Annotated in this window: 31 protein-coding genes; 15 read left to right on the top strand and 16 right to left on the bottom strand. The window is 69.4% G+C overall.

The features are described 5' to 3' along the window. Positions 1-92 precede the first annotated feature (92 nt). The 3 genes from ffh (at position 93) to D7W82_RS12755 (ending at position 6,665) form a co-directional block, all read left to right on the top strand. A complete protein-coding gene (ffh, locus tag D7W82_RS12770) occupies positions 93-1,739 on the top strand; it encodes a signal recognition particle protein (protein ID WP_120618606.1) in 1,647 nt (548 codons plus the stop codon). Between the two features lie 167 nt (positions 1,740-1,906). Then, the gene (locus tag D7W82_RS12765) at positions 1,907-4,018 is read left to right on the top strand and encodes an Ig-like domain-containing protein (protein ID WP_120618605.1); all 2,112 of its coding nucleotides are present in this window, start codon (positions 1,907-1,909) and stop codon (positions 4,016-4,018) included. Positions 4,019-4,550: 532 nt separating this feature from the next. After that, complete coding sequence (locus D7W82_RS12755) at positions 4,551-6,665, top strand: Ig-like domain-containing protein (protein ID WP_147439302.1); 2,115 nt, start codon at positions 4,551-4,553, stop codon at positions 6,663-6,665. Between the two features lie 27 nt (positions 6,666-6,692). Here D7W82_RS12755 and D7W82_RS12750 read toward each other — a convergent pair whose 3' ends face one another. From D7W82_RS12750 to D7W82_RS12695, 12 genes are all read right to left on the bottom strand, one after another. Next, the gene (locus D7W82_RS12750) at positions 6,693-7,793 is read right to left on the bottom strand and encodes a TIGR04552 family protein (RefSeq protein ID WP_199727741.1); all 1,101 of its coding nucleotides are present in this window, start codon (positions 7,791-7,793) and stop codon (positions 6,693-6,695) included. Positions 7,794-7,895: 102 nt separating this feature from the next. Further along, positions 7,896-8,378, bottom strand: a complete 483-nt coding sequence (locus tag D7W82_RS12745; RefSeq protein ID WP_158617644.1) for a toxin-antitoxin system YwqK family antitoxin — start codon at positions 8,376-8,378, stop codon at positions 7,896-7,898. Between the two features lie 199 nt (positions 8,379-8,577). Next, positions 8,578-9,489, bottom strand: coding sequence for a hypothetical protein (locus D7W82_RS40050; RefSeq protein WP_147439301.1), 912 nt, complete (start codon positions 9,487-9,489; stop codon positions 8,578-8,580). Positions 9,490-9,725: 236 nt separating this feature from the next. Beyond that, positions 9,726-11,819, bottom strand: coding sequence for an adventurous gliding motility protein GltJ (gltJ, locus tag D7W82_RS12730; protein WP_120618599.1), 2,094 nt, complete (start codon positions 11,817-11,819; stop codon positions 9,726-9,728). 136 nt (positions 11,820-11,955) lie between these two features. After that, complete coding sequence (locus D7W82_RS12725) at positions 11,956-24,231, bottom strand: tetratricopeptide repeat protein (protein ID WP_120618598.1); 12,276 nt, start codon at positions 24,229-24,231, stop codon at positions 11,956-11,958. 106 nt (positions 24,232-24,337) lie between these two features. Further along, positions 24,338-26,068, bottom strand: coding sequence for a DEAD/DEAH box helicase (locus D7W82_RS12720; protein ID WP_199727740.1), 1,731 nt, complete (start codon positions 26,066-26,068; stop codon positions 24,338-24,340). Next, positions 26,035-26,232 carry a hypothetical protein gene (locus tag D7W82_RS40925; RefSeq protein ID WP_370450989.1) on the bottom strand — a complete coding sequence of 66 codons (198 nt, stop codon included), beginning with the start codon at positions 26,230-26,232 and terminating at the stop codon, positions 26,035-26,037. The genes D7W82_RS12720 and D7W82_RS40925 overlap by 34 nt, the downstream gene beginning before the upstream one ends. A gap of 34 nt (positions 26,233-26,266) precedes the next feature. Next, positions 26,267-26,905, bottom strand: a complete 639-nt coding sequence (gene cglE, locus D7W82_RS12715) for an adventurous gliding motility protein CglE (protein WP_120618596.1) — start codon at positions 26,903-26,905, stop codon at positions 26,267-26,269. Positions 26,906-27,020: 115 nt separating this feature from the next. Further along, on the bottom strand, positions 27,021-28,991 hold the full coding sequence (gene gltG / locus D7W82_RS12710; protein ID WP_120618611.1) for an adventurous gliding motility protein GltG: 1,971 nt from the start codon (positions 28,989-28,991) through the stop codon (positions 27,021-27,023). An 85-nt stretch (positions 28,992-29,076) separates the two neighbouring features. After that, the gene (gene cglF / locus D7W82_RS12705; protein WP_120618595.1) at positions 29,077-29,337 is read right to left on the bottom strand and encodes an adventurous gliding motility protein CglF; all 261 of its coding nucleotides are present in this window, start codon (positions 29,335-29,337) and stop codon (positions 29,077-29,079) included. Between the two features lie 142 nt (positions 29,338-29,479). After that, positions 29,480-30,916 (bottom strand): adventurous gliding motility TPR repeat lipoprotein GltE, encoded by a 1,437-nt coding sequence (gltE, locus tag D7W82_RS12700; RefSeq protein ID WP_120618594.1) that lies wholly within the window; start codon positions 30,914-30,916, stop codon positions 29,480-29,482. After that, the gene (locus D7W82_RS12695; RefSeq protein WP_199727739.1) at positions 30,916-34,503 is read right to left on the bottom strand and encodes a tetratricopeptide repeat protein; all 3,588 of its coding nucleotides are present in this window, start codon (positions 34,501-34,503) and stop codon (positions 30,916-30,918) included. The genes gltE and D7W82_RS12695 overlap by 1 nt, the downstream gene beginning before the upstream one ends. Before the next feature lie 294 nt (positions 34,504-34,797). On the opposite strand from D7W82_RS12695, the gene D7W82_RS12690 reads away from it, so the two are divergent. Together D7W82_RS12690 and D7W82_RS12685 are read left to right on the top strand one after the other, a co-directional pair. After that, positions 34,798-35,451 carry a hypothetical protein gene (locus D7W82_RS12690; protein ID WP_120618592.1) on the top strand — a complete coding sequence of 218 codons (654 nt, stop codon included), beginning with the start codon at positions 34,798-34,800 and terminating at the stop codon, positions 35,449-35,451. 80 nt (positions 35,452-35,531) lie between these two features. After that, the gene (locus D7W82_RS12685) at positions 35,532-36,473 is read left to right on the top strand and encodes an ATP-binding protein (RefSeq protein ID WP_120618591.1); all 942 of its coding nucleotides are present in this window, start codon (positions 35,532-35,534) and stop codon (positions 36,471-36,473) included. Here D7W82_RS12685 and D7W82_RS12680 read toward each other — a convergent pair whose 3' ends face one another. Beyond that, a complete protein-coding gene (locus tag D7W82_RS12680) occupies positions 36,474-39,059 on the bottom strand; it encodes a N,N-dimethylformamidase beta subunit family domain-containing protein (RefSeq protein WP_120618590.1) in 2,586 nt (861 codons plus the stop codon). A gap of 166 nt (positions 39,060-39,225) precedes the next feature. Further along, positions 39,226-40,419 carry an aspartate kinase gene (locus D7W82_RS12675; protein WP_120618589.1) on the bottom strand — a complete coding sequence of 398 codons (1,194 nt, stop codon included), beginning with the start codon at positions 40,417-40,419 and terminating at the stop codon, positions 39,226-39,228. Between the two features lie 42 nt (positions 40,420-40,461). On the opposite strand from D7W82_RS12675, the gene D7W82_RS12670 reads away from it, so the two are divergent. Genes D7W82_RS12670 through D7W82_RS12655 form a run of 4 tightly spaced genes read left to right on the top strand, consistent with a single transcriptional unit; the run spans position 40,462 to position 45,039 of the window. Beyond that, a complete protein-coding gene (locus D7W82_RS12670; RefSeq protein ID WP_199727738.1) occupies positions 40,462-41,205 on the top strand; it encodes an ABC transporter ATP-binding protein in 744 nt (247 codons plus the stop codon). 17 nt (positions 41,206-41,222) lie between these two features. Then, on the top strand, positions 41,223-42,026 hold the full coding sequence (locus D7W82_RS12665) for an ABC transporter permease (RefSeq protein ID WP_120618588.1): 804 nt from the start codon (positions 41,223-41,225) through the stop codon (positions 42,024-42,026). Next, positions 42,023-43,582 carry a GldG family protein gene (locus tag D7W82_RS12660; protein ID WP_370450988.1) on the top strand — a complete coding sequence of 520 codons (1,560 nt, stop codon included), beginning with the start codon at positions 42,023-42,025 and terminating at the stop codon, positions 43,580-43,582. The genes D7W82_RS12665 and D7W82_RS12660 overlap by 4 nt, the downstream gene beginning before the upstream one ends. Then, positions 43,579-45,039, top strand: coding sequence for a DUF4340 domain-containing protein (locus D7W82_RS12655; protein ID WP_120618586.1), 1,461 nt, complete (start codon positions 43,579-43,581; stop codon positions 45,037-45,039). The genes D7W82_RS12660 and D7W82_RS12655 overlap by 4 nt, the downstream gene beginning before the upstream one ends. Before the next feature lie 7 nt (positions 45,040-45,046). Here D7W82_RS12655 and D7W82_RS12650 read toward each other — a convergent pair whose 3' ends face one another. Next, entirely contained in the window at positions 45,047-45,751 is a 705-nt protein-coding gene (locus tag D7W82_RS12650) for a metallophosphoesterase (RefSeq protein WP_120618609.1), read from the bottom strand. Next, positions 45,735-46,559, bottom strand: a complete 825-nt coding sequence (locus tag D7W82_RS12645) for a nucleotidyltransferase (RefSeq protein WP_171423820.1) — start codon at positions 46,557-46,559, stop codon at positions 45,735-45,737. The genes D7W82_RS12650 and D7W82_RS12645 overlap by 17 nt, the downstream gene beginning before the upstream one ends. Before the next feature lie 243 nt (positions 46,560-46,802). On the opposite strand from D7W82_RS12645, the gene D7W82_RS12640 reads away from it, so the two are divergent. The 6 genes from D7W82_RS12640 to D7W82_RS12615 all read left to right on the top strand — a co-directional run. After that, a complete protein-coding gene (locus D7W82_RS12640; protein ID WP_120618584.1) occupies positions 46,803-47,801 on the top strand; it encodes a hypothetical protein in 999 nt (332 codons plus the stop codon). A 28-nt stretch (positions 47,802-47,829) separates the two neighbouring features. Then, complete coding sequence (locus tag D7W82_RS12635) at positions 47,830-48,372, top strand: RNA polymerase sigma factor (RefSeq protein WP_014395374.1); 543 nt, start codon at positions 47,830-47,832, stop codon at positions 48,370-48,372. Then, a complete protein-coding gene (locus D7W82_RS12630) occupies positions 48,369-49,157 on the top strand; it encodes a DUF4384 domain-containing protein (protein ID WP_120618583.1) in 789 nt (262 codons plus the stop codon). The genes D7W82_RS12635 and D7W82_RS12630 overlap by 4 nt, the downstream gene beginning before the upstream one ends. After that, a complete protein-coding gene (locus D7W82_RS12625) occupies positions 49,154-50,797 on the top strand; it encodes a caspase family protein (protein WP_233587447.1) in 1,644 nt (547 codons plus the stop codon). Before D7W82_RS12630 ends, D7W82_RS12625 begins: the two co-directional genes overlap by 4 nt. 11 nt (positions 50,798-50,808) lie before the next feature. Beyond that, a complete protein-coding gene (locus D7W82_RS12620; protein ID WP_120618582.1) occupies positions 50,809-51,774 on the top strand; it encodes a hypothetical protein in 966 nt (321 codons plus the stop codon). Between the two features lie 112 nt (positions 51,775-51,886). Then, positions 51,887-53,112 (top strand): MFS transporter (locus D7W82_RS12615; RefSeq protein ID WP_120618581.1); only part of this gene is annotated, 1,226 nt, incomplete at its 3' end.

The raw sequence follows: 53,112 nt of genomic DNA, 5'->3' as shown, positions 1-53,112 counted from the left end.
GGTGGGGAAAGCCCCTTGATTCCTCCACTGCTGGACGACCGGGGCTTCCGTGACCGTCGCATCCGGCGGGACGCTGTTATAAAGCGCCCCCCATGCTTGAGACCGTCACCAAGGGCTTCCGGGCCGCCAAGAACCGCCTCGCCGGCAAGAGCGAACTCACCCCCGAGCTGGTGGACGAGTCGCTGCGAGACATCCGCGTCTCCCTGCTGGAGGCCGACGTCGCCTTCGACGTGGTGAAGAAGTTCGTCGCCCGCGTCCGCGAGAAGGCCGTGGGCGAGGTGGTGCAGACAGCCGTCACGGACGCGGGGGGCCAGAAGCGCAAGGTCAGCGCGATGGACCACTTCATCAAGATCTGCCACGACGAGCTGGAGGCCCTGATGGGCCCGGTGGACACGAGCCTCCACCTGAAGCCCAAGGGCCAGCTGTCCGGCATCATGATGGTGGGCCTCCAGGGCTCCGGTAAGACGACGACCACGGGCAAGCTCGCCAGCCGGCTGCTCGCGGAGGGGCGCAAGCCCCTGCTGGTCGCGGCGGACATCTACCGCCCTGCCGCCGTGGATCAGCTCAAGGTCCTGGGCGAGCGCCTGAAGGTCCCCGTCTACCACGAGCCCGGCGTGCAGCCGCCCGAGCTGGCGAAGCGGGGCTACGCGGCCGCGCGCGAGCAGAAGTGCGACGTGGTGCTCATCGACACGGCGGGCCGGCTCGCCATCGACGAGACGCTGATGACGGAGCTGGAGTCCATCAAGTCCAACGTGCAGCCGGACACCATCCTGCTGGTGTGCGACGCGATGATCGGCCAGGACTCGGTGCGCACGGCGGCCGAGTTCGACCGGCGCCTGACGCTGGACGGCTTCATCCTGACGAAGCTGGACGGTGACGCGCGCGGCGGCGCGGCGCTGTCCATCAAGGAAGTGACGGGCAAGCCCATCAAGTTCCTCGGCATGGGCGAGTCGATGGACAAGCTGGAGGAGTTCCGTCCGGAGGGCCTCGCGGGCCGCATCCTGGGCTTCGGCGACATCGTCGGCCTGATGAAGGACTTCGAGAAGGTCGTCGACGAGAAGAAGGCCGAGGACGACGCGCGCAAGCTGCTCTCCGGCCAGTTCTCGATGAAGGACTTCGTCGAGCAGATCCGCATGGTCCGCAAGATGGGCCCGCTGAAGGACCTGCTGGAGAAGTTCCCCCTCTTCGGCGACCTCACCGAGCACCTGAACCCGGACGAGAAGGAGCTCACCAAAATCGAGGCGATGTACGACTCGATGACGCAGAAGGAGCGCTTGCGTCCGGACATCATCAACGCCAGCCGCATCAACCGCATCTCCAAGGGCAGTGGCCGCAAGCCGGAGGAGGTGCGCGAGCTCCTGCAGAAGTTCGGGATGATGCAGCAGGTGATGGGCACCATCGGCCAGAACCCGGGCCTCCTGGGCCGCATCCCGGGCTTCAAGCAGTTGGGGCAGCTGGGTCAGATGAAGAACATGGACCTGGGCAGCATGTTCGGGAAGGACCCGAAGGCGCTGGAGAAGGCCATGTCCGCGATGGGCGGAGGCATGGGGGGCATGCCCATGCAGCTGCCGCAGATCGCCCCGGGCTACACGCCGCCCATGGGCCAGGCCGCGATGGCCAAGGCCCGCCTGATGGGCTACGCGCCCCCGGCCGTGAGCAAGCCGGACGACCGCGACGCCATCAAGGAGCGGCGCAAGAAGGAGAAGGAGAACAAGAAGAAGAACCGCAAGAAGAAGTAGCCCGCGGCCTTCTGAAGTCCCTCCCCTGCCCGCGCGTCCCCACCCGAACCCCGGGGGGCGGCGGGCAGCCGTGTTTCCGGGGCCGGACGCCTGTCCTGTTCCCCGGACGGGCATGGCAGTGTTCCCGCTCGGGACCGACCGGTTCCGACCTTGCAGAACACGCCCCCATGCCCAACCTGAAACACCTGTTGCTGTTGAGCTGCATCGGCCTGAGCCCCGCATGCATCGACGTTCCCCCGCTGGAGGACCCGCCCAAGGAGGACCCGGCGGACCCCGACGCGGACTTCATCTTCACGGCGACTGCCGCCCAGGAGCAGGTCCTCCCAGGGGGAACCCTGGACTGCGACGTCCGGCTCGCGTGGGCGGACACCGCGGGAGGCGCCGTCACCTGGAGCCTCGTGTCCCCGCCTGCGGGCATCGAGCTTCAGCCGTTCACCCTGCCCAAGGGAGAGACGCGAGCGACCCTGAGCATCCGCGTGGGAGCGGGCACGGTGCCCGGGGCCTACACGCTGACGCTCCAGGGAAAGAGCGGCACGGTCACGAAGCAGGCCACGCTGACGGTGTCGGTCGGAAAGCCTGGTGACCTGGTGGTGAACTGGGTCGTGCCCACGCCCGGCAAGGCATACACGCGGGGCCCCCTGCTCCTGCAGTTCACGGTGGAAGGAGGCGCAGCGGAGCAGGTGGAGATCCTGAAGGACACCACGGTGCTGGTGAAGCCCACGGGGAGCCCCTATTCGTTCACCTGGGACACCACCTCGGAGGCCGAGGGTACGTACCTGCTGTCCATCCGCGCGACCCGCGGCGGAGCGGTCTTCACCAGTACGCCGAGGACGGTCATCGTGGACCGGACCGCGCCCACCGTGGCGTCCTTCCTGCCGGCCAAGGACGCGGCGACCGTGGGGGTCCACGAAGCCATCCAGGTCACCTTCAGTGAGCCCATGAATCCGCTCTCGGTGACGGAGGCAGCGGTCGGGCTCAAGACGAGCGCGGGTATCGCCATTCCCAAATCGGTGTCGCTCTCCGCGGACGGACAAGTTCTGACTGTCACTCCGAACGATCCCCTGGCTGCTCCAGATACCCTCTCTGTCGATCTCACGCCGCTCGTGAGCAACACCACGGATCTGGCAGGAAACGGAGTGCAGACCGCTCCTACCTGGAAGTTCACGGTTTCCTCCTGGCTTCCTCTCGGTGGAGCCATCAGCGCGGTGGCAGGCAGAACGTCGGCCGAAGATGTCGTCTTGAAGGTGGACCGCGAGGGTCGGCCTGTCATTGCCTGGTCGGAACCCGATGGCTCGACCCGGAACATCTACGTTGCCAGGTGGTCCGGTACGGCCTGGGACATGCTGGGTGCGCCGCTGAGCGGTCTGACTGCGCTTGGAACGGATGCAGCGAGGCCCGACTTGGCAATCGACGCCTCCAACCACCCCGTCGTCGTCTGGGATGAGGCAACTGGCAATGGCCAAGGCCGAGACGTGTTCGCGCGTCGGTGGACGGGAAGCACCTGGACTTCATTGCCATCCATTCCGCTGGTTTCCAGTTCGCAAGAATACGCCACACAAGCGCGGCTCGTCGCCGGGACCAATGAGGACCTTGTCTTCCATGCCACCCAGCACGATGGAAACAACTCGAAGGTCCGTGGGTTCAAGCTTCCATCATCAGGCTCGGCATGGATCGACCTGAACCCTGGCCAACCCGCTGACCATTTCAATGCGGACGGCATCTCAGTAGCAGCATCCGGCACGAGCATCTTCACTGCCTATTCGGCCTACGACGACACAGCCTCACGCCGAGGTGTGGCCGTTCTCGCCAACGACGCGTCTCTCCTCGGGGGAAAAACGCTTGGAACAGACGTACGAGCGCTTTCGGTCGCAGTGGATGCGACGCAGCGCCCCTGGGTGTCCTGGGTACAGTCCCCGGCCCAGGCAGAAGCGGATGGCATGCTTTATTGGGCGCGGTGGGAAGGAAGTGGCTGGAGCACCCCCACACTCGTCAGCAACGATTCCACGGGAAACAATTCGCCCAGCCTCGCACTTGGCGCAGGCACTCCACATGTCCTTGCCTGGAGCGGTGTTACAGCGTCTGAACGCAGCATTCTCGTCAGCCGTTGGGTTGACTCCGCATGGAAGCCCGTGGGAATGCCTCTCAGCGCCTTGACGGCCAGTGGCACCCCTGCCTTTGGCCCTTCCGTCTCAATGGACGCCAATGGGCAGCCACTCATTGCCTGGACTGAGGCTGATGCGACGTCCGCCAACGTGCACGTCTTCAGGCTCAACTACTGACATCACGCAGGGACAGGATCTTGATGATGGGCTCAACCCTGTCGCTTGGGCACCACGAGCCCCCGACTCAATCGATTGAGGACACGGCGCTTCTGCCGTCGCTTGTAGCTTTCATGAGCGTTGTCACCGAGTTCGTTACGGCGAGCTGTTCTTCGTCCGCGATCTGGAACTCAACGGGTGAGAGTGATACCCGCCCTTCCGCGGGCGGGTATCACTCTCAGGCGGAGGCAAGAAGGGTTCCATCCGGAGTGGAAGGTCCACGACGACGCTGAAGACCCGGTAGGAATCCCCAGAGAAAGCGTTCCCCATCCGGTCCTCGAAGTCCCGGTCCAGGTGGAGTTGAGGGATGAACTGCTCGAAATGAGGGTTCGCCTCCAGGAGCCCCCGCCCGCGTGTCCCACCCGAGCCCGGGGGCGGCGGGCAGCCGTGTTTCCGGAGCCTCCGAATCCGGACGCCTGTCCTGTTCCGAGGACGGGCATGGCACTGTTCTCGCTCGGGACCGACCGGTCCTGACCTTGCAGAACGTGCCCCCATGCCCAACCTGAAACACCTGTTGCTGCTCAGCTGCCTCGGCCTGAGCCCCGCATGCATCGACGTTCCTCCGCTGGAGGACCCGCCCAAGGAGGACCCGGCGGACCCCGACGCGGACTTCACCTTCACGGCGACTCCTGCCCAGGAGCAGGTTCTCCCAGGGGGGACCCTGGACTGCGACGTCCGGCTCGCCTGGGCTGACACTGCGGGAGGCGCCGTCACCTGGAGTCTCGTGTCCCCGCCCGCGGGCATCGAGCTTCAGCCGTTCACCCTGCCCAAGGGAGAGACGCGAGCGACCCTGAGCATCCGCGTGGGAGCGGGCACGGTGCCCGGGGCCTACACGCTGACGCTCCAAGGCAAGAGCGGTTCGGTCACGCAGCAGGCCACGCTGACGGTGACGGTGGGGAAGCCCGGTGACCTGGTGGTGAACTGGGTCGTGCCCACTCCCGGCAAGGCGTACACGCGAGGCCCCCTGCTCCTGCAGTTCACGGTGGAAGGAGGCGCCGCGGAGCAGGTGGAGATCCTGAAGGACACCACGGTGCTCGTGAAGCCCACGGGGAGCCCCTATTCGTTCACCTGGAACACCACCCAGGAGGCAGAGGGCACGCACCAGCTGTCCATCCGCGCGACCCGTGGCGGAGCGGTCTTCACCAGCGCGGCACGCACGGTCATCATCGACCGGACCGCGCCAACGGTGGCGTCCTTCCTGCCGGCCAAGGACGCGGCGACCGTGGGGGTCCGTGATTCCATCCAGGTCACCTTCAGTGAGCCCATGAATCCGCTCTCGGTGACGGAGGCGGCGGTGGGGCTCAAGACGGGTACAGGGGATGCCATCGCGAAGTCCGTGGCGCTCTCCGCGGACGGAAAGACGCTGGCCGTGACGCCGCTGAGCGCCCTGACCGCACCGAGCACGGTCCAGGTCGACCTCGCTGCGGCAACGAGCGCCATCACGGACCTGGCGGGCAATGGAGTGGTGAGTGCTCCGGCGTGGTCCTTCTCTGTGCCCACCTGGCTGCCCTTGGGTGGCGCGATCAGCGCGAATGAAGGCAAGACCTCCGCGGAAGGCGCGGTACTGAAAGTGGACCAAAATGCTCAACCCTTGATGACCTGGTCAGAGTCAGATGGGACGAGCAAGAATGTCTATGTGGCTCGTTGGACAGGGACTACGTGGTCCATCCTCGGTAGCGGGCTGAGTGGTCTAGCAGGAGTCGGAACGGACGCGACCCAACCGACTCTTCTTGTTGACTCCATGAATCGCCCCGTTGTCGCATGGCGTGAAGTGGCGGGATCCGGAGGCAGCCCGCAGATCTTCGTTCGCAGGTGGACGGGTACCGGGTGGGAATCCCTTCCGTCAATTCCGGTATTCGATATTGATTGGGGTATTTCTGGGCCGTCCCTCGCAGCGGACTTGAACGGAGTCCTGCACCTCTATGCACTCAATAGCAATGAAGCAATTGCTCAAATCGGGCATTACCAACTGACTGCAGGAGGACAAACCTGGACGCGAACAGCCATTCCGAGGCCGCCAGACTCCGCACGCGTGTACTCATTCTCCACTGCAACCGCAGCAAACAACATCTACGCCACCTACAGCATCCTCGCCCTGAGCAACAATGAGGATGGGGTCCTCATCGGCATTGCCGAGAACGATTCAAGTCCAATGGGGGATCACCTCCTAGGAAAGACTTCCTGGAGCCCATCCATTGCTGTCGACAGCAACGGGCGGCCGTGGGTCGCTTGGGCTGAATCCGCTTCAACCCCATCGTCGGATGGCAGAATTCAATGGGCTCGATGGGAGGGCACGAACTGGACCTCACCTCAAACGATCGACACATCCTCGACAGGCAATACAGAACCCGTACTGGCCATGAGAACGGGAACCCCCTATATCCTGGCATGGAGTGGCATCATCGGCGCGGAGCGGAACATCCTGCTCAGCCGATGGATTGGTGGTAGTTGGCAGGCTGTCGCACAACCCATCAATGCAGTGGCCAGCACTGGCACTCCGGCATCCAAGCCTTCCGTCGAATTGGACTCAAACGGCCACCCCCTGGTTGCATGGACCGAAGAAGATGCGACTTCAGCAAGCATCTATGTTTCCCGCTTCAACAACTAGCTGTGCCCGTGGAGGCCCATTGACAAGTCAGCCTTGACGCTTGGGTACAACCAATCCTCGGCTCAGACGGTTGAGAACACGGCGCTTCTGCCGGCGCTTGTAGCTCTCATGTGCGTTGTCTCCGAGCTCGTTGCGACGTGCCGTCTCCTCATCCGCCATTTGAAACTCGACAAGCGCGAAGGTGACCCGCCCCTTTCGAGGGCGGGCATCACTTTCGGGAGGGGGCAGGTAGGGGTCCATCCGCAGGGGAAGGTCCACGACGAAGTTGAGGACCCGATAGGAATCCCCAGAGAAGGCGTTCCCCGTCCGGTCCTCACGGTCCTCGAAGTCCCGGTCCAAGTGGAGCTGAGGGATGAATTGCTCGAAGTGAGGGTTCTCCTCAAGCAGTCCTTTGAACGGCAGCAGCGAGTTCTCCGTCTGCCCGGGGACGACGAAGTTGAAGGGGAACAAACGCTGCGTCAGGAAGTAGAGGACCGGCAACAGGTCCTCCCGCTTGCGGGTGATGACGCGGAACCGCGTGCGGTCATAGACCTGCGCCGCCACGGTCTCCTTCTTCGCGATCAGCTTCGTGACCAGGGAGTCCCGCGTCTTGATGGAGTGGGCGAACTCCACGATGGGCAAGCCCATCTCCTTCATCTCTCGAGCAACGCCCAGCACCTTCTCCGTGACCATCTCCGCCAGTTCGGCCTCGGAGGCGGCCAGCCGGAAGATCAGGTCACGCCCTTCAATGTGCTGGATGACGTGCATCACCTTCAGAACAATGCAGGCGATCCGCCGGTACCGAGCAAGGCCCTTCGCCCCTGAGGCAAAAAGGAAGAGGTCATGGAGCTCTTCCGGCTGGGCCACCGCGTCCGCGACCCGGTAGTCGAAGGTCTTGCGCAGGTACTCCACGGCATCGGCTAGCACCGTCCGGCCCCAGGCATCGTCGTAGGGCCGCGACACGTCCAACTGGCAGAGGCGCAGGAACCGGTCCACCTCATCCCGCGTCTGGAAGTGCATGCGCCGCCAGTCGATGACCGAGCCACCTCTCAGGATGAGCCGGATGCGCTCAAGTTCACGCAGTCCCATCTCCGACACCGTGCGGACAGGGACAGCCGAGAGGACTGGAACGAGAGAGGGGGCCTTCACAGCGTTGTTCCTATCTGGCTGGAGCCCCAAGGGAAAGCCCCGCAATGCGGAGGGCCCCGCCCTGGAAAGCAGGCTGGGGCCCTCCTGACCACGTCCGCCTGGCTACTTGGCGGCGACTTCCTTGCCCTTCTCGAAACGGCTCTCACGGACGACCTTGCCGTCCTCGCTCAGTTCCTGAACCGTGCCGTTTCGGATGCCCTTCTGGTACTGCTCGATCATCTTCGGCTTGCCGTTGGCGAAGAACTGTACGCGGGTGCCGTGATAATCGCCTGCGGCGAAGTCGGTTTCGCCGGTCTTCACGCCGTTGGCATCCCAATAGGTCCAGTGGCCCGACCTGAAGCCCTCCAGATACTGGCCTTCGGACTGCTTCTGACCGTTGGGCCAGAAATCCACGTACGGGCCCTGAAGGACCGGCTTGATGACTGTTGAGGTCGTCTTCACACAGTAGATGGATTCACTCTTGGTCGTCTTCCCCTTCTGCACCGTGCCCGCCGGGCAGGAGAGCTGCACCTCGGAGGCAAAAGAGGGGGCGGCAATCGAAACCAGGGAAATGACGACGAAGCGAGTCACCACATTCACCGACATAAGCTTGTCCTTCCTTCGGGCGGAAGCCTGCAGACCCATCAGTGTTGCCCGCAACAAAGACGGGGGAACTCATAATTGATTCAACCCGTGCCTGAATCGCCCTTCGAGAAGCAGTGTTCCCTGAGGCCAGAAAAGACACTGCCTCGTCCCTATAACAGGACGAGGCAGCGTCAATGCGCGCAACCGGAATGCGAGATGCCTACTTCGTGATCTGACCGCAGATCTCGTTTCCGCCCGTGAAGTAAAGACCGATGGAAAGCGTGGTGGCATCCGCAGGGCGGCAGAAGTTCATGGTGAACTGAGCCGTCTTCCCAGCGTTCGACGTGGAGTATTGAGAGGGCCGGATAAGGTTGATCCCGGACTGCTCCTGGCCGTCCACGGTCACATACAGGAGGCCCGGCAGACCCGAGCTCTGCGCAGGGAACGTGGCGGAGGAATCCGAGTCAATATAGGCCTTCACCTGAGCCTTGAAGGTGATGGAAGGCGACGTGCAGAAGCTGTCGGCGCCAACGGAAACCTTGGTCACGCTGTAGATGATCGGCCCCGTGGACGTGCTGGCGTTCCACACAGGCTGCTTGCCACCCTTAGAAGGCGTGAAGTTGTCGCACGTGGGAGCAGGCACGGCAGTGCAGGTGGTGCCGCCGCAGAAGCTGCCGTACGCGCACGCCGCCTGGCCCTCACCGGAGCAGTTCGTCGCGGCCGGGCTGCACACGCCAGTGGCCTCGTCGCAGGTGTTGTTGGCGCCGCAGTCGGTGTCCTTGGTGCAGCCCGCCGGGGTGGAGCCGGGCTCCTCGCAGCGCTTGGACACGGTGCCGCAGACCAGGGTCGAGGAGTCGTCCGTCTTGCACAGCTCGTCGGTCTTGCACTGGCAGACCTTCTGCGTCTTGCTCGAACCGGAGAGAACGGCGCACTCCTTCTCGCTGTCCGGGCAGTCCGCGGCGCTCTCGCAGGTCTCCATACACACGCCGGCGGTCGTGTTGCAGAAACCGGAGGAGCAGTCGGTGTCCGACGTACAGGAATCAACCGTCGTCGCGTCATCGCCACAGGCCGTCAGGGCCAGGCTCATCGAGCTCACCGCGGCGAGCATCACCATCATCTTACGCAGCTGCATTCGGAACATCCTCCTGGATGGGTTACGTCGCCCGGTGTCTCCGGCCACCTGACTCCAGACACCGGGTTTGAAGTCGAGCGGGCTTTAGTCCTCTCGCTCCAGACGTGTCAACGAGTGTCGACCGACCTTTCCACGGCTCCCACACGTGGAAATTCACTGTTCACGAAAGCGCACAATCCTGACGCACGTCACAGCGACATCGCCGTCATACGTGACGGCGATGTCGCTGCTGGATTTCAGAACGTGAACGGGAAGTCGATGGGCTCGCCCTGCTTCTGATGCCTCGGGAACGACCAGCTCTTGATGAGGCCCGTGATGCACGTGGCCATGTGGCTCGAGCGGAACTCGTCCGTGCGGCACGACACCCCGGTCGTCTTGCCGCTCGTCTGGACCGTCCAGCGCATCACCAGCTTGCCGCTGAGCGACGGGTCCTTCTGCTTCTGCTCGTTCACGCACCTCACGATGGCCGGCTTGTTGTTCAGCACCACCTGCATGATGTCCGACTGCTGCAGGCGATCCAGCGTGCCGCCGCCCGGCTCGGGCGGGATGTACGCCGTCGCCGTCGGCTTGCTCGCGGGCTTCGCGGCCGCCGGCTTCTTCGTGCCGAACAGCTCGTCGAAGTCGTCATCCCCGCCACCGGAGCTCGACGACGAAGATGCGGAAGGCTTCGACACGGTGATCGCGTCGCCCTCGTCGTCATCCCGCGAGGAGCCTCGGCTCCCGCTGGAGCCCGACTTGCGATGGTTGCGCGAGTCCACGCGCGCCACCGCCGTCCCCATGTTGGGCGTCGTGGAGGCAGGCTTCACCTCCGCCGCGGGAGGAGGCGTCGGCGTGGCGGCCGGAGCCGCCGCCACGGCGGGCGCGGCCGGAGTGCCAGCGGCGGCAGGCGTCCCCGCGGCTGCCGTCGCCGTGCCTTCCGCCGGCGTTCCGGCAGGAGGGGTCGGCGTCGCCGCGGGCTGCACCGCCGCCGGAGGAGGCGTCTGCACCGCAGCGGGAGGCGGCGGCATGGGCGGAATCTCCGCCTTGGGGGTCGGCGCGGCCGCGACCTGGACCGGCTGCTCCGCGGGCCGCTCGGACGAATTGCCGCGCGCCACGAAGACGACCGCGGCGCCCGCCATCACCAGCACGCCCGCCGTCACCGCGACCATCATCCCCGTGCGGCCCTTGCCGCCCGTAGGTGCCGCCGCGGGCGGCGGATAGGCCGCCGGATAGCCCGGAGGCGGATAGCCCTGGGGCTGCTGCCCGTACGGCATCTGGGGCTGCTGCGGCGCATAGCCCTGTGGCTGCGGCGCGTACTGCTGCTGCACCGGCGGCTGCGGCGCGTAGCCCTGCGGCTGCGGCGGCGCGTAGGCCTGGGGCGCGGCGGCCATCATGGCCCCGGGCATCGACGGAGAGGACACCGGCTCTGGCGGCGGCACGGGCACGTCCAGGAGGCGCGACTGTGACAAAGGCTCGCGCTCCAGCGACGGCGCCGGACGCGGCGGCGGCTTGCTGAGGGCGTCGTTCTCCTCCTTCACCAGCGAGGCCAGCACGCTCGCGGCCGAGGGCTTCCAGCCCACCGGCTCCTCGACCACGGCCGAGTTGCCACCCGCGCCCGGACGGGAGGCGCCCGCGCTGAAGGCGGACTCCACCGGACCAGCGGGAAGCGTGGGCGACGACGTGGACACCGGCGCGGGCGCGACGATGACCGGCTTGGCCGGGCGCGGCGCCAGCACCGACGCCAGCTCCGCCGTCTCCGACAGGGGAATCCAGTCGCTGAAGCCCGAGCGCCAGCAGAGGTTGTCCGGGCCCACCTCGCCGCGGTCCCAGGCGTCCTTCACCTTCTCCACCGTCCAGGGGCCCACCTGCTTCTCGTCGATGGCGACGTACCACTCGTGCGACGCGGCGGCGGCCTTCTCCTCCGCGGTCGGCTCGGCGGCTTCGGCCTCGGCGAGCTTGCGCACGGCCTCCGCCTTCGCGGCCTTGGCCTCCGCCTCCGCTTCCGCGGCCTTGAGCTTCTGCGAGCCCGTGCTCAGGACCTGGTCGAAGACCGCGCCGATCTCATCCTCTTCCACGTCCGTGAAGAGGCCACCCTCCGGCGGCGTGCCCAGCGAGGCGGGCAGCCCCGTGCCGGACGACTCCACGATGCGGGGCGCGTTCGCATCCGCGCTGCTCTTGGCCTCCGTGGACGCGGAGGCCTCCGCTCCGCCCTCCTTCGACGCCGATGCACCGGCGGGCCTCACCAGGATGGTGTGACCGCACTTCTTGCAACGAAGCTTGACCCCCTTGGGGCCAACCTTGTCGTCGCTGATCATGTACTGCGCGCGGCAGCTGTCGCAGACGAAACGCATCGTTCCCGTAAGCCTCAGAAATGACGGGCGAAATCCCGTCGGAATCGTAGGAGTGGCTACAGGCGGAGATCAAGGACACCTGCCTTGAACGCCCGCCTGCTTTCAACGCGTGAACCCTCGTTGCGGTCTGAGGGCCCTACTTTCTCACCTGGACCTCGACGTGTGTGCCAACGGCCACACGCAGCTCATGCAGGTCCTCGGAGGTGGCGAACACCAGCAACTCCCGCAGCTTGGTGCGCGGGGCGACGCGGAAGGAGGACCCCGTCTCGCCCTGCACCATGCGGCGCACGGGCTCCAATTCGCCCGCGGCGAAGAGGCCCGCGCGCGATGCGGTGAGTTCCGCGCCCTCCAGCCACGTGCGCACATCCTGCGGCGTCGCCGTGGGCAGGTAGGCCCTCGCCACCTTCGCCAGGGCGGCCCGGTCCGGCTCGCTCAGGCTCTTCTGGAGCAGCTGCCGCTCCACGTCCACCAGCCGCGGATCCACCGTGTAGCGCACGTTGCCCACCACCAGGCTGAGCGCTGCCTGCACCACGGCCTCCAGCCGCTCGGGCGCGACGCGCTGGCTGAACGCCAGCTCCGGACGGGCCAGGGCCAGGGTGCGACCCAGGAGGTAGTACACCTCCTTCTGCCCCTGCTCCGCGAAGTACTTGCCGCCCACACGCACGCACGCGGGATGCGTCTGGAGCAGATCCACGTTCACGAGCGGCTCAGGGGCCGGTTCGTTGGAGCGCTTCGCCAGCCGCTCGCGCGTGGCCACGAGGAAGGGCGAGTACAGCTCCACCGCCTCCATGCCGAAGAGCCGCGCGACGTAGCGGTAGTGGTTGACGTGGTACTCCTGCGCCGTCGCCACGTCGATGCGGTGGCGCTTGGGCACCAGTTGGTACTGCGGGAAGGGCACCGCGTACAGGTGCCCGGCCTTCTCGAAGAGCAGGCCCAACAGCTCCGACAGCGGCCCGCGCACCTTCGGGTGGAAGAGCGCGGTCTGCCACAGCCGGTCCGTCAGCGGACGCTGCGCCAGTTCCTTCTTCTTCGCGTAGGGCCCCAGCTTGGTGAGGATCTCCTGCTCGTCCTCGCCCGCCTCGCCCAAGAGGCCCGACACCGCCTGCGCGGCGAGCCATGCGGTGTCGTAGTCCTTGCGCACCGCGGACAGCCGCACCAGGTGGCCCACCACCTTGCGCGGGTTCTGCGTGTTCGGCAGCGCGCGGCGCAGCGCCACGATGGCCTCTTCCTCGCGGCCCGGCATCTGGCCCGCGACCTCCGCGAACGTCTCCTGCATGGAGGCGTCGTCCGGCAGGCCCTTCGCCGCGACGCCGTAGGCGGCCACCGCGCCTTCCGGATGCTTGAGCACCTGGAGGTACAGGTCGCCCAGCGCGCGCCACAGCGTCATGCGCGCGGGGTGCGTGTCCGGCGTCTTGGGCAGACGCGCGAGCATGCGCGTGTAGTTCTCCTCCAGCACCTTCCACTGGCGCGCGCCGCCGAGCATCGCCTCCAGCGCGCTGAAGGCCTCCACGAAGCGGTGGTCCAGGTCGAGCGCGGCGTTGAAGGCCTGCGTCGCGCCCTCCACGTCCTTCAGCTCGTCGCGGCGGATCTCGCCGAGCGCGAACCACACGCGCTTGGCCTTGTGCGGCTCCAGGGCGAGCGCGGGCAGCGCCAGCATGCGGCCCAGCACGTCCGCGGCCTTCTGGCCCTGACGCGTCTCGCGCAGCAGCCGGTAGAGCGCGTCCATCACCTCCGGCGCGTCCGGCTGCGTCTTGAGGGCGCCGGTGAACGCGTCGATGGCCATGTACGGGTCGTGCAGCTCGTCGCGCGCGATGCGGCCCAGCTCCAGGTAGACCTTGACCTTGGCCTCGCCCTCCAGGCTGTTGACGAGTTCCTGGCGCAGCTCCGCGGACTTGTCGAAGTTGCCCGCCTTGTCCATCAGCGTCATCAGCGCGCGCAGCGTCTGCTCGTGCTGCGGGTCGATGGCGAGCGCCTTCTCGAAGTGGTTCTGCGCGCGGTCCGTCTGGCCGAGCGCTGCGTGCACGTCACCCAGCTGCCAGTAGACCTCCACGACCTCCAGGTCCGTCAGCTCCTCGCGGTGGTGGATGAGGATGGTCTGGAAGACCTTGAGCGCGTCCTCGTACCGCTTCGCCTGCACCAGCAGGTTGCCGTAGCCCTCGAGCGAGGGCAGGTACGTGGCGTCCAGGCCGTAGGCCTTCTCGTACGAGGACAGGGCCTTGTCGCGCCGGCCCAGCTTCTCCGCCACGTAGCCCAGCCGGTAGAGCTGGCGGCAGAGGTCCTGGGCGATGGCGGGGTCCTTCTCCGCCATGGCCTTCTCCGCCATCTTGCGCGTGACGATGTCCAGCATCCGCTCCGCGGACGACCAGTCCTCGCGCGCGATGTAGACGTCCGCCAGCGGGCGCGCCGCCTCCAGGCTGTCCGGGACGTGCTTGAGCGTCTCCTCCCAGTAGGGCGTGGCCGTGTCGCGGTCCTCGCGCGTCTCCGCGTGGTAGCGCGCGACATCCAGCAGGGCCTTGCCCTTGGCGGCCGGATCATCCGTCTGCTGCGCCTCCTGCAGCAGCGTCTGCTCGTAGCCGCTCCAGTCCTGCTCCTGCTCCTGGATGCCCTTGAGGGCGCGGATGGTGGGCAGGTGGCCCGGGTCGATGGCGAGCGCCTGCTGGTACGCGTTGCGCGCGCTCGACATGTCCGAGAGCATGTCCTCGTTGATCTTCCCCAGGCGGTGCCACAGCTCCACCGCCGCCGGGTCGCTGCCCACGACCTGCGCTTCCTTCTGGAGCATCTCCAGCGCGAAGGGCCAGTTGCCGCTGCGCTCGTAGAGGTTGCCCAGGGCGTGCAGCGCCTGACGGGACTCGGGGTCCGTGGCGAGCGCCGCGTGGTAGCTGTTCACCGCGCGGTCCACGGCCTTGAGGTTCTGGTACTGGACGTTGCCCATCTCCACGTACAGCTCCGCCTGCTCCTGCGGGCTGGTGGCGAGCGCGAGCTGCCGCTCGTACGCGAGGAGGAGGTCCTCCCACCGGGACTGCGCGCGGCGCAGCCGGATGAGCGACTTGATGGCCGACACGTTCTGCGGGTCGATGGAGAGCACGCCCTCCACGCACGCGTCGGCGTTGGCCGGGTTCTGGTACGTGTCCTCCCAGATGGTCGCGCTGCGGAAGAGGACGCGGACCTTCTCGCGGTAGTCCTGCGACAGCTCCAGCATCCGCTCGTAGATGGCGAGCAGGTCCGCCGGCTGGTCCAACCGCGTGTGCAGCCGCTCCAGCGACTCCAGCGCCTCGCGGTTGTAGGGGTCGAACTCCAGCGCCATGCGGAACGCGGAGACCGCGGACTCGTCGTCCTTGAGGTCGCGCTCGTAGACGGTCGCCACCTCCACCTGGATGCGCGCACGCTCCTCGTTGGACGCCGCGAGGTCGCGGGCCCGGAGCAGCGTGGTGGCCACGTCGCGGAACGCGTTCCCGCGACGGTAGAGGTTCGTGAGGACGCCGAGCGTCTCCAGGTCCGGCTCCAGCTCCAGCGCGCGCAACAGGGCGCTGGCGGCCTCCGTGGGGTCGTCCAGCGTCTCGTCCCAGACGCGGGCGATCTCCTTGAGGATGCCCTTGCGCGCCTCGATGGAGCCCGCCGCCTCCAGCTTCTGCTCCAGCGCGACGACGTACTCGCGGTCGCGGCCGCGCCGCTGGAACACCGCCGCCAGCCCGTCCAGCGCGGTGGCGTTGGTGGGGTCGAACTCCAGGATCTTCCGGAACGCGGCCTCCGCGGCCTGCGGATCATCCAGCCGCGAGTCGTGGATGCGCGCGAGCGTGGCGTAGATGCGCTCCGCGAGCGGGCCGCGCGGCAGCTCGTCCGCGACCTCCTCGTAGACCGCCGCCAGCTCCTCGTGGCTGCCCGTCTCGTCCGCCAGGCGCTCCACCTCTTCGCGCAGCGCGTCCTCGGCCGCGTCCAGCTGCAGCGCGCGGCAGAGCGCCAGGAAGGCCACGTCCTTCTGGCCCAGGCGCTCCTCCTGCACCCGGGCGATCTCCCGCAGCGCCGCCATCTTCTCCTCGTCCGTGACGAGGTGGGGCATGTAGCGGTCCATCACCGTGGCGTAGGCGCGCCAGTCGTTGTTCGCGCGGTACAGCGTGCACACGCGCTCGTACGCGGTGCGGTTGGCGGGGTCGAGCTCCAGCACCTTCTCCAGCGCGCCGGCGGACAGCTCCGGCTTGCCGCCCTGCCCTTCCCACAGGTCCGCGACCGTGAAGTACGCGGCGATGGCCGGGTCGCGCTCTTCGGCCACCAGGTGCACCTGGACCTTGAGCTCCAGGGCGCGCACGGCGTCGTTCCACGCGCGCAGCGACACGGACAGCGCGTACACCCGCTCCAGGTCGGAGACGGAGTGCGGCTCCACCTCCAGCGCGCGGCGGGCCGCGTCCAGCGACTCCTCGCGCCGGCCCATGCCCGCGAGCACCTCCGCCATCCGCAGGCGGAGCGCCTTCACGCCGTCGCTGCTGTCCTGCAGCGGGATGAGGCGGCGCAGCACGCCCACCAGCTCCTCGCGCTGGCCCGTCTCGTCGTACAGCTCGCGCAGCGTGTCCAGCACGCCACGGTGGCGCGCGTCGCGGTCCAGCGCCGCCTTGAAGAACGGCACCGCCGCATCCGGCTGCTTGAGCAGGCGGTACACCACGCGGCCCAGGCGCTCGTTGAGGCGCACCACCTCACGCGGATCCAGCGTGATGGCGAGGCGGCCCTCGAGCATCTCGCGCAGCTCCTGCGGACGGTCCGCGCGCTCGTACAGCGACTCCAGCGCGTTGAAGACCTGCTCGTTGCGCGGGTTCTTCGCCAGCAGCTCGCGGTACAGGTCGATGGAGCGGCCCAGGTCCGACAGCCCCTCGGCCGACACCTGCGCCATCTTGCCCAGGACGCGGTCCCGCTCGCTGCCGGAGACCTTGTCCACCTGGAGCTTCAGGATGGCGTAGAGCTTCTCGGACGCGCCCGCGCCCTCGTAGATGCCCTCCAGCAGCCGCGCCGAGGCGAGGTGCGACGGATCCAGCGCGAGGATGGCCTCGTAGGCCCCCGCGGCGCGGTCCGGGCTGTCCATCCGCTCCTGGTAGAGCTGCCCCAGGCGGAAGAGGAAGCCGATCTTGTCCGCGGCTTGCGTCGCGCCGGTAGCCAGCGCCTCCAGCACGCCGGCCAGCTCCGGCCACGCCTCCAGGTGCAGGTAGAGCCGGTCCAACGCGACGAGCGAGCTCTGCTGCACCGACGCGTGCAGCGTGCGCGCGCGCTCGAAGTAGGACACCGCGCGGTCCGGGTCGCGCAGGCGCGTCTCCAGCACCTGGCCCAGCTTGAGGCACACCTGGGCCGCGTCGGCGGCCTCGGCGATGCGCGGCAGGGCCTCTTCGTAGAGCACCACCAGCTCGTCGTAGCTGCCCGCCACGTCGGTGGCGTTCTCCAGGCGGCGGCGGACCTCGCTGTCGTTCGGGTCTTCCTTGAAGCCGCGGTAGAGCGCGAGGAAGGCCAGCTCGCCCTCTCCCTGCGTCTCACGCAGCGTGGCCAGCTCGCCGAGCAGCTGCTTGCGCTCGATGGCATCCGGCGACACGCCCACGCGCGTCTCAATCAACTGCGCCAGCCGCGCGACGTCGCCGCTCGCGCGGAAGGCGCGCAGCAGCGTCTCCACCGCCAGCAGGTTCTGCGGCTCGCGCGCCACGATGGCTTCCATGCGGCCCACCGCGCCCGGGTGGTTGGGCTGCATGGACAGCACCTCGCCGAACAGCGACAGCGCGCCCGCCTTGTCGAGCAGCTTGGACTCGCGCACCGTCGCCAAGCGGAACTTCAGCTCCAGGCCCTCCTCCGGCGGCATCAGCGCGATGCGCCGCGCGAGGACGTCCGCGAGCTCCGGCCAGCGCTCCTGCTTCTGGCAGAGGCTGTCCATGCGCGCGAGCGCGACCGCGTCGTCCGGCTGCAGCTCCAGGAGGCGCCGGAACGTGGCCAGCGCGCCCAGCGGATCCTTGAGCTGCTCCTCCTGCAACGCGCCAATCTGGTGGAGCACCGCCGCGCGCCGCGCCGGCTCCTCCGACAGCGCGAGCTGACGGCGCAGCACCTCCAGCAGCTCCGAGGGACGGCCCGTCGAGGCCACCAGCCGCGCGGTGCCATCCAGCGCCTCGGTGTCCGTGGGCTTGAGCTCCAGCACGCGCTTCCACGACTGGAGCGCTTCCGCCGGCTCCCCCAGGTCCACCTGCATCCGGGCGAGCGCGCGGTACAGCTCCGCGCGGGCCGCGTCGCTGGCCTTGGGGGCCACCTCGGTCAGCACCGCGCACAGCTCCTCGGGCGCCTCCGCCTTGTCCACCAGCTGGATGCACAGCTCGAGCGAGCGCGGGTCCTCCGGCAGCTCGCGCAGCGCACGCGTGGCGGAGAGGAACCCCATCTCCGCGTTCTCCAGCGCGTTGGCGTAGATCTCCGCGATGCGGCGCAGGAGCGCGGCCCGCTCCTGCGGCACGGCCTCCGCGGAGGCACGCGACTCCAGCATCTCCACCTGCTTCAGGTGGTTGCCCACCGAGGCGAAGATGGGCTCCAGGGCGCTCGCCGCCGCGCCGCGCAGCGGGCTCTCCGAACGCGCCAGCTCCTCCAGCGCGCCCACCGCACCCGGGTGGCCCGCGCGCCGCGCGAGCACCGCCTGGTACAGCTCCAGCGCGCCGCGCGGATCATCCAGGCGCGACACCTTCAGCCGGCCCAGGCGCACGCGCAGGTCGGACGCCTCTTCCTGCGCGTCGCGCGCGTCCGCCATCTGGATTTCGCGCTCGACGTGCTGCGCGAGCTCCGCCCAGCGCTCCATGTCCGCGAGCACGCGGCCCAGGAGCTTCAGCGCGTTGGCGTTCTCAGGCCGGCGCTCCAGGACCTCGCGGTACGCCTGCGCCGCCAGCGACTTGTCCGCCAGCGTCTCCTCGGCCAGGTGCGCCAGCTCGAAGAGCAGGTTGATCTGCGAGGCCGGATTCACCTCCGCGGCCACCTGCCGGCGCATGACGAGCGCCAGCTCCCGGTGCGCACCCGTGCGGCGGTGCACGCGGGCGATGGCCTCCAGCACCGGCTTGTTCATCGGGTCGCGCCGGCTCACCTGCTCCAGGGCGCGCACCGCCAGGTCGTAGCGCTTCAGGCGGTTGTCGTAGATGGCCGCCAGCCGCCGCCACAGGTCGCCCGCCAGGGGCTCCGCGGGGTCGCGCTCCAGCTGATCCTCGTAGGCCGCCGCCACCTCCTCGAAGGAGCCCGAGTCCGCCGCGAGCCGCTCCAGCTCGTCGCGCACACCGGCCTCCGCGGGCAGCTCGTTGAACGCGCGCAGGCGCGCGACGAAGGCCAGCGACGTCTGGCCCAGGCCCTCGCGCAGGACGGCGATCTCCTGCAGCCGCTCCAGGCGCTGCTCCGGCGGAACGCCCGGCAGGAGCACCTCCAGCACGTCCACCAGCTTCCGCGTGTCGTTGAGGCCGCGGTAGACGGGCTCCAGCAACCGCGCCGCCTCCAGGCGGGGCCCGTCGTGCGCGAGCAGGCGCTCCAGGCCCGCCACCACCTGGCCGTCGCCCGGCGACAGCTCCAGCAGCCGGCGGTACACCGGCAGCGCTTCGGTGGGGCCGACCTCCTTCTCCAGCAACTGCGCGCGGCGCAGCAGGTACGCGCGGCGCCCGGGCTCGTCCGGCGCGAGCTCCGCGAGCTGATCCAGCACGTCCGCCTGCTCCACGAAGTGGCGCGTCTTCGCGTACAGCTTGTCGAGCGCCAGCAGCCCCTCGGGCACCTTGCGGATCGCCAGCGCGGAGCGCAGGACCTCGATGGCCTTCGCGTCCTCGCCCGCGCTCGCGTAGGCCTCGCCGGCCTTGAGCAGCAAGCCCAGCCGCGCCTCCGGGTCGGTGGAGAGCTGCGCCTGACGGGCGTAGACCTCCGACAGGCTCTTGGCGTTCTGGCCCTTCTCGTAGAGCCGGGACAGCGCCTCCAGCGCCTGGCGGTCCTGCGGCGCGTCCGCCAGCAGGTTCTTCCAGAGGCGCGTGGCCTCCTCGGGCTGATCCAGGCTCTCACGCAGCTCCGCCGCGCGGCGCAGCAGATCCAACGTCGCCGGATCTCCCGCGGTGAGTTCCACCGCGGTGCTCTCGTAGATCTCCGCCAGGACCTCGTGACTGCCCGTGTCGCGGGCCAGCCGCTCCAGGTCGGGGCGCACGCCTTCGCGATCCAGGTCATTGGCGAACGCCTTCACCGCCGACATGAACGCGAGCGACGGCTGCTGCATGTCGCGCTCGTAGATGCGGCGGACCTCCCCGGCGAGGATGATCTTCTCCACCGTGAGCGCGGACTCCATCCGCGTCTCGCGCAGCGCCACGCGGCGGGCATGGTCGCCCACCTGCGCGAGCACCTTGTCCAGCACCTCCAGCGCCGCGCCGCTCATGGGCACGGCCGCCTTCACCCAGGCCTCCAGCGCGGCCCTCGCGCCCGGGTGGCCGGGGTCCTCGGTGAGGATGCGCTTGTAGAGGCCCAGCGCCGCGTTGGCGTCGTCCAGCACCGTGCGCAGCAGCTCCGCCAGGCGGAAGGACACCTCACGCCCCTGCGGGCTCTGGCCCTCCTGGTTGCGCCGCAGCGTGAGCGTCCACGCCAGGTCCTTGGGGCGGTTGAGGTCCGTGTAGAGGCGATCCAAGGCCGTGGCGGCCTCGCGCTGCGCAGGATCGCGCTCCGCGATGGCGCGCCACGCGGACGCCGCGCTCTCCTTGTCCGTGAGCTTCGCCTCGTGCAGCAGCGCCGCCTCGCGCAGGCACACGAGCTGATCCGCGGGCTCCTGGATGGCCGCCGCCAGCTTCTCCAGCACCTCCGCCAGCGCCGCCCACTCCTCGCCCGCGCGGTGCAACCGCTGCAACGCCCGCAGGCTGTCGAGGTTGCCCGGCTCCAGCTCCAACAGCGCGCGCAGCGCCTTCACCGCGCCGGGCCGGTCGTCGAGCTTCTTCTCCTGCACCTCCGCCAGCTCGCGCAGCAGCGCCGCGCGCGCGGGGCCCACGTCGCCCTCCTCCGTCAGCTCGGAGATGATCTCCGCGAAGCTGTCGAGCGCATCCGCGTCCTCCGCGGCCTGACGCGCGGCGGCCCGGAGGCCTCCGTCCGCGGGGGCCAGGCGCATCGCCCTCGCGAGCGACGCGAACGCCAGCTCCGGCTGCCGCAGGTGCGCCAGGTGCACCTGGGCCGCGTGACGCAGCGCCTGCACCCGCCCGGCGTCGTCGCGAGCCACCTCCGCGAGCACGTCCAGCGTCGCCACCAGCTTGCGGTGCTCCTTCGTGCGCTCGTACGCCGGGATCAGCGCGCGCGCCGCCGCCTCGCGCGACGGGCCCGAGGCCAGCATCGCCTCCAGCGCCGAGAGCGCGTCCGGATCCGACGGGCGCTGCCGCAGCAGATCCGCGTAGCTCTGCACCGCCTCCGCGCTGCCGTCCTGAGAGCCCTGCAGCAGCTGCGCACGGCGCAGCTTCAGCCGCGACACGTGGTCCGCGTCACCGGCCGTCTCCGCCAGACCGATCATCCGCGCCAGGGTGTCCCCCAGCTCGCGCTGCATGCCGGCCTTCTCGTAGAGTTCCGCGAGGCGCGGCAGGTGCCGGCCCTCCTCGCCACCATGCGAGATGGCGGACTGGAGCGCTTCGGCGGCCTGCTGCGGACGGCCCAGCTCCACGTTCAGGTCCACGAGCCGCAGGAGCAGGTCCAACCGCTCCGGCCCGCGCGTGGCGTGGATGCGCTTGCGCAGCAGCGTCTCCGCGTCCGCGGAGCGGCCCGCGCGCCCGTACAGCCGCACGAGGCGCTGGAGCACCTGCGGCGACTCGGGGGAGCGCGACAGCGCGGCCTCCAGCGCCGTGATGGCCTCCGCCGCCATCCCGCCCTCTTCGGCCAGCACCGAGGCCTCGGAGAGCAGCTGCACGGCGAGGAGGGGGTCCTCGGACTCCGTGGCGAGCGTGCGCAGCACGCGGCCCAGCTCCGCGTGCGCGGACAGGTCGCGCGCCAGACGCGCCGTCTCCGAGCGTCCCGACTCGTCCTTCGGCTCCTCGCGCACCATGCGCAGCCGCGTGTCGAACGCCGCGCGGCTGTCCGCGAGCTGCTTCTCGTGGATGCCGGCCAGCACCGTCAGCAGCCGCTTGCGCGCGGGCGCATCCGTCGTGGCTTCCAGCTGCTGCTGGAGCGCCGCCACCTGCCGCTGGTGGTCGCCCGTGCGGCCGTAGTGGTTCGCCAGGGCCTCGGTCAGCGCGACCGTGCGCACGCCTCCGGCAGCGAGCCGCTCCAGCCCACCCACCACCACGCCCGTGGACACGTTCTCCGCCAGGAGCGCGAGGAACAGGTCCGCCGCGTCCTCCTGGCGGTTCAGCCGCTCCGCGTACAGCTTCGCCTGCCGCGCGGTCCACTCGTTGCGCTCCAGCTGCGACTCGGAGAGCGTCGCCAGCTTCCCCGCCAGCGCCGCCGCCTCCTCGAACTTCGACAGCGCCACGCACAGCGCCTGCAGCCGCTGCACCGCCTGCGTGTCCTCGGGCGCCAGCTGCACCCACTGACGCACGAGCGGCTCCAGCTCCACGGGCGAGGCACCCGCCGCCTCGCGCCGGGCGATGTCCGTCTCCAGCCGCGTCTTCGGATCATCCGCCAGCGCCGCGGCCGCCTGCAGCGACTTCACCGCCTCGCTCGCCGCGGTGTCGCCCGGCGCACGCGCGAGCACCTCGCGCCATGCCGCTTCCGCCCGCACGGGGTCCGCCAGCGGGCCCTGGAGCAGCTGCGCCAGGTGCCGCCACAGCGCGACCGCCACGGACGGAGGCGTCGCGCCCTGCGCCGCGCGCAAGAGCGCGTGCGCCAGCGCGGGCTGCGCGTTGGCCTTCTCCGCGTGCTCCACCACCGTGTTGAGCAAGAGCGGCCGCCCCGGCTCCAGCTCCAGCGCGCGCGCCAGCACCTCGAAGGCGCCTCGCGCGTTCTCCTGCTCCTCGAACATCAGCGCCAGCGCTTCGCAGAACGCCACGCGCTCGGCGCGCGGACGCGGGGCGAGCATGGCCAGCTCCAGGAGCGGCAGCACCTCGTCCAGTTTCTCGTCCTCCGCCAGCAGGCGCGACAACTGGAACGCCGCGAGCGCGTTGGTGGGCTCCAGCTTGAGCGCCGCCTCCAGGTGCGCGCGCGCCGCGTCCGCGTCCTGCAGCTGCTGCATGCACAGGTCCGCCAGGCGCAGGCGCAGGCTGGCCTGCTGCGCGCGGTCCTTCACCGTGCCCAGGTAGCGCTCCAGCGTGGCCACCGCGTCCGCGTAGCGCTCCTGGCCCAGCATCAGCTCCGCCGCCAGGCTGGCGGCGTCCGCGCGCGACGCATCCGCCGCCACGGCCTTCTCGAAGGCGGCCAGCGCTCCGGCCGCGTCGTTCATCCGGCCCAGCTTCAGCGTGCCCACGCGCAGCCACAGGTCCACCTGCGCCGTGCGGTCGCGCGCCTCGCCCGCCATCGCCTCCAGCTGCGCGAGCGCCGGTCCGTAGTCGCCCGCGCGCCCCGCCATCCGCTCGATGAGCGTGAGCGCTTCCGGCATGCCCGGCCACAGGAGGAAGCAGCGGTCCAACGCCTCCTTCACCTTGGCGGCGGAGCCCGGGTCGTACCAGGCGAACAGCTTCGCCACGAGCAGCGACAGTCGCGCGGCGCTCTTGCGGTCGCGCTCCTCCAGCGACATGCCGCGCAGCATGCGCACCTTGTCGCGCCACACCTGCTCGAAGCGCTGCATCGCGCGGAGGGCCTTGTCCGCGCGCGCGTTCTGCGGATCCAGCTCCCGCGCCACGTCCAGCACCTGCTGCGCCAGCGCGTGCTCGGTGGGGTCGTCCACCAGCCGCTCCGCGAGCGCGGCGTACTCCTCCGCCATGCCCGCGTCGCCCAGCGCGGCGCGCTCGCGCTGCAGCGCCTCGAACGCCGGCTGGAAGCGCTCCTCGGACAGCAGCAGCTGGCGCACGCGCCGGAACGTCGCGCGGTCCGGCTTCACGCGCGCCGCGCGCTGCAAGCACAGCACTGCTCGATCGCGGCGGAAGAGCTTCTGCTCGTAGAGGTCCGCGGCCTTCAGGTAGTGGCCCGCGCTCTCCTCGCCCTGCGTCGCGGCGCCCAGCCGCTCCAGCACGTCCACCAACGACGACGAGTCCTGGCGGATCTCATGCAGTCGCTTGAGACCGCGCAGCGCGGGCATCGGGTCCTTGGCGACCAGCAGCGCGCGCTTGAGCAGGTCCTCCGCGCGCGGCGCGTTGCGCTGACGCTCGTGGGCCAGCTCCGCCGCGCGGCACAGCAGGCGCGCCGCCTCCTCCGTGGGAACGTCCCGCGAGCGCCCCTCGTAGAGGCGGATCAGCTCCTCGACACGGCCCGTCTTCTCCAGGGCCGCTTCGGTTTCAACGAAGGAGCGGTCGTCGGTCACACGCAGCGTGGGACGCGCAGGGGCGGAAGGCTGTTCCATGATGCTCGTTGGCCAAAGGGGGAATGAAACGGGGGCGCCAGCGGCCGGAGTGTACCGGCCGCGGGCGCCCCCGGGCAATCATGCAAAACCCGTCAACCGGCGGGAATTATTGGCTTTCTTGCTCGCCAGCCGAGGAAGCATTTTCCGTCGGTGACGCTGCGGATTCGGCGTCGTCGGCGTCCGGCTGGCTGCCCGCGGGGGGCGTCGCGGGGGCCTCGGGGAGGGCCTTCGCGCGCTCCAGGCCGGCGCTGTCGTTGAGCTGCGTGTAGAGGGCGATGGCCTTGTCACGCTGCTGCAGCTCCTCCGCGAGCTGCGCGGCGCGGGGCAGGTGCTCCCCACCGAGCTTCTCGTAGAGGGGCAGCGCCTTGTCCTTACGGCCCGCCTGCGTCCACGTCTCCGCGGCGGCGGTGATGTCACCCAGCAGCTCCAGCCACCGGGCGCGGCCGGCGGGCTTCTGCTCCTGTTCGGCGCGGGCCAGTTCGCGCTTCGCGAGTTCCTTGGCCTCGTCCTCCAGGGTGAGCCGCTGCATGAAGTGGAACGCCTTCGGAGGAGGCAGGGGGCTCAGCACCTCCACTGCTTCCCGCCGCTGGCCCACGGCCACCAGCAGGGTCGCCGCGCCCAGACGGTCGCCGCGCTCCACCAGGGCCTTCACCTCCAGGCCGCGGATGCGGTTGGCGCTGATCAGGTCCCGAGCGCGCTCGTACGCCTTGCGCGCCAGGGTCAGCTTGTTCGCGCGCTCGTACGCGAGGCCGGCCTGGTCGAACTGCCGCGCGCGCTCGTAGAGGCGGGCGACGTTCTCGAAGTCGGCCTTGGCGACGTAGTGCTCCATGAGCAGCTCGTACGCGCCGGCCTTCTCCAGCGTGGGGCCGATCTGCTCCGCGGGCAGCGTGCCCACGAGGCGGCGGGCCGCGTCGTTGTCCTGGCCGGACAGCGCCGTGCGCAGCGCGCTCTTCAGGTCACCGCCCGCCTCGAACAGCCGGGTGGCATCCGTGAAGCTGTTGTTGCGCTCGTGCAGGCGCGCCGCGTCGCGCGTGCGGCCCAGGCCTTCCAGCTGGGTCGCCTGCTCCTTCCAGTCGCCCGTCAGCTCCGGCATCGGCGCGCGCTCGGGGCGCTCACCGCGCGGAGGACGCTCGCCACGCTCGGGGCGGTCGCCACGAGGAGGACGGTCGCGCCGCTCACCGGCCGTGCCGCGCTCCGGGCGCTCGCCACGAGGAGGACGCTCACCGCGCTCACCCCGGTCCCGGCGCTCGCCGCGCTCCGGACGGTCACCGCGCGGAGGACGCTCGGCGCGCTCCTCACGGGCAGGGGCCGCGGGCTCCGCCGTCGGCTCACGGCCGCTGAGCGCGAAGGCCGCCTGGGAACGGTCCGCGTCGCCCGCGGCGCGCCAGACACGACCCACCAGCGACATCACGTCCACCCAGCCGTCGAGCTTCTCCTTCGCGGGATCCACGGCCGGCTTCGCGGGAGCGGCCTCGGCGGGCGCGCTCCCTTCAGCCGGCGCGGCACCCTCGGCCGGAGCAGCACCCTCGGCCGGAGCAGCACCCTCGGCGGCCGGGGCCTCCGTGGGGGCGGCTTCGGTCGTGGCGCCTGCTTCCGGCGCCGCGGCTTCCGCGCCCGCTTCCGGCAGGGCCGGCTTGGACTGGCGCTGCACGCGCAGGAGCGTGGTGATGAGGCGGCCACGCGTGTTGAGGTCCAGGTCCTCCAGCGACTTGAGGTTCATGGTCCGCAGCGAGCGGACAATGGCCTCCAGCGGACCCTTCTCCGCCGTGAAGTCGTTCTTGGAGAGCGCCTTCTCCAGGACGCTCAGCTCGGCGATGACGCGCTGGCCGGGCCCCACCGGGCCCGCATCGCGATCACGGCCACGGCCTTCACCCCGGCCGCGCCCTTCACCCCGGCCACCGCCAGGACCGCCACGACCGCCGAAGCCTCCCGGTCCGTCACGACGGGGCCCCTGGCCCGGCGCGCCCCCGTTCGGACCGCGTCCACCCGGACGCGATCCACCGCTTCCATTCTCCTGAGCCACGTGAATCTCCCGCTAGAACGCGTAGCGAATGTTGGGCGCCACCGCGAACCCGAAGGCGCCCTTGGAGGCGAGGTAGTTCCCCACGACCTCCAGCCCCACCGAGAAGTGGCGCAGCCGCGTGTAGTACTCCACTCCGGGCCCGGCAAACACAAGAATGTCGGAATCCGGGAGGAGCTTCTTGGGAGAGAACATCGCGTAGCCCACGCCGGCACGGGCGTAGATCCAGGTGCGCTTGACCTCCTGGCTGTCGGCGAAGCCCACCAGGCGGGCGCGCAGCACGGCGCCGGGCACCAGCATGGTGAAGTCACCGGACGCGGCGCCCTGCGAGTAGCCGACGTATTCGGCGCCCGCGCGGTTGGCGGAGCCCATGAAGAAGACGCCCAGGGACAGCCGCTCGCCCAGGTCCACGCCCAGCTCCACCTGGGCCATCTGGCCCGAGGAGAAGGGCCGCGGGCCGGTGTCCGCGGGCGGGTTGGCGATCCACGACGGCCCCCCGTACACGCCGAAGTACACACCGCGCTCGACCTCGTTGAAGGTCACCGCGGGCCGGTCCTGCATCGCGGAACCGGCGCTGGGGGTGTCCTGGGCGCCCGCCATCGCGGGAAGGAGGAGCGCGGCGCTCAGGGCAAGAGGAGCAAGGACTTTCTGCATGGAGGGCAGCCTGGTGGGGGGCAGTCCTCCCGCGGGGGCGGGAGGTTGAAGTGAAGAAGCGGGCAGCCCTGTGTCCAGGACCGCCCGCGCGGATTACAGCTGTGTTGATTCTACGTCAGTCACCGGCCTGCTTGAAGATGAACGGGTAGGTGACGATCACGGAGCCGCCACCCTTGGGCTCCGGGAACTTCCAGGTGCGCACGCGGCCGGCCACGCAGGTCTCCAGGTCCGAGTTGCCCGCCGTGGACTGCGCGACGTTGGACGTGGCCACCGAGCCGTTGGCGCTGATGACGAACTTCACGGAGACCTTGCCGCCCAGCTTGGGGAAGCGGTTGAGCAGGCTCTCGTAGCAGTAGCGGATCTGCCCGCGGTTGCGCTGGATGACCTGGCGGATGAGCTCCTTGTCCAGCGAGCCCATGACTTCCGGATCCGACGAGGTGATGCCCACGTCCACGCTCTGCTTGCCGCCGAGCGTGCCCACGCCGGTGCCGTAGCTGCCGCTGCCGCCGCCACGGCCCTTGGTGCCGATGCCGCCGATGCCGATGCTGTCACCGGTGCCGCCGCCGCCACCGCCGCTGCCGCGCAGGCCCATGCCGCCGAAGCCGCCCGCGTCGCCCGCCTTGGCGCCGAACATGTTGCCCATGGCGCTCTTGAGCTCGCCGCCCAGGCCCGCCTTGCCGAAGATGGTGGAGATGCCGCCCTTGCCACCGCCGAAGATCTTCGCGGTGAGGGCGCGCGCCTCGTCCTTCTTGTTCGGGTCGCCCTTGGGCGCGGCGCGGTTGTTGGTCTTGGGCGCGTCCTTCTTGCCCATCTGACCTTCGTCGCCGCGCTGCTTCTGGGCCATCTCGCCCGACTTCTTCTCCTTCTGCTGGTTCAGCTTCTCCAGGAACTTGTTCTTCTGGGTCTCCGGAGCCTTGATGATCAGCTTCGCGATGCGCGCGTCGTTGCCCGCGAGCTCATCCGCGTACTCGTCCCCTTCCCCACTCTGGTTCATGGAGTGGATGACGAACGCGGTGCCGATGAAGAACATCACCAGGAAGATGTTGAGCGCCGTGTAGTCGATGTTCTCGCCCATCGGCACGACGACGCGCTTGGGCACCGGCTGGAACTGCGCCTCCAGCGTGAGGCCGCCCAGGTCCACCCAGACGAAGTCGTCCGCTTCCAGCGTGAGGCCGTAGGCGTCGCCGTCCTGGGAGGCCTTGCCGGACTCCATCACCGCTTCCAGGTCCAGCGTCTCGCCCTTGCGGGTGAGCTCGCCCTTCATCTTGCGCGCGAAGCGCACGGTGAAGGACTGGCCGTCGGTGCGCAGCACCTCGAAGGTGGGGGCGCCCAGCTTGGCGTCGCCCATCACGAAGTCCACGCCCTTGGCGCTGCCGACCGTGAAGGCCTTCTTCGCGCCGGGGGGCACGAAGAACTCGCCCACGCGCTGATCCCCCCAGAGCAGGCGCAGCGACACGCCCTGCGGGCCGTTGGACTTCGTCTTGCGCACGGTGCGCACGCGCGGCGCGGCTTCCTGCTCCTCGTGCGCGTCGTCTTCCGCCGCCACGGGGGCCTTGGGAGCCCGCGCGGGCGCCACGGCGTTCTTCTGCGTGGGCGCGACGGACGCATCCAGCGCGGGCGTCGCGGCGGGCGCGGGCGCCGCGGCCACGGGAGCCGGCGCGGCGACAGGCGCGGCCACGGCCTGCGCGATGGCGGCGGCGGGGGCCACCGGCGCGACGGTGGGGTTCTTGTCCGTGGGCGCGTCCGCCTGCGCGACGGCGGCGGCCAGGTTCACCGCGGCGACAGCAGCCGGGTTCTCCAGGCGGATGGTGGTGCCACCCACGCGGACCTCGTCACCGAAGGAGACCTGCCCCTTGTTGACGCGCTTGCCGTTGACGTAGGTGCCTTCGACGCTGCCCATGTCGATGATGGACATGGAGCCGTCGGCGGCCACTTCGATGACGGAGTGGATGCGGCTGACCTTGTCGTCCTCCAGGCACAGGTGCGCGGAGGAAAGACGACCAATCTTGATGATGTCGCGCTCGTAGTCCTTGGAGGCGACCAGCGTGTCGCCCTTGAAGACCTTGAGTGTCAGGGGTACGGCCATGGAGGGCTCCCGGTAGGCTTTGGCGCTCTTGGACAACGGTGTCGGCGGAAGGTTCCCGCCGTCGGTTCAATCCGTGGTGGGGGGATTACAGCTCGCCCACGGACTGCATCACCTTGTCCTCGAAGTCTTCGCGGATGCGGATGAGGTTGGAGTGCTTCACGGTCTTGCGCGCCTCGACGTACTCGCCGTCCGGCTTCGTGAGATCACCCTCGATGGTGTCGTCCTCGAAGTCGACGCTGGTCGTCTTCTGCATCCTGGCGCCGCCACCCTCACCCTTACCGCCTTCGTCCTGCGCGAAGGCCGGGGCCACCGACAGCGTCATGCACAGCATCAGCCACTTCCGCATCCTGCCTCCACGTGGGGCCTTCCCAAGGCCCACTGGTGTTTCCGCATGGTGGGCCCCCGCCATGAAAAGCGAGGGGCTCACAAGGTTCGCATCTTCCCGAGCCGCGCCGCCAGCGTGAAGCCACTGGCGGGCGTCTCCCACATCACAGCAGGTCGTCCGTGGGCTCGTCGGAGTCCACCGGTGCTGCATTCTTCTGGGCAGGGGCCGTCTGCGTGCCACCCGCCGGAGTGGCGGCCGGCTGCTGAGCGCCCGTGCCGGAGACCGGCGTGGCCTGCGGGGCGGTGCCGGTACCGGACGCGGGCGTCGCGCCACCCGGAGGCGTCTGGCCCTTCTGCTTCGCCTCCTCCGCCTTCATCGCGGCCTGCTGCTGGGCCTGGAGCGCCTCCATCTGCTTGGCCTGGGCCTCCGCGGCCGACGCCTCGCGCTTGGCCTGCACGATGCTCTCCGCCTCGCGCAGGAGGCCGAAGACGGGCGCTTCCGCATTGAGCGCGACCTCGCCGCCGGCCAGCGCGACGTACTTCTTGTAGAGCTCCACCGCGCGCTCGGGGGCGTCCTTCACCTTGTGCAGGATGATGCCGCGGTTGAGGTACGTGGCGCCCAGGTCGGGGTTGAGCTTCTCCGCCTCGTCGTACTCCTGCATGGCCTTGTCGTACTGGCCCTGGCCCTTGAGCGCGATGCCCAGGTCCACGTGCGCGGCGGCGTTCTTGCCGTCCGACTGCAGGATGCGGCGCAGGTGCTCCTCCGCGCCGGGGAAGTCCTCCGCGCTGAGCGCCAGCTGGGCCAGCTCCACGTGCGCCGGCACGTAGTCCGCCTTGGCCTCCAGGGCGCTCTTGAACTGCAGGCGCGCGCCCGCGGTGTCGCCCTCCTTCAGGAGGATGAGGCCCACGGCCTGGTGCAGCTCCGGATCCGTGCCGTCCAGCTTCACCGCGCGCAGCGCGACGAGCTTCGCCATGGCCAGTTGCTTGCGGTCCAGGTAGCTGCGGATCATCACCTTGAGGGCGTTGGTGTTCATCGGGTCGCGCATGAGCGCGGCGCGAGACAGCTCCATCGCCTTGTCGTGGTCGTTGTTCTGCCGGTAGATCTCCGCGAGCCGCGCGCGCGAGCCCGCGTCGTCCGGGTAGCGCGTGAGCACGTCCTGGTAGAGCGCCACGGCGCCGGCCACGTCGCCGCCGTTCTGCTTCATGATGGCCAGGTTGTCGGACGCCTGACGCAGGGACGGCTTCTTGGTGAGCGCGGACGCGTAGCGGGCCTTGGCCTCGTCGGCCTTGCCCATGCGCTCGGCGATGACGCCCAGGTTGTACTCGGCCTCCGCCAGGTTCTGGTCCGCCTCCAGGGCGGCCTTGAACTTGCGCTCCAGCGACGGGTAGTCGAACGCCTTCGCCTTCTTCTGCGCGTCGAAGGACTTCACCGCGTCATCGAACAGCAGCATGGCGCGGTTGGAGATGGAGACCGGGCCCGTGGCGGCCACGGGCTTGGCGACGGGCGCCGGGGTGTTGGTCTGCGTGGTGGAGCAGCCGGCAGCGGTCAGCGCCAGCGTGGCCAGCAGGAGGGGGCGGAACGGGTGCATGCGGCGATTCATTAGAGGAAGTCCTCCGGCTCCTGATCATCAACGGTCTTCTTGGGGGCGCCGTCCTTGGACGCGGCGGCGGGCTTGGCGACCTCGGACTCGGTCTGCTGGCGAAGCGCGTTCGTCAGCGCGGACAGGTCCTCGTTGAGCGCCTCGCTCCTGGCCTGCTTCTCCGGTTCCACCTTGGTGACCGGGGGCGGGATGTCCTGCACGGCGGCCAGCAGGTCGCCGCCCAGCACCAGCTCCTTGTTCTTCAGCGCGAGCTTCTCCTCCAGCACCTCCGGGAAGCGGTCGGGCGCGTAGGTGGTGCGGAGGATCTTCAGGCTCGCCGCGGCGCAGTCGTTGAACACGCCCAGCTCGCGGCTCTTGGCCACCGCGCCGGTGAAGGCCTCCGTGGCCTTGTCCTTGAGCGGCTGGGCCTGGTTGGCGAACTCGTCGCGCAGGGCCTGCTGCGACTCCTCGTCCAGGCCGCGCGGCATGGGCGCGTTCACGACGAGCTCCGCCATGTGATCATACGCGAGGCCAATGCGCTGCAGCGCGCAGATGGCCGGCTCCGGGGCGCCCAGGGCCACGGTCTGCACGTACTTCTTCTGCACGACCTCCAGCGCGCGGCCCTTGTCGGCCAGCGAGCCCTTGAAGCGCTCCGGCGACGGCGGCACGCCCCAGTACAGCTTCAGGCGCCGGAACTCGTTCCAGTCCGGCTCGATGGCCAGCAGGTTCGCCTGCGCGGCGGCGGCCAGCGCGGGCTTCTCCAGCGCGGTCTGCTGACGGCGGGGCAGCTGGTCGAAGTACTCGAAGATGCGCTTGTTCATGCGGCGCACGTCGTTCGTCTTCTTCATCTTCGCGTAGATGTCGACGATGCGGCCCTCGGCCATGAGGAACTTGCTCTGGGAGCGCATGTTGTCGCGCTCGTACTCCTCCAGGAGCTTGATGGCCTTCATGTACGCGCCCTGCTTCACGTGCAGGTCCACGACGGACAGGAAGGCGGCCTCGGCGTCCTTCGACTTGGGCCACAGCTCGATGTAGTGCTCGCGGTTCTTGAGCGCGGCCTTCAGCTGGCCCAGGCCCTCGCGGTAGGTGGCCGCGTTGAACAGGGCGATCTGCGCCTTGGACTCGTCCCACTTCTGCACCACCGCGGGCTTCGCGGGGGCGTCGGAGTTGGAGGCCTGCCTCGCCTTGCCCCTGGCCTTGCTCTTCGCCTTCGCGGCCGGGGCGCCGCCCTTCTCGTTCAGGTTGCGCTCGTAGCCGCGCACGTAGAGCTCGTAGGTGCCCGCGGCCTCCTCGAAGTCACCAATGGCCTCCAGCGCCTCCGCGTTCGCGTAGATGGAGTCCGGCACGTACTTGGACCGGGGGTACTCCGCGAACAGGCGCTTGCGGACCTCGATGGCCTTATCCAGGCTCTTCGCCTTGTAGTAGTCGACGGACGCGTTGTAGAGCGCCAGGTCCGCGATCTCCGTCTGCGGGAAGTCGTGGACGAAGTTCAGGTACGCCTCGGCCGCCTTGGAGAACTCCTTCTTCTCCTCCAGCTGGCTGACCAGCTTGAACGACGACTGCTCGATGAGCTTCGCCAGGTCGTCGCGGAACTTGCCGGTGGCCAGCTTGTCGTTGGCGTAGAAGCGGCGGGCCCACTCGTTGACCTTCGCGAAGTCGCCCAGCAGGTTGTACGAGTCCAGGATGAGGTTGGCGGCGATCTCGGCCGCGCGCTGCCCGTCCTCGAACTTGTACTCGGGGTAGCCGAGCGCGATTTCGGAGAAGCGCAGCACGGCTTCGTCGAAGTGGTTGTGGCGGTAGTAGATGTTCGCCGCCTTGAAGGCGATCTCCACGCGCTTGTCGCCCTTGGGGACGTACTTGAGGTAGCGCTCGCACGCGTCGAGCAGCGACTTCTTCAGCGTGGGGATGGCGATCTTCTTCTGGATGTCCGTGCCGGCGGACTCGGACTTGGCTTCACCGCGCGCTTCAGCGGCCTTCACGACTTCGTCGTAGGCGAGCACGGCGTTGTAGGAGGCGTTGGTCAGCCACTTGCCCGGCTTGCCCGGCTTGGGCTTGCCCTTGTCGTCCTTGGCCTCCAGCACCTTGGCGTCCTGGAGGACGACGAGCGTGTAGTTGGCGGCGGCCTTGTCGAAGTTCTGGAGGTTGTCGTTGAGGAGCTCCGCCCAGAAGAAGCGCAGGTCGTACGCCTTGGGGTTCTCCGGGAAGAGCGTGAGGTAGTCGCTGTACACGGCGTCCGCGTACTTGAAGGTCTCCTCGCTGCGCGTCTTCTTGCCCTCGTTGTGCCAGGTGACGGCGAGGTTGGAGAGCGTGCGCTCGGACAGCTCCTTCGCCTCCGCGAGCGCCTTCTTGTCCTTGTCGTCCTTGATGACGCCGGAGGACTCGACGTCCTTCATGATCTTCACGAGCCGGCGCACCTGGGCCACGGTGCGCTCCTTGTTGCCCATGCGCAGGATGCAGTCGACGATCTTGCCCTGGAAGCCGGGGGCCTCCGGAGACAGCGGCTTCTCCTTGATCAGCGCGTTGAAGGTGATGGCCGCTTCGCGGTCCTTGCCGTCGCCGTAGTACAGGTTCGCGAGCTGCTTCATCATCGCGAAGCGGTCTTCCGGATTGGTGGCGACCTTGCCGAAGTCCGCGCGGGCCTGCGTCACGTCACCCTCGCGGGCGAAGGCGCGCACATAGTCGCCGCGCGCTTCACGCACCAGCGAGCCCTTCGCTTTGGACTTGCCGTCCTTCTCCACGGCGGCGGCGCCCGCCAGCTCACCGTAGAGGACCACGGTCTTGTACTTGTCCTTCGCGGACTCGTACTCGCCCATGTTGAAGTAGCACCAGCCCTGCTTGTAGAGGGCGAAGGCGTAGACCTGGTTCTCCGGGAACTCGGCGGCCTTCTTGTACGCGGCGAGCGCCTTCTCCAGCTCCGGGCGCTTGCCCTTGGAGTTGTTGAAGTAGTACTCGCCGAAGGCGAAGTACGCGTCCGGGATGTACTTGGACTGCGGGTACTTCTCAATCAGGCGCTTGAACGCGACGAGCGCCTTCTTGTCCTGGCCGTCCTCCATCAGGTACTGGCCGAGGAAGAAGAGCACCTCGTCCGTGCGCTCGAACTTCGGGTACTCCTGGACGATCTTCGTGTACTGCTCGACGGCGTACTTGCCGTTCTCCTTCACCTTCGCCATCAGCTCCGCCTTCTCCGCCTTGGCCCTCTGCTGGGCCGCGGCGTCGTTGCGGTTCATGGCGACGATGAGCTCGTCGTCCTTCCGGTTGGCTTCGAAGAAGAAGAACTTCGACTCCTCCCAGTAGAGCTCGCCCAGGCGGAACAGCAGGCTGGGGGCCTCCTTCTGATCAGGAGACAGCGAGATGATCTTCTTCAGCGATTCGATCTGTTCGCGGCGCTTGGAAGCGACCTGCACTTCCACGCCCAGGCGGAACTGATCATATTGAAGCGCGGGAGCGGCCTGCTGGGCTTCCTTCGGGCGAGTGATGTCGCCTGCGAGGGACTTGTCCACGGTGGTGGTGGACTTCTTGCCCAGGTCAGCGTCGCGCAGTGCTTTCTTCTCCTGGGCCGAAGCCATGGAAGTCAGGAGAACGAGGCAAACGAGTAGCGAGCGGCGCATGGTCTTCCTAGGAGCGGGGAACCGGCGTCCACGGATGCCTGCTTGCTTGGCAAGTGTCCGGGAATCTTCGGGAATTTCCATGAGGGGACTCGTACTATGCGCGGTTTGCGCAAGGCGGGTCAACTCAGACGACGGGACGTCAGCTCCGTCGGATAGCAAGCGGGAAAACTTCAATTTCGCTGTGCGCCAACGCCGCTCCAGACAGCGACAGGAAGGTTGCACGGCAGGCCGCAACAGGTATGGGAAGCTGGCGGCTGTTCGTCTGGCCGCCCTGCCTGGAGTGGTTGTCGGATCATGAGTCTTCTGCCGGAGAGCGCCAGCTTCGAGGAGCTGGTGCAGGACTACTTCCTCGCGGTGCGCGGCGCGGGCCTGATGTTGTCCGCGCTGGACACGGAGCTCGTCACCGCGTGGGCGCGGGAGGGCGTGCCCTTCGAGGTCGTGGCGCGTGGCATCTCGCGCTCGGCGGAGAAGGCGCTGTGGGACGCGCGGCCTGGAGAGCCGGTGCTGCGTTCGCTGCGCGCGTGCCGGCGTCAGGTGGAGACGGAGATCCGCAAGTACCGCGACCTGTCCGCGGGCCAGGGAGAGGAGGCCCCTCCGGCCTCCTCGAAGAAGCGCCCTGCCCGTTCGTGGGAAGAGGTGCGGCACGCGCGGTTGTGCTCGGCGCTGCGGGCGCTGACGGAGCGCGAGGCCGCGATGGCGCCGCGGGTGCACCGGCTGCTGGACACGGTGCTCGCGTGCGTGCCGCGCGAGCCCGCGGCCATGGATCAGCAGGAGGCCTGGGCGCTGCTGGTGCTGCTGCGCGCCCTGCCCTTCGCGGAGCGACGCACGGTGTGGCGGGATGCGCGCACCGGTGAACAACAGCTGATGACGGCCCGCGCGCGGCGTGTGTCCCGGCGCTTCCGGCTCCAGGCGGCCGTCAGACGGCGGCTGGACATGAAGGAAACCTGAAGGGTTGTCCCGCCACCGCGAGCCTGAACGAAAGTTCAGCAGGCTGACGGCCAGGGGGGACGGTGTTATGGCTGGGCGCGATGGCTGCCAAGGCGAACGGCGAGGCGTGTGGGCAGTGCGGCGGGCGGACGTACCTCATCGAGCGGCGCGGAGAGCTCGCGACCGCGCGGGTGTGTCCGTGCTCGGTGGACTGCCCGATGTGCGGTGGACGCGGGCACAGGCTGGTGCAGAAGGAAGGCACCTTCAGCGCGAAGGTGGGCCCCCGGACGTATGAGGTCCTGGAGCCGTGCGTGTGCACGCTGCGGCGCACGCGCGTGGCGCTCTACAACGACGTGCAGATGCCGGGCGTCATGGCGCACGCGTCGTTCGACAACTACCGGCCCTTCAACGAGTCGCAGGACCGCGGCCGCGGCGTGGCGATGCACTTCGCCAATCAGTACGTGAAGGGCGCGACGAACAAGGGCTTCGTGCTGAGCGGGCCGGTGGGCACGGGCAAGACGCACCTCGTCGCCGCGACGCTCGGGCATCTGGTGCTGGAGCTGGGCGTGAAGTCCCGCTACGTCGAAATCTCCCTCCTCTACGCGACCATCCGGCGCGGCTTCCAGGACGGCAAGAGCGGCGGGGAGATCATCGGGCCCCTGTCGGAGGTGGAGGTCCTCGCCATCGACGAGCTGGGCAAGGGGCGCGGCAGCCCCTTCGAGATGGAGACGCTCGATGAGCTCATTGCCCGGCGCTACAACGCGGGGCGCACGACGCTCTTCGCCACGAACTACTCGCTGGAGCCGGAGCGCAAGGGCGCGCGGAGCAGCGCGCCTTCGGGCTACCGCACCACGGACGACGCCCGCTCCGCCATGAAGGACGCGGAGCTGCTGCGCGAGCGCGTGGGTGAGCGCATCTACAGCCGCCTCTGTGAGATGTGCACCTTCGTGGAGCTGCCGCGCGACACCCCGGACCGGCGGCGCACGCGGCAGGAGATGGACGCGCCGCCGCCCATGGGTGGCATGCGCAACCCGGGCCGGTAGTCAGCGCTGGATGGCGCGCACCAGCGAGTTGCCCGCGTCCGCCACGTAGAGGGTGCCATCCGGCCCCACCGCGAGCCCGGCGGGCAGCACCAGCTGGGCCTCCCGGCCCGTGCCGTCGTCGGCGCCATAGCGGCCACTGCCCGCGAGCGTGGTCAGCTTCTCCGGCTCGCCGGACGCGTTGAAGGTCAGCCGGCGCACGCGGTAGTTGCCAGGGTCGGAGATGGCGAGCGAGCCGTCCGGCAGCAGCGCCAGTCCCAGGTACGGCAGCAGCTGGCCCTCCTTCGGCTCACCGTCGCGGAAGCCGGGCGTGGAGCCCGCCACCACGGTGGTGACGCCGTCGCGCACGCGCACCACGCGCGCCATGCCGCTCTCCACGACGTAGGTGGTGCCGTCCACCGTCTGGACCACCGCGGAGGGACGGTAGAGCCAGTCGCCCTGGAGCGTCGTCACCGGGTTGCCGGGCGTCACCATGTCGATGCGGCGGATGACGCTGTTGTTCAAGTCCGCCACGAGCAGCGCCGTGCCGTCCGGCGTGAAGGACAGGCCCGCGGGCTGGTTGAAGGCCGCCGACAGCGCGGGGCCATCCTGATAGCCCCACGTGGTGCCCGCGAACACCTCCGCCTTGCCCTCCGGGGAGATGCGCCGGATGACCGCGTTCTCGGTGTCGGACACGTAGACGTTGCCCAGCGCGTCCGCGGCGATGCCCATGGGGCCGGCGAGCTTGTCGAGCACCGTGCGGATCTTCCCGCCCGGGGACACGCGCTTCACCGTGTTGCCCAGCGAGTCCGCCACCGCCCAGCCGCCATCCGGCAGCACGGCGACTGCGAGCGGCGCGCCCAGCTCATCCGGCGCCACCTTGGCCCCCGCGTGGCAGCGCTTGCCGGGCTGCCCCGCCACCGTCGTCACGGACGCGGCGAACGGCCCCATCGGCGTAGCCGCCGCCGGGGGCTGGAACTTCACCAGGTCGCCCGGCAGCTTCCGGCCCAGCGCCTTGTAGAGCACGTTGGCCACGATGCGGCCCGCGCGCGGATCCGCCACTCGGTCCGCCACGCCGGCCAGCTTGTGCACGAAGTCGATGCCGCCCGAGGAGAAGACGTACGCGTCCCCCTGCTTGCGCACCACCATGTGCGCGAAGCCGAAGCCGCCCTGGAGCGACAGCGAGGGGGACTCCGCGAGCACCTCCACGCCGGCAGGCTGGCGGCCATTGGACACCAGCTGATCCACCTCGTAGCCGTTCGCCATCCACAGCGTGTCACCGGCCTTGAAGCCCGTGCCGTTGAAGACCCAGTGCTCCGGGTTGGTGATGACGGTCGGGAAGGGCCACTGGTGCCAGCGCGCGGCGAACTGCACGCCCAGGAGCGCGTTCTCCGGACGGGGCGCGGGCAGGTCGCGGAACTTCACCGTCCGGCGCTGGTCCTTGTACGGATCCTCGGGCGCGCCCTTGTAGCAGGTGACGATGCGGCGCGGGCGGCCGTCCGCGGAGGGCTCCATCCGCACCTGCCAGTACGCGTTGTTCGCGCCCAGGTTGATGATGGACCGCCCTTCCGACAGCGCGCGGTCCGCATGGTCGCGCTGCTTGGAGGACCAGTACTCGTCGTGGCCGGACATCACGAGCACCTTCGCGCCACGCAGGAAGTCGTAGCTTTCGTCCATGTCCTCGTCGGTGAAGTAGCCCACGTCCAGGTCCTGCGACTCCAGCCACGTCACCAGGCTCAGGTCGTCCAGCATCAGGTGCCCGGTGCCCTGGCCCCGGTAGTAGGGCCGGTCGTAGGAGGACTGGAAGGCGCGTGAGACGCCGTGCGCCTTCATCACGCCCTTCTGATCATCGTAGAGGCTGGTGCCGCCCCAGGTGTTGTACGCCGCCCAGTTCGCGGTGGGCATGAGCACCGCGACCTCCGCGCGCGGGTTGGCGTCCCGCACGAAGAAGGGCACGTAGCGCGACGGCCGGTCGTCGCGCACGAGCTTCACCACGTACACGCCGCGCACCCAGTCCTCGCCAATGGGGATCTCCAGCGTGGGGGACCAGGAGCAGGCGATGACGCCCGTCGCCGGATCCGCCGGACAGTCCGCCTGCCGCGTGCCCTGCACCGGGCCGCCGCGAGCGATCTCGCGGGCCCCCACGCCGCCGTAGTAGCCCAGGCGGTAGACGAACCAGCTGAACTTGCGCTCCTCGGACAGGGACACCGCCACGCGCAGCGACTCGCCCTGCGTCAGGGTGGCCTTGAGGGGGTAGCCTTCAATCTCACGGCTGTTGGCGTTCTTGTCGATGCGCCAGCCGTTGGTGCCCTTCCTCTGGTTCTCCTTGTGGACGGCGTCCGGGTCGCGCTCGGGCAGCGCGCTGCCGCCGTCGGGCAGCGTGCCCGCGTCCGGTTCGTCGTCCGGAATGCCCGCGTCATATTCGGGCACGACGATGCCGCCGTCCGGACCGATGACGCCCGCGTCATCGTTGCTCAGCGGCGGATCATCATGGCGGTCGCCAGGGGGAGGCGTGCCGGGTGCCGGACCGGAGTCCTTGCACCCCGTGGCCCCCGTCACCAGGAGCGCCAGCACCACCCCCAGTCCCATCCAGCGACGCCCGTGTGCCATGCCCCACCCTCCAAGGTGCTCAGGCGAGGAGGGTAGGCATCGACTTCTCAGAGGGAAGCGCCCTGCCCCCATTGAGCAGGAAAGTTCGACGGAGGATGTCGGCTCGTCCCCAGGGAGGACCCGCGAAGTCCTCGGATCAACGGGGGTTGCGCGGGTGAGGCGCGTGTCAGCTACCGAGCAGTTCGCGGTGCAACCGGGCCGTGAGGGTCTTCAGATGCGTCTTGTCCACCAGGAGGGTCACCTGGAGTGGCGAGGTGCTCACCGCATGGACCCGGGCGGAGAGGGCTTCCGCGGCGGAGAGGGCCTTGCGCAGCGGCACCCAGTCCGCGTTGAGGCCCACGCCCACACAAGTGACCGTGCCCCAGCCGTCCTGCCAGTCCACGCCTGTGCCAAAGCGCGTGGCCAGCTCGCGCTGGAGCGCCTCCGGACCGTGGATGTCCGCGAGCGGCACCGCCAGGTACGTGCGCCCCGGCGCGCCCGGCAGTCCGTCATGGGCGAGCGTGCGGCCTCGGACGGCGCGCGCGTCCAGGAACTCCAGCAGCTCCTGGAGGGGCACGCTGGCGTGCGCGACGAGCACGGCCATCTCCGCGTCCGCCGTCACGCCCTTCACGCGGCTGTCGGTGGGCACGGCGAGCTCCTGCACGCTGGTGCCGGTGCCCTGACCGTGCGCGGTGCGCGCGAGGATGGTGATGCCGCGCGCCTTCGCCCACTCCACGGCCTGCGCGTTGAGCACCTTGGCGCCGGCGCTCGCCAGCTCCTGCATCTCGTCGTAGCTCAGCGACTCCAGCTTGCGCGCGTCCGGCACCACGCGTGGATCCGCGCTGAAGACGCCGTCCACGTCCGAGTAGATTTCGCAGGCCTCCGCGTCCAGCGCCGCCGCCAGCGCGACCGCTGTCGTATCGGAGCCGCCGCGCCCCAGCGTCGTCACCTCCTTCTTGTAGGAGACGCCCTGGTAGCCCGCGACGATGACGACCTTGCCGTGCGCCAGCTCATCCTGGATGCGGTAGGGCCGCACCTCCACGATGCGCGCCTGGGCGTGGGCGTCGTTGGTGATGATGCCGCTCTGGCTGCCGGTGAAGCTGATGGCGGGGACGCCCTGCTCCTGGAGCGCCATGGACAGGAGCGCCATGGAGATGCGCTCGCCGCAGGTGAGGAGCATGTCCAGCTCTCGCCGGGGCGGGTCCTGGGACACGCTCTTGGCCAGCGACAGCAGGTCATCCGTGGTGTCGCCCATGGCGCTCACGACGACGACGACCTGATAGCCCGCGTCCCGCCTCTGCTTCACGCGCCGCGCGACCTTGCCGAGCTTCTCCGCGTCAGCGACCGATGAGCCGCCGTACTTCTGCACCACGATTGGCATCCACGCCTCGCTTCCGGGGCAGTGTAGAGTTCGCCCCCGCGCATGCCAATCACCGAGAAGCCCATCATCGAGGTGCGCAACCTCACCCGGCGCTACCGCGATCGCGTGGCCATCCAGGACCTGTCCTTCACGGTCGGTGAGGGCGAGCTCTTGGGCTTCCTCGGCCCCAACGGGGCGGGCAAGTCCACCACGATGAAGATCCTCACCGGCTTCCTGCCCCCCTCCGAGGGCAGCGCGAGGGTGGCGGGCTTCGACGTGTCCACGCACCCCATGGAGGTCAAACGGCGCATCGGCTACCTGCCGGAGACGCCGCCGCTGTATCCGGAGCTGACGGTGCACGGCTACCTGGCGTTCGTCGCGGCGCTCAAGCAGGTGCCCGGCCGCGCGGTGAAGGCGGAGGTGGAGCGGGTGGCGGGGCTCACCGGCGTGAGCGACGTGATGGGCCGCGTGCTCCAGAACCTGTCCAAGGGCTACCAGCAGCGCGTGGGCATCGCGCAGGCGCTCATCGGTTCGCCGCCGGTGCTCATCCTGGACGAGCCCACCGAAGGCCTGGACCCCGCGCAGCGCGCGGACCTGCGCGCGTTGATCCGGAGCCTCTCCGGGAAGCACACGGTGCTGTTGTCCACGCACATCCTCCCGGAGGTCACGGTGACGTGCGAGAGGGTGCTCATCCTCCACCAGGGCCGCGTGGTGGCCCATGACGCCATCGACCAGCTGGCGAAGGCCCACGGACAGGCCGAGCACGCGTCTTTGGAAGAAGTCTTCATCAAGCTGACCGCCGCCTGAACAGGAACCCTCCGCGCATGCGCACCGCCCTGGCCATTGCCCGCAAGGAGCTGGCCGTCGCCTTCACCACCCCGTGGGCCTACGCCGTGTTCACGGCGATGGCGGCGCTCTCGTCGTTCTTCTTCGTCAGCCTGCTGGAGCAGTTCCAGCAGGTGCAGGCCCTGGCGCGCGAGAACGGCTGGAGCAAGCTGCCGCCGGACTCCATCGTCTACCGCAACCTCACGGACGGCGTGGTGGTGCAGCTGTGGGGCGTGGTGTTGATCCTCACGCTCTTCGTCGCGCCCTTCCTGTCCATGCGGTTGTTCGCGGAGGAGAAGCGCCAGAAGACGTTCGCGCTGCTGCTCACGACGCCGGTGCGACCGGTGGACATCGTGCTGGGCAAGTACCTGGGCGGCCTGGGCCTCATCTTCGTCACGCTGGGGCTGACGCTGGTGTTCCCGGTGCTGCTGTCGGTGGTGGGCACGGGCCCGTCCGGCTCCGCGCTGGAGTGGCCCACGGTGCTGCTGGGCTACGGCGCGGTGCTCCTGTGGGGCGCGACGTGCATGGCGGTGGGGCTGTTCATCTCCGCGTTGACGGAGAGCCAGATGCTGGCGGCGTTCCTCACCTTCACCGTGCTCTTGCCGTGGATGCTCCTGCGCGGCGTGGCCCAGTCCACCGCGGAGCCGCTGCGCTCGTTCCTGAACTACCTGTCCTTCGATACGCAGTTGCAGGGGATGATCCAGGGCGTCCTGGAGGTGCAGGCGCTGGTGTTCTTCGCGTCCGTCATCCTGTTCTCGCTGCTGCTCACCCACCGCGCGGTGGAAGCGCAGCGCTACACATGAGCATGAGAGCGACCCACGTCACCCGGATGCTGGGGCCCTTTGGCCTGCTGCTGCTCGCGTCCAGCCCCTTCACGTTGTTCCTCACCTCCGGCAGCGTGGCGCTCGCCGCGGGCAAGGCGGTGCTGGGCGCGGCGATGCTCGCGGCCTTTGTCGTCATGCACCGCCAGGAACTGGGGCGCGCGGGCACCCGCCGCACGGGGCGGTTCCTCGCGTCCTCCGTGCTCACCACGCTGGCGGTGCTGGGCGTGCTGGTGGCGCTCAACGTGCTCGCCTTCCGCGAGAACAAGCGGTGGGATTTGACGCAGGAGCGCATCTTCTCGCTCGCGCCGCAGACGGTGCAGACGCTGGCGGGGTTGAAGGAGAAGGCCCACGCGCTGGCGCTCATCCCGCCCACGCACCCGTCCTATGGCGAGCTGGAGGAGCTGTTCCGGCGCTACCGCGAGGCGGCACCGGAGGCCTTCGACTACGCCTTCGTGGATCCGCGCCGCGAGCCGTCCCTGGCCGCGAAGTACCAGCTCAAGGACGGGCAGACGCTGGTTATCGTCTCCCGCGGCGAGGGCGACGCCGCGCCCCACACCACCCTGCCCGCCCCCGCCGAGCAGGAGCTGACCAACGCCCTGCTCCAGCTGAGCGCGGCGGGCGCGCAGAAGGTGTACGTCCTCGAAGGACACGGCGAGTGGTCGCTGGAGGTCTCCGGTGAAGGGCTGACGCAGCTGCGGCGCCAGCTGCTGCGCGAGGGCTACCGCCCCGAGCCGCTCAACCTCCTGGGCCGGAAGGAGGTGCCTCGCGACGCGGGCCTGTTGATCATCGCTGGCGCGAAGCAGGCGTACACGGCGCCGGAGGTGGCGGCGCTGCGCACCTACCTGGGCGAAGGCGGCCGGCTGCTGTACTTCACCGACGCGAACACGGACGACGGGCTGGGCCTGTTCCTCGCGGACTACGGCGTGCAGGTGGACGACGGCGTGGCGGCGGATCCGCAGTTCAACTCGGGCAACCCGTTCGTCCTGGTGTCGAACTTCTACGGCAAGCACGCCATCACGCGCCCGCTGCAGGAGCGCGGCTTCAACATCCAGCTGCCCACGCCGCGCAGCTTCACGCTCGTCCGAGAGGGCTTCCTGCTGCCCGGCGTGACGGTGGAGCCCGTGCTGCTGAGCTCCCCCTATGCGTGGGTGGAGTCGCGGCCCCTGGAGGACACCACCCCGTCCAGCGGCGAGAAGATGGGCCAGCTCACGCTGGTGGCCGCCGCGTCCCGGGACACGCGCGCGGCGGAGCACAAGCGCTCCGACGAGGCCCGGCTGGTGGCCGTGGGGGATTCGGAGCTGCTGCTGGATCCGAACTGGGGCTACGAGGCCAACCGCAACCTGGTGATGAACGCCCTGGGCTGGACGTCCCATCAGGCGGAGAAGATCACCCTGCGCCCTCCCGACCGTGAGACGTCCACCCTGGAGCTTGGCGAGGACCAGCTGCGGACCCTGCGCTTCGTGTCCACCGACCTGCTGCCCCTGTCGCTGCTGGGCGTGGGACTCGCGGTCTGGCTGTCGCGGAGGAACCGGTGAGGACTGCCACCATCGTGATGTTGGGGCTTCTGGCCGTGGGATGTTCGCGCGACGCGGAGAAGCCCCCTGCTCCGCCGAAGCTCTTCGCGACGGAAAGCGCCGAGCCAGGCCGTGGCGCGGCTCCGGATCCGGCGCCCGTCTTCACGCACCTGACGGTGAAGGCTCGCGGCGCCACCACGGAGCTGGAGCGGACGCCGGAGGGCTGGCGGATCGTCTCGCCCGTGGAGGCGAAGGCGGATCCGTACGCGGTGGAGGCCCTGGTGCAGCAGCTCACCTCGGCGAAGTTCAAGGCCACCGTGAACGCCGCGCCGACGGACGCGGACTTGAAGAAGTACGGGCTCACGTCCCCGAAGTTCACCGTGACGGCGCGGGCCTTCCTGCCGGATGCCAACGGTGAAGGCGCGGAAAATCCATCCCGCCAGCGCACCGTGACGCTGGCCGGTGGAGATGAGAACCCGTTCGATGGCTCCGTCTACGTGCGCCGTGAAGGCGACGCGACCGTGTACGCGGCCGACGGTGCCGTGCGGTACTCGCTGGACAAGGGCCCCTTCGAGCTGCGCGCCAAGGAGTTCCTGGGGCCGCTGGACCTCGCGTCGCTCCAGTCCATCGAAGTCAAGGCGAAGGACCACGCGTACGTGCTGACGCGTGAGGCGGACGGCAAGTCGTGGCGGATGGAGAAGCCGGAGCCCACCCGCGCGAACACGAGCCGGCTGACCGACCTGCTCAAGGCCTTCGAGGGCCATCAGGCCTTATCCTTCCCGCAGGACACCGCCGCCACGCGGAAGGCCCTGGGCCTGGACACGCCCACCGTGGACGCCCGCTTCGTGCCGGCTTCCGGTGAGCCCATTCGCGTCAGGCTGGCGCAGGTGACTCGCGACGGAGCGACCGTCGTCCATGCCCTTCGCGAACAGGGTTCGCGGTCCACGCTGGCGGAGGTGGAGGCCCGCGCGCTGACGACGCTGGACGTGGGCGCGCAGGAGTTGAAGGACCGGCGCGTGCTGTCCTTCCCGCGCGACGACGTGCGGCGCATGGAGTTCCGCCCCGGAGGCAAGGCCCCCCCCGTGGTGGTGACGCGCGGCGCGGGCAACGGCGACGCATGGCAGGTGGAAGGTCCCGGCGGTGGACGCGCCCTGCACTTCCGCGTGGTGAAGCTGCTGGGCCGGCTGGAGGCGCTGAAGGCCGCCGCGTTCGGCGAAGCGAAGGTGAAGCGCTGGGAGCGCTACGGCATCAGCGACACGTCCCGGAGCGTCGTGCTGCGCGACGCGGACGGGCGCGAGCTGGCGCGGCTGTGGCTGGGCGACGCCGTGCCGGACACGGAGGACCGGCTCTACGCACGGGGCTCCGGGCCGGACCTGGTGGAGGTGTCCATGGGCGCGGTGGCGGACCTGCCCACGCGCACCGCGGACCTCCAGGAGGCGCCGCCCGAAGCTTCGGACGGCGGGGCTCCCGCGCCCTGAGGCAGCGCTACACCTCCATCAAGGCGAAGCGCTGCTCGGGCGTGAACTTGGTGAGCAGCGGCATGGCGACATTGAACACCGGGATGCCGCTCTTCGTCTTGCCCTCGAGCGCGCCGTGGTGCGCGTGACCGTGGAAGACGTAGGCCGCGCCGTAGTGGTCGATGGGCATCGACAGACGGCTCGTCCCCAGGAAGGGGCGGATCTCGATGTTCTCCCCCTCCAGCGTGTCCGGGATGGGGGCGTAGTGCATGATCACGACCTTCTTGGGCGTGTCCAGGTGGCTGAGCGCGGCCTCCAGCTTGAGCGACTCGGTGACGGCCTCCTGCACGAAGGACTTCGTCTGGCCTTCGCCGAACGCCTGCAGCGTCGCGTTGCCGAAGCCGCCCCCGAAGCCCTTCACCCCCGCGACGCCCAGCGTCTTCTCGAAGATGAAGTGGTCCCCGTCGAGGATGTGCACGCCGACCTTGGAGAGCTCCGTGCAGATGTCCTTCACCTGCCCGTGCTCGTAGTCGTGATTGCCCAGCACCGCGGCGCATGGGACGCGCAAGGCCGAGAGTTCCTCGGCCAGGACCTTGCCCTCTTCAATCATCCCGCGGTCCGTCAAGTCCCCGCACAGGAGCAGCAGGTCCGCCGAGGCATTCACCTGTTTGACGAGCTGACGGAAGCGCCCGTGCTGGTCCTCCCGGCAGTGCAGGTCACCGACCGCTGCCAGTCGAATCTTCGAGTTCGGCTCTCGCGCCACGGGTTTCCCCCTCGGGTCTGTCCTGTTCGTCCCACGCCCTGCCGTCCCCAAAGCCCCAGTGGTGGATGTCCACGTGATAGTTCACCTTGGACACCAGGTTGCCCCGGCACAGCTTCTCGTCCCAGCTGCCGTCGCGCACCGTCTGGAGCGTGCGGCTCATCAGCTCCGTCATCACGTAGTTGGGCACGATGTCGCGCTCGCTGGGATACGCGAAGCGGAACATCATCAGGTGGCTGAGCAGCACCTCCCAGTAGCGGTCGAAGCGCCGGAGGATGCGGTCCCAGTCCATCTCCCGCCCCGCCTTGAGGATGAGGTGGTGGATGTCCGCGCCGTCATAGCGCTCGCGCTCGGTGACGAAGGCCTTGGACCAGATCATCTCCTCGGCCGGCGCGATGAGGCACTCGTAGCCGAAGATGGTGGCCTTCCTGGCGTTGGTGAACCACTCGTCATCCACCGTCGCCACGCCGTTGCCGGAGGAGAAGATGAAGTCGACGAAGTAGTCGCCCTTGTACGCCTTGTAGAGCCAGACCTCGTCGGGCCGTTCCGTGCGCCAGCCATCCTTCTCCAGCACGTCCAGGGCGCGGATGGCGTCCTGCTTGCGCGGGAACAGGTCCAGGTCCTTGGTGTCGCGGTAGATGCCGGTATAGGTGGCGTAGGCATACGCCCCCCCCACGACGAACGGCACCCCGGCCTCATGCAGCAGACCGACGGCTCTGGCGCGGGCGTTGATCTCGTCCGGCGCACGCTCCCGCTCGGCCAGCGTGGCGTCCGTACCCATCTCCCCGGGATGGTTCGGGTGTCGTTTTTCCATGGGCGAAAGGTAGGGATGGCCCATTTCAGCCGTCGGGCAGGCGTCCGCGGGCGCCCGGAGAGCAGGCAGCCAGACGCCAAGCGCCTGGTTTCACTGTGCTTTTCCACTCCTAGCGAGCGCTTTTTCTATTTTGCGCCCGGCCTGTGTCCATAGGGGCGAATTCACTGCCGCACGGCCCGCACGAGACGGGCCCTGAAAGGACGCTCGACCATGCTGCGCAAGAGCTTGCTGTGTGCCTCCCTGCTGTTCGTGGGCTGCAACGACGCCCAGAGCAATGACGCGGACACGTTCCGTGAGGGCCTGCCCTCCAAGGAGCTGACGCAGGTGAAGGCGCCGAAGGCGAACGGCCAGGGCCTGACGGCGGCTGGCCCCTCCGCGCAGTACGGCCAGGGGCAGAAGGCGGAGTACTACCAGGCGACGGTGAACGCCACGGTGGCGGTGAACGGCGGCACGCTGTGGGTGCTCAACCTCGTCGAGCAGATCTCCAAGTATCCGCCGACGACGCTGGAGGAGAACAAGGCGGTGTGGGGCCCGAGCACGGACGCACTGAGCCCCACCACGTGGCGGCTGACGGTGACGAAGTCGGGGGAGGCGTCGTTCTCCTGGGTGCTGGAGGGCAAGGCGAAGGGCGAGGAGGACAGCGCCTTCCGCGCGGTGCTGTCCGGCACGCAGCAGGTGGCGGTGGACGCGGACGGCGAGCGCGTGAAGGGCTACGGCTCCGGCGAGCTGTTCATCGACTGGGACGCGGCGCACACCCTGCCGGATGCCGACGACAACGTGGGCACGGTGGAGATCCGCTACTCGCGCCCGAGCGCCTCCGCGGAGGCCACGGTGGACGCGGACTTCCACCAGGTGCGTGACGAGAAGGACCCCAACAAGCGCGTGGACGGGACGTACCACTACAAGGCGTCCGCGACGGCGGGCGGCGAGTTCGAGTTCGCGACGCAAGAGGACATCGACCACGGCGACCCGCTGCGCGCGAAGCTGGAGAAGCTGTCCATCAAGAGCCGCTGGACGGCGGCGGGGGCGGGCCGCTCGGACATCAAGGTGACGGGGGGCGACCTGGTGGGCGAGGCCACGCTGAACGAGTGCTGGGACACGAACTTCCTCAGCACCTACTTCCGCGTCAGCCTGGACCCGCGCGTGGGCTACGGCGAGGCGGAGGCGGCCTGCGGCGGCTTCACGGCGGCGGTGTACTCGTCGCTGTGAGCCGGGTCGCGGTAGGCTTGCGCCGCGCGTGACCGGACCGACCCCGCTGGCCCTGAAGGTGGTGCCTCCCCGTCCCAACGAGGACCGGCGGGCCGTCCTGCGCGAGCTGTATGTGAAGTATGGCGGCAGCGTGCGTGAGCGCTGCCGCTACCTGCTGAAGGACGCGAGCCGGGCGGAGGACGCGATGCATGACGTCTTCGCCCGCGCGCTCGTGCACGGGGAGTCGTTCCGGGCGGAGGCGTCTCCGCTGACGTGGCTGATGAAGATCGCCACGCACCACTGCCTCAACCAGCTGCGCTCGGAAGGGGCCGCGTGGCGGAAGTGGTTCGCGAGGGACGAGGCGGCCCGTTCGGAGGGCCATGGCGGCGCGGAGGCGATGGAGACGCGCGACCTGGTGCGCAAGCTGCTGGCCCGGGTGGACGCGGAGACGCAGGCGGCGGCGATCCACTACCACGTGGACGGGATGACGCTGGAAGAGGTGGCTGCGGTGCTGGGGCGTTCGGTGCCCACGGTGCGCAAGCGGCTGGAACACTTCGCGGAGCTGGGTGGAGAGGAGCTGAGCGTCCGATGAGCGCGCACGAGTCGAGCTGGACATTGCGCCGCCTGCACGCTGGCGAGCTGCCCGCCCAGGAAGCCCAGCGCGTCCAGGCGCATGCGGAGGCGTGCGAGGCGTGTGGCGCGGCGCTCCGGTCCTTCGCGGACGCGCAGGCCGCGTTCGAGGCGGAGGTGCCCTTCGAGCGTTTCGAGGCCGGCGTGGAGCGGGCCCGCGCGAGGCAGGCTTCGAAAGATCAGGCGACGCGCGCGCAGTGGGTCCGGCCGCTGATGGCGGTGGCGGCGTCCGTGCTGGTGTTGGTGCTGGCGCGTCCGCTGCTGGAGACCGGCGGGAGGACGGCTCCCATCCAACCGCCCGTCACGGGCAACCGCATCAAGGGGGGCGCGGGCGCGGAGCTGCGAATCGGTGGAGGCGTGGAGCCGCAGCGGGTGGCGAGCACGGAGGCGCCGGAGGCGCTGCAACCCGGTGAGCGCGTGCGGCTGGGCTACACGGCGGACGCGTACCGCTACGTGGCGGCGCTGTCGGTGGATGCGCAGGGCGAGGTGACGCCGCTGTATCCGGAGTCCGGGGACAGCCTCGCGGTGGAACCCGGCGCGGGGCAACACTGGTTGCCGGAGAGCGTGGAGTTCACCGGCGCGGGTGCGGAGCGCGTGGTGCTGGTGCTGACGGACGCGCCCGTGTCCATGGACGCGCTGAGTGACGCGGCCCGGAAGGCCTTCGTCGCGGCGGGCCGGGACGTCACGCGCATGGCCCCGCTGGGCGTGGCGGGTGCGCAGACGCAGTGGATTTTGCAGAAGCCATGAGCGACGGCCCCGTGAGACAGGTGCTCGCTCCCGTGGCGGCCTGGGCACGGGCCCTGGGCTCGGCGATGCGGGCGTCGGTTCCCGCGCTGGTGCTGCTCTCCAGCGCCGCGCAGGCGGACACGCTGCACCGCTTCGCGCTCATCGCGGGCAATGACACGGGCGGCGCGGACACGCGGCCCTTGAGCTACGCGCGCGACGATGCGCGCAAGATGCACGACCTGCTCACGCGGCTGGGCGGGGTGTCTCCGGCCGACGCGAAGCTCCTCCTGGATGACGACGCGAAGGACTTCCTCGGCGCGCTGTCGGAGCTGGAGCAACGGGCCCGCGCGGCCCAGGCTCGCGGCGAGCGCACCGCGCTGTTCGTCTACTACTCCGGCCACGCGAAGGACGGCGCGCTGCGGCTGGGTGATTCGCGGCTCGCCTTCGACGCGCTCAAGCGCCGGCTGGCGGACGCGCCCGTGGACATCCGCATCGCCATCCTCGACTCCTGCCGCTCCGGCGCGCTCACCCGCACCAAGGGCGCTCGCAAGGCCCCGGCCTTCGACGTGGAGTCCGGCGCGGCACGCGATGCCCGGGGCGTCGTCATCCTCACCTCCAGCGCCGCGGACGAGGACTCGCAGGAGTCGGACGCGCTGGGCGGCAGCTACTTCTCCCATCACCTGGCCAGCGGCCTGCTGGGAGACGCGGACCGCAGCGGCGACGGACGCGTGACGCTCTTCGAGGCGTATTCGCACGCCTACGCCCGCACGGTCGCGGACACGGCCGACAGCAGCGCGGGCCCGCAGCACCCCACGTTCAGCTACGACCTGGCGGGCAACGGCGACCTGGTCCTCACCGACCTGCGCGCGAGCGCCGAAGGCCTGGTCGTCCCCGGCAACGCCCCCGCGGGCTCCTACTACTTCGTGGATCCAGGCGGACTCGTGGTCGCGGAGCTGGACAAGGCCGCGGGCACCGAGCGCCGCGTGGCCCTGGCCCCCGGCACCTACCGCGTGAAGCGCCGGCTCAGCGACCGGCTGCGCATCGGAGAGGTGGAGGTCGCTCGCGGACGCACGACCCTCCTGCAGGAGCCGCGCTTCAAGGACGCGCCCTTCTCCGACGACCCCGTGAAGGGCGCCATGCGGGACAAGGGCGCGTGGTGGACCTTCGGCCTCACCGGCGGCTTCCAGTCCTTCTTCGACGCCCAGACGCGCCAGACCCTCTTCCTCTCCGTGCCCCTCTTCGGCGCGGAGGCCGAGCTGCACGACTACTTCCGCCGCGACTGGGTCTGGGGCTTCGACGCGGCGGTGGGCGGCACGAACGGCGTGCTGTCACTGCCCACGCTGGCGGGCCCGGCGTACCGCTACTCCGTGGTGAACGTGGGCACCAGCCTCACCGCCGAGTGGCCCGTGGGCCGCGTCGCCCCCTTCGTGGGCGTGCGCGTCGCGTACCTCATCATGGGCCGCAAGTTCGATGACGCGGCGTTCCCGGATCAACGCTTCGCCATGGTGTCACCGGGCATGGCGACGGGCGCGCGCTTCCAGCTCACGCGGAAGTTGAACCTCACCGCGCGCAGCCGCCTGCAGTACCTCCAATACACCGTCGACGCGCAGCGCTCCCTGGGGTTCTGGGAGCTGGCCGCGCTCCTCACGTACGAGCCATGAGGGAGCACGTGATGCGAACCTTTTCCCTGGCCCTCTGCTGCCTCCTCGCGGTCGCGTGCGGCGGCGACTTCTCCAACGACGACCTGGAGTTCCAGAACGCCCTGCCCCAGCGCGAGGACCTGGCCGCGAAGCTGCCGGACACCGCCCGCGCCGGACAGGGCCTGGGCACGCGCAATCAGCGGCTGAGCGCGTCGCTGGTGCTGGGCGGCACGTCGGAGCTCGCCCTCCAGGCCTACCAGGAGGGCACGCGGTTCAACACCAGCGTGGACGGCCTGCTCGCCCTGCTGGAGCTGTTCCGCGACGCCCCTCCCACCACGCGCGAAACCGACCGGCGCATCTGGGGCCCCTTCCCCTCCGACGACCACCCGGGCCACGAGCTGCGCTTCGTGATGGAGCGCCAGGACGCCTCCTTCGCGTACCTCCTCCAGTTCCGCCCCCGGGGCGGCGGCGAGGACGCGTGGTGGACCTACCTGCCCGGCACCTTCAAGGCGGACGGCGGCATCCGCAAGGGGACCGGCACGCTCGCGCTGGACCTCGAGGCGGCCCGCGCGCACGGCATGGACACGGGGGACGCGAGCACCGTGGACCGGCTGGACATCGACTACCAGACGAAGGCGCTGCCCACGCGCGTGGAGCTGCTCTTCACCGGCGCGGGCGCCGCCACACCCAACACCCGCTATGCGTCGCGTCAGACGCCCGAGGGCCTGGGGGAGATGGCGTTCCGGTTGCCGAGCACGGACCTGATTCCCGGCGGGCTCCTGGAGACGCTGGACATCCTGGCGCGCTGGACGCCGGATGGCCGGGGCGTGCTGGTGCTCAACATCCTGGACGGGGACGCGAAGGGCGCGCAGTACACGGAGTGCTGGGACGCCCGGACGCGCATCACGTTCATGCAGCGCAACTGGGACTTCATCACCCCCACCGAGGGCGACCGCCGCACCTGTCCGGACGTGTCCGCGCTGGACCCGAAGCCCTGAAGAGGCCGCCCGGGCTTCGGGCCGGACAGCAGCCGGGCGGACAGTCCCTGGCCGTTGGAAGGTGACGCGCGGGGTGGATTCTCTATGCTGGCGGCGGTTTCCCCGCGCCCCCATGCCCAACTCCTCGCTTCTCACCGTCTTGAAGAGCCGGCGCATCTGGCTCCTGATCGCCGTCGGCTTCGCGTCCGGCCTCCCCCTGTGGCTGACCGGCGTCACGCTGTCCGCGTGGATGAAGAACGAGGGGGTCAATCTCAAGACGATTGGCATCTTCAGCCTGGTGGCGCTGCCCTACACCTTCAAGGTGCTGTGGGCGCCGCTGATGGACCGCTACACCCTGCCCTTCCTGGGCCGGCGGCGCGGCTGGATGCTGCTCACGCAGGTGCTGCTCATGGGCGCCATCGCCGCCATGGGCCTGGTGAACCCGAAGGACGCCCCGCTGGCCATGGCGTTCATGGCGGTGGTGGTGACGTTCCTGTCCGCCAGCCAGGACATCGTCGCGGACGCGTGGCGCACGGACATCCTCCCCATGGAGGAGCGCGGGCTGGGCAACTCGATGTACGTCACCGGCTACCGGCTGGGCATGCTCGTGGCGGGCGGGCTCGCGTTCATCCTGTCGGATCACCTGGGCTGGTCCCAGACGTACTACGTGATGGGCCTGCTCATGGGCGTGGGCGTGGTGGCCACGCTGCTGGCCCCGGAGCCCCAGAGCGTGCGGCCTCCGCGCAACCTGGCGGATGCCGTCGTGCGGCCCTTCGTGGACTACTTCCGCCGCAAGTACGCGCTGGGGGTGCTGGCGTTCCTGGTGCTCTACAAGCTGGGGGATGGCATCGCCGCCAGCATGGTGACGCCCTTCTACATCGAGCTGGGGTTCTCCAACACGGAGATTGGCACGCTCAGCAAGACGCTGGGCATGGTGGCCACCATCAGCGGCGGCCTGCTGGGCGGCGTGCTGATGGTGAAGCTCAGCATGCGCCGCGCGCTGTTCATCTTCGGCGCCGCGCAGGGCCTCACCAACCTGGCCTTCATGGCGCTGGCGCTGGTGGGCAAGAACGACCTGATGCTCGCGGGCGCCATCGCGGTGGACAACGTGTGCACGGGCCTGGGCGTGACGGCGTTCGCGGCCTTCATCATGTCGCTGTGCCACAAGAGCTTCAGCGCCACGCAGTACGCGCTCTTGTCCGCGCTGGGCACCATCGCCAACCGGCTCATCGGCTCCGTGTCCGGCTTCCTGGCCACGTGGATGGGCTGGCCCACGTTCTTCGCCTTCACCGCCGCGGCGGCCATCCCCGCGCTGGTGCTGCTGATATTCCTGCCGGAGCACGCCGCCCAGCCCCAGGA

The sequence above is a fragment of the Corallococcus sp. CA049B genome (genome assembly GCF_003611685.1).
GTDB classification, from domain to species: domain Bacteria; phylum Myxococcota; class Myxococcia; order Myxococcales; family Myxococcaceae; genus Corallococcus; species Corallococcus coralloides.
Note: the sequence above shows the minus strand (reverse complement) of the source record. Positions and strands in the feature narration are given on the sequence as shown.

Bases quoted from the DNA above. Each gene is read 5' to 3' on its own strand.
- D7W82_RS12725 (WP_120618598.1), bottom strand. From the start codon at position 24,231: ATGGAACAGCCTTCCGCCCCTGCGCGTCCCACGCTGCGTGTGACCGAC.
- D7W82_RS12680 (WP_120618590.1), bottom strand. From the start codon at position 39,059: ATGGCACACGGGCGTCGCTGGATGGGACTGGGGGTGGTGCTGGCGCTC.
- D7W82_RS12670 (WP_199727738.1), top strand. From the start codon at position 40,462: ATGCCAATCACCGAGAAGCCCATCATCGAGGTGCGCAACCTCACCCGG.
- gltE (WP_120618594.1), bottom strand. From the start codon at position 30,916: ATGAATCGCCGCATGCACCCGTTCCGCCCCCTCCTGCTGGCCACGCTG.
- D7W82_RS12675 (WP_120618589.1), bottom strand. From the start codon at position 40,419: ATGCCAATCGTGGTGCAGAAGTACGGCGGCTCATCGGTCGCTGACGCG.
- D7W82_RS12630 (WP_120618583.1), top strand. From the start codon at position 48,369: ATGAGCGCGCACGAGTCGAGCTGGACATTGCGCCGCCTGCACGCTGGC.
- D7W82_RS12665 (WP_120618588.1), top strand. From the start codon at position 41,223: ATGCGCACCGCCCTGGCCATTGCCCGCAAGGAGCTGGCCGTCGCCTTC.
- gltG (WP_120618611.1), bottom strand. From the start codon at position 28,991: ATGGCCGTACCCCTGACACTCAAGGTCTTCAAGGGCGACACGCTGGTC.
- cglE (WP_120618596.1), bottom strand. From the start codon at position 26,905: ATGCAGAAAGTCCTTGCTCCTCTTGCCCTGAGCGCCGCGCTCCTCCTT.
- D7W82_RS12690 (WP_120618592.1), top strand. From the start codon at position 34,798: ATGAGTCTTCTGCCGGAGAGCGCCAGCTTCGAGGAGCTGGTGCAGGAC.
- D7W82_RS12645 (WP_171423820.1), bottom strand. From the start codon at position 46,559: ATGGGTACGGACGCCACGCTGGCCGAGCGGGAGCGTGCGCCGGACGAG.
- D7W82_RS12745 (WP_158617644.1), bottom strand. From the start codon at position 8,378: ATGTCGGTGAATGTGGTGACTCGCTTCGTCGTCATTTCCCTGGTTTCG.
- gltJ (WP_120618599.1), bottom strand. From the start codon at position 11,819: ATGCGTTTCGTCTGCGACAGCTGCCGCGCGCAGTACATGATCAGCGAC.
- D7W82_RS12685 (WP_120618591.1), top strand. From the start codon at position 35,532: ATGGCTGCCAAGGCGAACGGCGAGGCGTGTGGGCAGTGCGGCGGGCGG.
- D7W82_RS40050 (WP_147439301.1), bottom strand. From the start codon at position 9,489: ATGCAGCTGCGTAAGATGATGGTGATGCTCGCCGCGGTGAGCTCGATG.
- D7W82_RS12640 (WP_120618584.1), top strand. From the start codon at position 46,803: ATGCTGCGCAAGAGCTTGCTGTGTGCCTCCCTGCTGTTCGTGGGCTGC.
- cglF (WP_120618595.1), bottom strand. From the start codon at position 29,337: ATGCGGAAGTGGCTGATGCTGTGCATGACGCTGTCGGTGGCCCCGGCC.
- D7W82_RS12660 (WP_370450988.1), top strand. From the start codon at position 42,023: ATGAGCATGAGAGCGACCCACGTCACCCGGATGCTGGGGCCCTTTGGC.
- D7W82_RS12755 (WP_147439302.1), top strand. From the start codon at position 4,551: ATGCCCAACCTGAAACACCTGTTGCTGCTCAGCTGCCTCGGCCTGAGC.
- ffh (WP_120618606.1), top strand. From the start codon at position 93: ATGCTTGAGACCGTCACCAAGGGCTTCCGGGCCGCCAAGAACCGCCTC.
- D7W82_RS12625 (WP_233587447.1), top strand. From the start codon at position 49,154: ATGAGCGACGGCCCCGTGAGACAGGTGCTCGCTCCCGTGGCGGCCTGG.
- D7W82_RS12765 (WP_120618605.1), top strand. From the start codon at position 1,907: ATGCCCAACCTGAAACACCTGTTGCTGTTGAGCTGCATCGGCCTGAGC.
- D7W82_RS12695 (WP_199727739.1), bottom strand. From the start codon at position 34,503: ATGCGCCGCTCGCTACTCGTTTGCCTCGTTCTCCTGACTTCCATGGCT.
- D7W82_RS12620 (WP_120618582.1), top strand. From the start codon at position 50,809: ATGCGAACCTTTTCCCTGGCCCTCTGCTGCCTCCTCGCGGTCGCGTGC.